Raw genomic sequence first — 47,107 nt, 5'->3', positions numbered from 1 at the left:
TGCAGTTTTCGGAAGAAGTGGCCGCCACCAACGTCGAGCTGGTGCGTGGTTACCAGGCATTGCGCAATGAATTTTAGTGAGGCTCTCATGAAACAACTTCCCGTGACCGTGCTTTCCGGGAAAGAATGGCTATTTTAATACCAGAAAACAATCAGCAGATTATTTTAAGGAATAAAGAATTGAAGCTATGGCATTTTCTTATTGAACAAAGCCCTAATGTATCATCAAGAAAAGATCTCGGTATACATATATGGGAAGGGCGTTATGTGACAGATTTCGCCATCAACCAAACGATAAATTCATTGAGAAGAAAGATTGGTGATGCATCACGTGAAATTATCATTACCGTTCCTAAAAAAGGGTATACGATTAATGCAGAGAAGGTCATCATTAAAGTTGATGATGAAACCGAGTTAATACCCAATACGAGCACTGGCACAGCGGAACTGGGGAGCAATTCGGATAATGATTCAAAACATAAAGAAGAGATATCTCCTCACCGATTTAAGAAGACTCGTGAGGTTCACGAAACTGCATCAGAAAAAGCGACATCCAAACGTGATAAAGTGAAAAGAAGCATGCTGATGATAGCCGTATTGATATGCAGCTATATTATAGGCGTTTGGTTTTCCGTAAAAATAAATGAAGATAAAAATGAAGAAACCTTATACCTTGATGGATACAGGATTCACTCTACTGGCGATCGCATAGAATACGTTCACGGTGAAAAAAAAACCGTTTGTTATCGAATGAAGAGCAATATAAATGACAATAAAAAAAGAGACTACCTTACAGAAATCACGACTTGTAAAAATGAAGGTTAAGGGATTATTTTTAATTGCTTGCATATTACTTTTCATCTGTGGAACTCTAAGTTATAAACAATATATTTTAGAATCAATGAGCAATAGTTACCATGGGTTATTATTTCTGGACGGCGAAGAAAAAATAAAGCTAAACCTATACTTAAACAAAGATAGAGAAACCGCCTACATCAGATTGATTCAAAGTGATGGCAATCACTTACGTTATATCACTGCCGAAATGGAACTCAATGCATTGTTAACGCATTCAATAGCCACAGCAAAAGTGGATTGGCATGAGCGAAATATGACAGAGAGCGCATTCAGCTCCGACAGTCGCAATCGTCTGGTATCGGTTTTGTTGCACAAGAACAGCAAACAATATTTTTTGGTTATAAACAAGGATGACTTCTATATTCCAACAGGTAACAATGATATTAATGAACTGATTTTCCTCATTTTTCCTGATAAATGATGCAATTTTATATTTCATTATTAAATATGATATGACGTTTTTTTTATCACTGAGTAGGATACCCCCGGCCTAAACAACACGCTTCAATTAAAAGCGAGTTTTTAGCGTCATAACCATCCTACTAATATATTTAAAGGAATAAAAAATGTTGAAAAATGTAGCTCTGAAAGCGTATGTCTCTATGGCTTGCCGCAACGTCAAAAACGCAGAACAAAACGAGCGTGGCATCACCGCTATCGAATACGCCATCATCGGTGTAGCGATGGCCTCTGCCCTGTTCTTCATCTTTGACAAAGGCGGGTTCATTGAATCCCTGAGCGCGGCATGGAACACCATGGCCACGAAGATCACTGCTTCAGGCAACATCCTGAAGTAATAGTAAACTTTCGTCATATAGCCTTCGACTCTTCGAGGGCTATATTTAAAACCTATATGTTCATAGCGATAATAATCATATCTTTATACATATCACTTAAAGATATCACAGAAAGAAGAATACCTAACGTAGCGCATTTTATGATACTTACGGTGGCATACTGCTATATTTTTTCCCACCCAGGCATTATTGGTGCGGGCCAGGTGCTGATATGGCCGTTTGCCATGCTCTTGGTTGGTATCATTCTTTCGTCTTGCAACATACTGGGGTTTGGCGATACCAAACTGCTGTTCATCACCATGCTGGTGGTGCCGCCGGAACAATACGTTAACGTTATTTACCTGACTGTTTTTATGGGTGGCGTATGGGCAATCTTATGGACATATGCCCTGTCAAAAATTTCGCTGATCAAGCGCTATGATAAAGTAAGGAGCGGCGTACCCTACGCCATCCCTATTTTAATCAGTTTATGTACCTATACGTTTATCGGTGCAGTTTGATAAGGAGCATCTGTGCGCTTTAAATTTATTGCAATAGTCGCACTGCTAACCATGTTAGCCGGCGTAGTAGGTATATACAGCGATAAAGGCAACGAGGACGAGGGAAAGACTAAGAACCTCATAGTGAATAAAAGCCTTATCTATTATACCGCAAAGCATAATATTGATGTGGGTGCTATCGTCACCACGGATGACTTCACCGAGAAAGAGATAAAATATCCACCAGGCTCGCCCCCCGCCTGGCTAGACACGATTTTTGGCGAAAAGGACTTTCGCGGACTAATGGCGTCCGGCGGCGTGGCATATCAAAATATTGCCTCCGGCGAACGGGCCTCGAAAGATAACCTTGGCAACCTGTTGCAGAAAATCGATTCGAGCTATTCGATATTGCCTATTTCTGTCACCACCGCCAGCCTGAAGAACCCTAACATCGCGGACTTTGGTTTTATCGATCTGTTCCTGGTCTCCAATGATAACAAAGCCTACCGGGACGATCTTTATCAAAAATCGCGCAGCGATAACGGTACCACGGGGAAAGACTACAAGGACACGCGGGTCAAACAGTTCGCCAGCAAGGTGTGGTTCTTTATGGGCAACGGCAACCTCAATAAGCTGCAAAAGTTCGATCAGTCGGGGCTGGTTTCCAGCCTGATGAAAACAACCAGCGGGGAGAATTCGCTGGCGAATGAGGTGCACAGCAACCGGGCCGTCAGCGATGACAAGTCCTCAACGACCATCGTCTATGCCTACTTCAAGCCCGAGGACGTGGATAAAGTCATTCAGGCGCAAATTATGGGGATGTTCTTCATCACGCCCACCAAGGTTCACAATATCAATGAGGGCATCGCCAAAATAAATAACAGCACAAGAGAGATTACCCCGTCAGACATTGTCTCTGGGGCGCCAATTTCGGAAAGGCAAAGCCGCGTGGTTGAAATCAGGGGAGCGCAAAGTGAAATTCGTAAATATTAACAGGCTGGCGGTTTTTCTTATTGTGATGTTAACCGCCAGCTTTAACGCTGCGGCGCTCGACGTGGACATCAATAAAACGACCGATCTTGAGATTGACTTCAGCGTGAAGTCAATCGTCGTTGGCTCACCGGAAATTGCCGACTTCCGGGTGGTCGATGAGAACCACATCTATGTCTTCGGTAAAAAAAGCGGGCAAACCAATCTCTCCGTTAATGGTACCAACGGTGAGAGTCAAACGCTGCTGATCACCGTGAACGATCTGCAAAAGAAATCCGTCATGTTGAATACCTTGCTGATCAGCGAGGGGTTTAAAGACGTGAAGGTCATCGACATGAGCGACTCGCTGCTGGTCAGCGGCCCGGTATTTTCCACTGAAGATGGCGCACGGATCAAGTCGCTGATCGAAGAGTACGTGGATAGCGATCAGGTCAGGTACTCCTTAGTAACCCAAAAAAATCAGCAAATTAAGATCAGGGTTACGGTCGCGGAAGTCTCGAAGGACGTGACGGAAACCCTGGGCATTGACTGGGGGCGGGGCAAGATCAGCACCGGCGTGAGTAACGATCTGACTATCAACAACGGCATCTACAGCAGCCTGGTTAAGGGGTTTAACTTCGACTCTCTGGGCGTAGCCATCAACGCCCTGGCGAAAAACAGCCTGGCTAACGTGCTGACCACGCCAAGTATCACGGTCACCAACGGGAAGACCGCATCATTTCACGGCGGCGGGCAGATACCTATTTTTCAGCGCAGTGAAAATGGCTCAACGGTTGAATGGAAAAACTATGGCGTCATGCTGAACTTTGCACCGGTGATCAATTCGGACTCCTCGATTAGCATGGACGTGAGCGTCGAATCATCTCAGATCGGCGGGTACTATAAATATGAGAACACCGAGCTGCCGACGATTAACGTGCGTAACGTGAAGACCTCAGTACGAATGCGGGATGGAGAGAGCTTCGTCCTCGGCGGACTGATCGACAACAGCCAAACGCAATATGTTAATAAAGTTCCAGGATTTGCCGACATTCCAGTGCTGGGCGCCTTGTTCAAGTCAACCGGGTTCACATCTGGGCGCAGTGAATTAGTCATCTTCGCCACCGTTGAGTATGTCAAACCCGTAGAGAGAAACTACATCAAGCTCCCCTACGCCAAATTCTCCAGCCCGTGGGAGGTCTTTTTCGATCTCGGGCACAGTGATAACAGCATTACCGATGTCTTTGTCAAAGGAGCCGACTATGTCATTAACTAATTCGCTGCTCCTTATTTTTATCTGCCTGGGCTTAAACGGCTGCGCGTTCGAAAGGCAGCCCGACGAAAGAAAGGCGTATTACGTTAAGTTTGTCGGCAACCCCGACCGCACCAAGATGGCAAAGCTTGAAAACTTTTTTTTAAGCAAGAAAATCGGCTCCATCAGCAGCTTGGCGATTATTTATAGCGATAACCACTATGACCGTGCGATCAGGCTGCAAGAAGAAATACAGAAACAGTATGGCATTAATGCTGTATTGCAAGAGAGCGTGAACCAGCTTGACGCAAACTATATTGCCATCGGTAACCGGCATAAAACCGAGCGAGGTTGCTATCGGTTCCGGCTCTCTGATTTTAACTGGTACAGCTCCGACGAGCAGGCTCTGGATAACTATTCGGAGCGAGAAGTTTGCTCGACCAATGGTAATGATTTCGCTGAGAGAGCACGTTAATGTTCATAGAAAAACTAAAGAGAAAAAACGAGGCCAAAAAGAAAAAGGCCAGCGTGATTGTTTTAACCAAAACTGAGACTGATTTTTTATCACTCTCAGAACCACTCTCATTGTACGACGTCGATACGATGATCAAGCACATCCCCGCTGGCGACCTGCTGGAGTTTATTAATAACGCCCTGACGGGGAAAAATTATTTTGTGCTGGATGCCCAGAGCTACAGCGAGACTGAAATCGCGGACATCGCCATGATGCTGCGTGGTCGCTATCCCTCCATGCTGATCGGCAACGAGGATTCGATCCAGGCAACGTGGCAGGCTCGCGAGCTGGGGTTCAGCAGCTATTTTACCCGCACCAGTGAGATCCGCCTGCTGCTGCTGGGGATAGTGGAACACTTCGGCTATGTGCGCTCCAGAACTTCTCTGGTGATCGGGTTGTGCAATACCTCGCCTGATATCGATATTAATTATCGCGTTTTTCACGATCTCTGTAACAGCGAAATGATGAAAGGCTATTCAATGCTGTTTGTTAACTGCGACATCGCAAACATTTTCTTTGATGCCGCATTGGGGGTAAAGGCCAATAAAAACACCGTTGAGCACGTGCTGGGCTATGAGAATGAACTGGATACCACCTCGTCCCTGAAACTGGTGATGAAAATAAAAGATCACTTCGACTACGTTTCCTTCAACATTGCCAACGACGAGGCGCACGTTGACAACGTTGACGCCTTCCTCAACGGCGTTGAGAAATTCATCGAATCGCTGGCAAACTCCTATGGATTTATTTTTATTAATATCCCCTACTATTTTCTCACGCTGCACGGCGGAATTAATTTGCTCAATGAGAGCGACATCCGTGTGCTGATGACCAATGGGCAGATCGAGTCTATCTATAACCTTAACTATCTCAAGAACCGAATTGGCTTTAAGCAGGATAAAGGGGAGAAAAGAAGGGACAAGCTGATCTCCATCCGAAAACAGGCCGGTAAGCTGGCAACTGAAATCACGGATAAAGAAATCCACACCAAGCTGGGCATCAAGGTGGACTTCAACAATAACGCCAACCTGCTGGGGGGGGTGTTAACCGCTTTCAACCGTAAGAAAGAAAGCAAAAACATTATAGACAGCATATTTAGGTGATGACATGGATATAAAAACCTATGAAAAAATCAGAAACGCGCTGTTAGAGCAAATAAAAATAGAAAACTATGACAGCTCTGCCACTCATGAAGCGCTGATGAAAATTGAAGAACTGCTCATACCGGCGCTCGATCTGGAAAATATTATATTAACCAGAAGAAAGTTTGATGAGCTGATCAAAAGCTATTATGACGACATCTTCGGGCTGGGGCCCATCGAAGATCTGCTGGCCGATCCCAGCGTTAACGACATCATGGTTAACGGGTGTAAATCCATCTACATCGAACGGGCGGGCAAACTCATCAAGCAAGATTCTCAGTTTAAATCTAATGAGCAGATCCTGCGTATCGCGCAGCGTATTGTTGCGCCGATTGGGCGTCGGGTAGATGAAAGCTCGCCGATGGTCGATGCCCGCCTGGCCGACGGTAGCCGCGTCAACATCATCATTCCGCCCGTGGCCCTAGATGGCTGCACCATCTCCATCCGAAAGTTTAAAGAGGATAAATTAGACCTGATCGACCTGATCAACTTTGGCTCGATGAGTGAGGCGATGGGGCACTACCTGAGCCTGATGGTCAGGGCCAAGGCGAACATCATCATCTCGGGGGGGACGGGTTCAGGGAAAACCACCCTGCTCAATGCAATTTCGAACGAAATCGATGATGGCGACCGCATCGTCACCATCGAAGATGCCGCCGAGCTGCAGCTGCAAAAAGATCACGTCGTGCGCCTGGAGTCGCGCCCTAAGGGTGTTGACGGCGGCGGTGAAGTCTCGATTCGTGACCTGGTGATCAACGCGTTGCGTATGCGCCCAGACCGGATCATCGTGGGCGAGTGTCGTGGCGATGAAACCTTTGAAATGCTTCAGGCCATGAACACCGGCCACGAAGGTTCGCTCTCAACCATTCACGCCAATACGCCAAAAGACGCGCTGGTGCGCCTGGAAAGCATGCTCTCCATGGCGAACTCCAATATCTCGGCCAAAACCATTCGCGGCCAAATATCGCAGGCCGTTGATATTATTATTCAATGCGCAAGGTTGCCCTGCGGCTCGAGGAAGATTACCAACATTACGGAAATCGGCACGCTGGAGGGTGAGGTCATTCAAAGCCAGGACGTGTTCCTGCTCGAAAGGCGAAAAGAGTCGGATACGGTCACGAAGTATGCGCATAAGCAGAATATCGCCTACTCCATTCTGGAATCAAAGGCCGCGTTCGCCGGGCTGCTCCCAGAGCTCAAAGGCATCCTGCATGACTAACCTGACGGGCTTCCTCATCACCCTGCTGCTTCTGCTGCTGATGTTCTCATACGTCAGGCAAAAGGCCGCGAAGAAGAAAAAGTGGGAGAACTTTTTCGGTAAAGCGAAGCCGGCTGAGAAAGAGAAAACCAAGGAAATAAAAAAGCTCATCGGCAAGTCTTACCTACCCGACTTCGTGTTTATTTTTGGCACCAAAAGCCTGGTGATGTCTCTGGTGGTCAGCGGCGGCTACATCCTGTTTTGGTGGTTCTGCTGCCTGACCTTCAGCGCCTCGTCGTTTGCCTATGTATTTGGCACCGTGATCCTGGTAGCTATTTCGTTTGCCGCGTTGTACGGCATCTACCAGAGCCGTTTCAGCGACTATTTCGAAGCACAGTTCCCCTATGCGCTGCGGCTTATCAGCCGCAACCTGGCCGTGGGCCAGACGATATACGCGGCCATTGATGCAGCGGCGGAGAACCTGAGCGATATCATGAAGCGAGAATTTACCCGCATCTCATTCCAACTGAAAAACGGCGTGTCCTTTGATGACATACTCAGCCGGGGTGAGAAAATCTACCCCTATAAAGGCTACTTTGTTTTTAGTTCGTATATTCGTATCTCCATACAAAAAGGCAGCAGTCTGAAAGATACCCTGCTGTCCCTGGCCAATGACCTGGTCGCCGCTCAAGTCATTAAGAAAAAAACCAAGGCGTTAACCTCAGAGGCACGCGGGGCGGCAAAGATCCTGGCGCTTTTACCGCTGCTGATGCTGGTCGTACTCTATAAGTTCGCCTTTTGGAACTTCGTTTACCTCTTCGATGAGCTTTATGGCCGCTACGTGGTGATTTACGTGGTCATTAGCGTCAGCATCGGGTTTTTCATTATTTCACGCATGATTAAGGGAGTTGAACTGTGATTTTCTTTATCTCAACCTCGCTCTTTATCGTCGGCGTTATTGTGTTTATCTGGGGATTAAAGAGCCACAAGAAAGAAGAAGAGTATTATGATAAATTTTACTTTATCGTTTCCTCACACGAGAACCTCGATGACTACCTCAGCCTGAAAAACAGGATTAAAGACCTGTTCTCTTTATTAATGAGAAAGCTATCATTCTACGTTGAAAACAACCTGTCCCATACGGAATACCATGCTCTCATTAATAAGGCAGGATATTACTCGCTACAAGAAAGCACCCTATTTTATATTTATATCTCTAGCATATTTCTCTTTTCAACTCTGTCCCTAACGCTGTTAGCCTGCCTGGGTAATCTGTCATTCTATGTCATTCCTGTTTTCATGATCGTGTACTACATTGGCTCAAAGATTTATCTCGAGAGAAAACATAAGAACGAGATCAAAAAGTTCAGGATCAACTTCGTCTACTTTCTCGATCTGTGCGCCACCTGTATCAAAACTGGCATGACGCTGACGGCCGCTTTAGAAACCGTTTCCCCGGTGCTCTATCGTTTCTCCGGTCTGTTAGGCAACAGCATGCAGAACTTTTCACGCACGCTGAAATACAGCGATATAAACATCGCCTGCGAAAAGCTCTATGAAGAGGTTCCCCTAAGCGAGGTCAAGGAGTTTATCGCAACCGTGCGTAACTCCGCCCAGTTCGGCGCTGGCATGCAGTCCGGTCTGCAAGAGTTATCTAAAGAGATCCGCCAGTTTCACTTTATAGAAACCGAAGAAAAAATTGGCTCCGTCAACGCCAAGATGGGGATACCGCTCATTCTCTTTATCATGTTCCCGGTTATTGTTGAAATCATTGCTCCTGGCCTGCTACGCGCCATGGGCAGCCTGTCATTGGAGATGATCTCGTAATGAAAAAGTTAGTCCTCACTTCGATAGTCTTTCTTGCTGCCTGCGTCAACGGCACGCCCGATATGTTGAGAAACGATCGGGAAACGGCTCAGCTGGCGGTCCGCGTCGGCGCCTTTGAAAAGGCCAGGGAGATCGCGGTAGATAGTCTGCAAGCGCAACCGGACAATATCGAGACACGCTTCTACCTGGCCGATATCTATTCCAAGATGAATAAATATGATATGGAGGGCCAGGAACTGGAGATTATTCAGGGAAAAATTAGCCGCGCAGATGAGAATTACCCAAGGGTGATTATCGAACTAATGAAGAACAGTCTGATGCGGCATCAATATCAGGAAACTATCTCTCTGTATAAACAGAATTTTGCCGAAGGGAAAATGGCGCTTGCCCAAAGCGCTACTATGCGCGGCAAATCGCTGATGTATGCCGCCATTGCCTACTGTAAGCAGAATAAGTATGAAACCTGCATCGCCGAACTGAAGCGCGCCAGAACCTACCTGCCGGGAGACCCGGCGCTGGCCGACAACCTGAAGATTGCACAATACATGGCCAAGGCCAGCACAGGGGATATAGACCCTTCTCTGCTGTATGCCGGCTATAGCAATACGGAATCTAAAGAGATGTATGCCAACCTGATCATGGCGCTGATTCGCGGTGACCAAGAGACCCGCGCCTTTGAGCTGCTCAGCATGCGCTATTCCCGCGAGGATTCCATGACGATCATCAACGATCTTAACGGTATGAAAATCGCAAAATGATAAGTCTATTCACTAGAGTAGGGAGTGAGGAGCGAGGTATCTCAACCATCGAGGCCAGCGTGCTGCTGCCGATCCTCTTTATCATATTGATGATGATTTATGAGGTGCTGAGGTTTCAGAACGATATCTCAATCATTTATTTCAACGAAGAGTTTGCGTCACAGCGCGTCGATCTCTCGTTTTTAGACAACGATGTCGAAAAGATAAATGAAAACTTCCTGGCCGATTTAAACAAGAGCGGCAGTGAGTTTTATTTCAGCGCGCTGCTCTATTCGGAGCCAAAGATAACCTGCTATGAGGATATCAATATCAAAGTCAGCAAAAAGTGCGGAAAGAAAACCAAGCTGATTAACATCGCCTATCAGATCCAACGTGAATACAGCAGCGATTGGATAAGCGACCTACTGTCTTTCCCACAACAATTTGATCGCGAGGTATTTATCGTCAATGATTACTTCCATTAACAGGCTTGTTGATAATGAGGATGGTAGCGTCGCCGTTGAAGGCACCTTTGTTACCCTATTCTTGTCCGTGCTGCTGATTTATACCATGCAGCAGGCTTTGGTCATGTCAGTACAGTTTAGTATTAATAAACTGGCCGATCAAATGGTGAATATTATTTCCCATCGTGACAGCCTGTTTGGCAATGCCAATTTAAGCCAAGGCGACGTCGTTAACGTCGCTAAAATGTTTAGCCAGTTCAAGAACGGCGGAGAAGCGCCGTTTTTCGACGTTTTCGTTGAGGAAATCGCCTACGCAACGGAGCAATACAGCATGTATAAGCTACCCGGGAGCAAAGAAGGCTGCCAGCTCACCAAGCGGCTGACTGACTATGGCATCGATATCAAAACCTCATTCGGCAAATCTAACTCGGTGTATCGGGTTTCCATCTGTAAAAAAACAGAACCGGGATTATTCTCTAAAAATAAAACGCTGCTGGCAGAAAGTGCCATCCAAATTGGCCATCATCATTAGAAGATAATAATCATGAAGAATAAATTCGAGCGTTTTTTAGGTGATGAACAGGGTGGATTAATGCCGCTGTGGGCGATTGGCGGCATGATGGTGGTGATCTCTATTTTTTGGGTCGAAAACTACTCCTCCACCATCATGGAAAAAACGCGAGAAATGCGGCTGACCTCCGTCGTGACCCGTACCTCGATGGTAGAAAGAGGAACGGTGACCGCCAATGCCGGGCGGCTAGCCGAAGCGACAGGCGCCAATATGAATCAGGCAACCCATGCCTTCTCGGCGGAGCTGCAAGAAACTACGCTGGAAAAGCTTCAGGAGCTAAAAGAAAATAAGCGGATCAGCGAACTGCTCGCGACCACTTCCAACGTCAGTCAAAACACTAACGTTCCCTTCGATGAAATAAACAAAACCATTGGCCTCGACCCAGAGGTCAGGATCTCCACGGCGGATAACGCCGTCAAAGTTTTCAGACCGTTACACGTGATTATCGCCGTCGAGGCCAGCAGTCTTAACCGTGCAAACGTGATGCAGGCGCGGGCGGCGCTAATGAGCTCACTATCCCGCCTGTATGCCGAAGCGCCGACTACCCGAACGACGGTGATCCCATACTCTTTTCGCGTCAACTCCGGGGGCAAATGCTATACCGGGATCGCCCGGAGCGATGCCTTTTCATTTGTCTGGTGGGAAAACTTCTTTGCGCAAGAAGATTACCTGGCTGAACTTGAAAATACATTAAGAATGGCCGAGGAATATCTCGGAAGATTAAACGCAGAGATTGATTACAGTAATCAGATGATAATATATTGGAATAATGAGCTTAGTCAACATGATCCCGGCACTCAGGAATATAAAGAGCTGACAGAACAAATAAGTTATTATCAACAAGAGATAAGACTTGCTGAGGCGATGCTGCCAATGGCTAATGAAAACATAAAGATTGCCAAAGAAAATGTCGATGCACAGAAAGAAGTTATAGACAACCTTAAGCAACAACAACAGTATATTGATTACTTTCCTCTGGCCAAGCATTACGCAAAAAGGTACGATAACTATTATCTTCTGGATGATTATACCGATAATTTTGCTAACTCTGGAATATTTTCAATTACGCAGAGTGATTTTGAACGCGCCGCAAAGACGACTTACCAAAGTGCGGAATATCTATCCTCCCTCGCGGTCAAACGCGGCGTTTATTTTGGCGATGCCGGCACCTGCCCCGCCAGCACCGTAAAATATGGCCTGACCTCATCCCAAAATGTGAATAGTGCGCTTTCCGGCATCGACTTTAGCACCAATAAGATTAAAACGCTGGAAGGGCTACTGTGGGCGGGGCGCACCGCGTTTTCTGCCTCTCGCGGCATGGCACGCAACGTCATTATTCTGTTTGCGTCGGACACAAAAGAAGTTATCGATCCCGACGAGGTCACCGGCATCCGACAGAGCTGCGCAGCCATTAAGACCGGCTTTATCAATAATAAGTCGGCCAAGCTGATCGTCGTTACCCAGAATCAGGATGGCCGAGATAAGTTCGAAGAGCTGAGCTGCGCTACCCAGTGGTTCACCGATCCGGGCTATATCAACCTTGAAGATATAAACAACGAATCCACGCCAACGCTGGAAGAGCAATTCAACTTTATCTTCTCGCAAGAATCCACCACCAGGAACATTAACGCACATGAATAAAGTTATAACGATCGCGCTGATGCTGCTCTGCGCCCCTTTTTCCTATGCTAAAAGCAGCGACGAGCTCAATCAGTCCAGCTGCCAAACCGGCCCGATATATGAACGCTTCGGCGACGCAAAACGCCAGGCCGGCCTGCTCCGGTTCGACGGCCGCACCAACGCACGGCTGAGCCGTAGCCAGCTGGTGCAGTATCGATTCGTCACCGTGTTGCACGAGTACCTGGGCACACTGTGCCACCAGGAAAACGCTTACGACGCCAACAGCCTCGGCGCCTTGCTACTGACCAAGGAAAACATCGTCATGAGCCATGTCGGCACGGTGCATTTCGCAAGCGGTAGCGCCCTGGTTGATGAGGCGACGCTGGCGCGTTGCTGCTCGCACATCAGCCAGGCGTCTGACTACGACGGCATATTTATTGTCAGCCGCACAGACTCAATAGGCAACGCGAGCCACAACCGAGCACTGTCATATCAACGCGGCTACCGTATCGCCGAGCGCTTACCTCAGGCCAGCCCCATTCACCTGATTGCGCTCGGCGCCAGGCCAGCGCGCAGCGGCCAGAGGCCGATCGCCAACCCCAACGATCGGCGCGCCGACATTTATCTCTATCAGCGCCAGTGAGATCCCCCTCCGGCTTAGCGCGGGATCACCAATACCGGTTGGCCAATCTCATCCAGCAGGCCGCGCGTGACGGAGGCGTTCAGCCAGCGCCCCAACGAAGACAGGTGGCGGTGCGAGATGATCAGCAAATCGCAGTTGAACAGCGCCATCTGTTCCGGGATCACCTCGATGGGCGTCCCCGCTGCCAGCAAGCCCTGGGCATTGAAACCCTGCTGCTTCAGCGCCCGCGTCACCTGACCGACCTGCTTTTCCGCCAGCGCTTCTTCCCGTTGAGCGGCGGGGTACTCCTCGCGCTCATCGCTGTCAAAACGCAGGCCGCTGCGGCTGAGCGTAAAGGCATTGTCTACCACCGTCAGCACGATCACGTCGCCGATGCAGCCTTGCAGGCGCGCCATAAAATCCAGGGCATTGCCGCTGTGTTCAAAGCAGTCCACCGCCAATAACACTCTCTCAATCATAACCATCCTCACTCGCCTGAGTTAAATCGCGCCCTTGAAGTTGGCTTCGCCCTTTTTCCAATACCCCTTGGCAAACAGCGCAGCGCGGGAGATACCCATTTCGTTGATAAAGCGCGCCTTCAGGTACGCGGCAATCTGGTGTTCGCAGGCCAGCCATACCTGCCCTTCGCCGGACGGCAGTTCGCAATGGCTGACGGCCTGCACCAGCGGGCTGTTCATCACGCTGTCAAAATGTCGGGTGCGAATTTGCCAGCTGTTCACCTGCAAAAAGGAATAATCGACATCCTGAATCTCCTGCGCATCGCCCACTTCGGCGAACCACAGCACCGGCAACGGGTCGGACAGCGAGGCGAGAATGGTGCGCATGGCGGGCAACGCGGTCTCATCGCCCAGCAACAGCAGCCAGCGAGTTTGCGGCAACAATCGGAAGCCGCCGGAGCAAGGGCCGGCGAACCCCAGCTTGTCGCCCGGCATCGCGTCGCGCGCCCAGTTCGACGCCGGGCCTTCGCCGTGCAGCACCATATCGATATCGAAAGTGCGGGCGAGTTTGTCGATGCCGCTCAGGGTGTAAGCCCGTCCGGCCAGCGTGTCGCGCCACGGGAAGAACACTTTGACCCAACTGGCCGGCTCCTGCGCGCGCGGATCGGCGATAAACTTATCCACATCGTCGCCGCTCAACGTGATGCGGCGGATCCGGGCGGTGACTTGCCGCACGGCGCTCACCCGGGCCTCCCGTTTGCGGCGGGTGTCTCTTTCCAGCATCTCGTCGACAATCTTATTCAGCGTGTTGTGCATCAGCCTTCTCCTGTGGCGCCACAGACGGGTAGGTGTGTTCCCAGCCGCCGCCCAGCGCTCGATAGATATTCACCACGGCGATCGCCGTCTCCTCCTCTGAAACAATTTGCGCGGACTGCAGATCCAGCAGCGCACGCTGCGTGCTCAGAACGTGGATAAAATCGCTCGCACCGTTCAGATAGCTGTCGCGCGCCAGCGCAAACGCGTGTCGGTTGGCGGCCAGCGCCTCGGTCAGGTGCGTCTGGCGGCGCTGCTGGGCGCGATAGCCGGAAAGCGCGTCGTCGATCTCGTGCCAGGCGCGCAACACCGTTTGCTGGTAGGCGATGGCCATTTCCTGCTGCCGGTATTCGCTCAGGCGCACCCGTTGGGTGATTTTCCCCCCGTCGAACAGCGGCAAATACAGGGCGGGGCCGATGGCGAAGGTATGCGTGGACCAACTGCCCATATCCGCCAGTGCCAGTGCCTGATAGCCCGCATTGCCGGTCAGCGTGATGCGCGGATAGTAGTCGGCGGTGGCGATGCCGATCTCGGCGGTTGCCTGATGCAAACGCTCCGCCGCTTCGCGAATATCCGGCCTGCGCAGCGCCAGATCCGACGGCACGCCCATCGGCACCGCGCGCGCCAGCGTCGGCAGGGGCTTCGTCGGCGCCAACATCGCTTTCAGCGCGCCCGGCCGCTCGCCCAACAGCAGGCTGATGGCGTTGATCAAGCGTTCCTGCCTATCGAACAGCGTCGGCAGCAGGGCATCCACCTGCGCCAACTGCACCTGCGCCTGATCGACATCCAGTTCGTTGCCCGCGCCGCTCTGATAACGACTTTGCGTCAGCTGCAGCGTGCGCAGCGCCGTGGCGCGGTTTTCCTGCGCCACCGCCAGCTGTTGCTGCGTGGCGCGCAGGCGTAGATAGTCGCTCGCCACCTCCGCCGTCACCGACGTCAGCAGTGCGCGCCGGTTCTCCTGCGAAGCGGCAAAGCCGGCGCGCGCACTTTCCGACGCGCGACGCAGCTTGCCCCACATGTCCAGCTCCCAGGTGGCGCTGGATCCGCCGCGCCAGAGGTTATAATCCGCCTCTCCGCCGTTGCCGGACGGATCCATGCTGCCCACCGAGGTGGCGCGCTGGCGCTGATAGGCGCCGTCCAGGCTCAGATTCGGCATCAGCGCCGCCTCTGTCACGCCCAGCAAGGCGCGGCTTTGCTGCATGCGCGCCGTGGCGAGCTGCAGATCCAGGTTGCCGGCCGCCGCGCGCTGCACCAGTTGCGACAGCGACGCATCGTTGAATATCGACCACCAGGCCACCGGCAGCGCCCCGCCGCCGGCCTGCTCACCCCAGCTCTCGGGCAGCGCGTTCTGCGGCCGAGCGTAGTCCGGCCCCACCGCCCGGCAGCCGCTCAGCGCAATCAACAGCAGCGGGATCACGGCTCTGTTCATTGCAGGCCCCCGTCCAGCGTATTGATGCTGACGTCCGCAGACATGCCGACGCGCAGGGCGCTCAACAAAGCGGCGTGCTCTTTGTTGATATCAAATACAATTTTCACCGGGATGCGCTGAACGATCTTGGTGAAGTTGCCGGTGGCGTTCTCCGGCGCCACGGCCGCGAAACTGACGCCGGAAGCCGGCGCGATGCTGTCCACCTGCCCTTTCAGCGTTTGGCCGGGAAAGGTATCGATATGGATGTCTACCGACTGCCCGTGCGCAATGTTTTCCAGCTGGGTTTCCTGGTAGTTGGCGATGATGTACAGCTTGTCCTGCGGCACGATGGCCAGCAGCGCATCGCCCGGTTTGACGAACTCCCCGACCCGCAGGCTGTTCTTGCCGATCACGCCGCCGATCGGCGCGGTGATGCGGGTGTAAGACAGGTTCAGCTCGGCCATCGCTTTCTTCGCCTGCGCCAGCATCAACTCGGCATCGCTGTCCGCCAGCTTGGCTTGCAGCACCTGCTCCATGTTTCGCGCCGCTTTAAGCGTCGCCTCCGCCTGCGCCACATTGGCGGAAAGCGTGTGCACGCGCGTCGTCGCCTGCTGCGCCGCCTGCTGTGAACCCGCGCCGCTGCTGGCCATTCTCTGGTAGCGGTTCTGCTCCTGGCGCGCAAACGCCAGCTCCGCCTGCGCCGCCTGCCGCTCCGCCTGCGCGGCGGCGATCAGCGCGCTCTGTCGGGTCAGGTTGGCCCTGGCGTCGTCCTGGCGGGCGCGGGCGGATTGCTCCTGCGCCGTCGCCTGCGCCAATGCGACGTTGAATTCACGCGGATCGATCACCGCCAGCAATTCCCCCTGTTTGACCCACTGGTTGTCCCTGACCAACACCTGCGCAATTTCACCGGCAATCTGCGGAGAAATACGCGAGATATCGGCGCGAATATAGGCGTCGTTGGTATTCTGCTGTGTCTCTTTAATAAAGAACTTATTGATTAATAACCCCAGCGTAATGACGGCAACCGCCAATACGGCGACGGCGACTTTCTTGTTAGCCATAAAAGTGACTCCAATTAATATTTATTTCTGATGATAAAATGTCAGGCAGCGACCGAACGCGGCGGATAAATACGGGTCGGCATAACTAAAATCAGCGCGGTCAGTAATAACGCCAGGCCGGCAACCAACAGATAAAGATCGGCGCTGGCCAGCACGTGGCCCTGCCGGGCGGCAAGCTGCGCCAGCTGCTCCGCCGACCCCGATGCGCGGCTGTAGGCCGAGCCGAAGCCGTCGGCGATCGTACCGGCGTGATAATCCCCGCGCTGCCGGCTGAGCAGCGCGATGGCGCCGCCGGCAGCGGTGGCGGCGAAACCTTTCACCGCGTTGAACCAGGCCGCCGCAAACGGCCCGTCGGTCGGCAACAGCCCGCCGGTCGCCTGCATCAGCAACGGGATGATCGCCATCGGTTGAGCGACCGCCTGCAACAGCGCGATGACGCGGAACGTGTCGCCGTTCCATTCCGGCGTCAGCTGAGCCGCCAGCACGCAGGCGGTGGCCATCAACAGCAGGCTGATCGCCAGCACCCAGCGGCAATCCACCCGCGGCGTATTGCAAATTATGGCGACGATCGGCAGCGTAATTAATTGCGGCAATGCGACCCACAGCATTAAGTCGGAGGTTTGTTCCTGACGATAACCCTGAATCGCGGCTAAATATCCCGACGTGATATTAACCAGCGACACCATAATTAACAGCACGCCACCCAGCGTAATTAAGGAGAAAGACAAATTCCTTTTGCTTAATAGCTGCAAATTAAAAAAAGGCAGCGGGTGATACCATTCGTTAATCAGAAATAACGCCAATAATCCGCCGCCGCCCAATAATAAAACGTAGATCAGCGGCGAGTTCAGCCAGTCGAGGCGCTCCCCCTGTGAAATGCCCACCGTCAACATGCCGAGCGCCATGCCGCCGAGCAACAGGCCGCGCCAATTGAACTGCCGCAGGCGCTCCAGCCGCAGCGGATCCTGCGGCAGGCCGTAACCGATGCACACGGCGGCGATCGCCATCAGCGGCAGGTTCCAGTAGAAATACCCGCTCCAGCCCCAGTGAAAGGCGAAGGCGGCGGCGGTAGCGCCCAGCGTGGCGCTCCAGGCCGAGACCCAGCCGTAGGCACCCAGCCCCAGCACCTTGATCAGCGGCGGCATAAAACGCAGCACCACCGTCATCAGCATCGGCGGCAACGCGCCGCCGGCGAAGCCCTGCAGGCTGCGCACCGCCAGCAGCACGCCATACTGATCTCCCAACCAGGGCGTCAACAGTCCACCGGCCAGGTAAATGCCGCACATCGTCAACGCCACCCGGCGCAGCGAAAAGGTCGGCCAAAAACAGGGCGTGAACCCGGAACCGATCACAAAGCCGGTGACGTAGCATGTGGTCAGCCAGCTGCCGGCATCGAAGCTCAGCAGCATGCCACCCTGTATATCCGCCAGCGCAAACTTGCTGGCGTTTTCCCCCACGCCGCTGGCCATCACCGCCAAAAACACGCCGAACAACCCCAGCCAGGTACGGCCGTTGATTTCACCGGCGCTGGCGAGCCATCGATTTTTGTGGTGCGGCGTAACAGACACCTCAACCATTCCCCACTCCTGCTGTTTCAGCCTCAATCTTTGTTGTCGTGGGCAGTATCCGGAGTTATTTCGATTGTTTAAAATGAAATGATGTAATTAACTAGTTGCACAAAACGCAACCCATTGAGCGCACCCCCCCGGAGAGGCCATGCCGCAAAAAATTGATTTCAACCTGATCTATGCGCTGAATCTGCTGCTGGAAGAAGGGAGCGTGAGCGGCGCCGCCGAGAAGATGAATCTGAGCGCGCCGGCAATGAGCCGCATTCTCGGGCGCATCCGCCGGCAGTTCGACGACCCGATCATGGTCAGAGCCGGTAAGCATCTGGTGCCGACGCCGCGTGCGCTGGAATTGAAACGCCAGCTCGGCGACATCATCGAGCAGGCCACTGCGCTGATCGCACCGAGTGATGCGTTCGAACCCGGCAAGCTGACCAGAACCTTCACCATTCGCGCCAACGATATCTTTATCGGCGCGCTGGCGGGCGGATTGCTGGAGACGCTGCGGGAATCGGCGCCGCTGAGCGGCCTGAAATTCATCGCCGAAAGCGACGGCGAGGATGACGCGCTGCGCAGCGGCAAAGTGGATCTGGTGATCGGTTCCTCACGCGACTGGCACCCGGAAATCAAGACGCAGAGCCTGTTCACCAGCACCTTTCAGGCGCTGGTGCGCCCTGGGCACCCGATCATCGGCCGGGTAACGCCCGAAACCCTGACCCATTACCCGCATATCAGCGTTTCTCGCCGCGGACGCACGCAGGGGCCGATCGACGACGCGCTGCGCGATCTCGGCCTGCAGCGCAACGTCGCCCTGACCCTGCCGGGCTTTCATTCGGCGATGATGCTGACCATGAAATCGGACTTTATCCTGCCGCTGCCGCGCCACGTGCTGCAGGGGGTGAGCAACATCCACCTGCCGTTGGCGGAGATCGAGCTGCCGCTTGAGCTGGAATCGGTGTTTATCGTCCAGGCCTGGCACCCGCGCCTGGATCGCGATCCGGCGCACCGCTGGCTGCGGCAGACCATCAAGCAGTTCTTTTTGCAGCGGGAGTGAGGGGGCTATGTGTTGGGGAGAGGGACGCTCGCTGCAGAACCCAAATACGCCTGCCAGATAAGCCGGTAATATGGCATTTTGCCGAAGCCCTGCGCATACTCAGACGCCTTGGGTAAACCGCGCGACGCGGGCAATGGCATCGGTATTCCATTTCGCCAAGCACGAAACAGAAAGGAACTCATGCCCAGGGAGGCGCAAATGACCAAAGCGTATTATTGGAAAAGTCAGGTGTGGGGCGTGACTTACTTTTTTATCGCGCTTTATTACATCTATTCTTTCCAGGACATGGTGAATATCGCACTTTCGTTGATCCTCTCCATCCTGAGCTTTTTACTGTATCCCTGTGCTAAAAAAGGCACTGAAATGGCCGCCCTGCAGTTCACGAGTGAAGAATTTTGGCACCGCGGACTGTTCGCCGATACCATAGGCAAAAATGGCGTGCTGATCCTGTATTATGCATTCTGTTATGTCATGGCCCTGCCGCTGGGCGCCCTGTATCTGCTTGCCCTGTTTCTCAGAAATAAAAAGGCCGCGTAAGCGGTTTTTACGTCAACGGCTTACTGCCTCATAGTCCTTCTTCATGAACGTTTCTTCTACCCACGCAAGCTGCGCTATCACAAAGCGAAAGAAGCAAACTTACTCTACCGGAGCCGACAATCACAGAGGAGATTGGGAGATATTGATTGGCGGAAGATCACAGGAGTGAAAAAACAATCACAACACATTGTTTATTAACAAATTACACATATGGACCATGTAATAATATACACTCACCTATACACAGAAATCACCAATCTACTCTAGGGTATAGATTTAAATAGACGCTCAACCCGCTGCAGAAATGATTTATAGGAAAACTGTACACCCTGTTCACTTTTTGTTTTTATTATTTAATTTCATATAGTTACGTCATTTGCAGTCATCTCATCAGTGTGCACTACTGCTCATTTACAGATGAACAGCCTGAACATACGCGCAAAAACAGGCTTGAACGATTGGGTAACACGCTAGTTTCGTGATAACAGCTACCCCACAACCGATATGGTTTCATGAGGTACTATATTTATTCTAATAATATTTCCAATGAGCTAGATGGAGCAATAATGGCGTCTTAATCGACATTATCGGGCAAGTAATTATCTCGCGGTGAAACACTTCGACTATGCGCCCTCTTCTGACTTCCCTTAGTACTGATTGCAGAAGTTACATACTCGTATCTGTGGTGATCCAAATATCATCAGGCTCATGAGGCTCTGATAGCTAGATAATGAAAATAATAATAAAAATCAATCAATTATCAGGTCGATGTTTTTATGGGTCTGACTGCCCTAGACAGATGTTTGTTCCCCTAAGCGTGCTATCAAGATATGTTTTTCCGTCGACTATTTAGCGCCAAATTAGACGTGGCTAATTTTGTCTGTAAATCGTTCTATTTGTTGAAAAAATATTCCAATAAAATCAGTAAATTAATGCTTTTCAATTATCACACCAATAAATCCCAATTGACATTTTTGCTTTAATATCAATAAAATAGAAGAAAAAAGACTTTCATTCCATAGCAAACGCAGCTGCATCTATAGATTAGTAACGCTTTATACTTTATGGTATCAATAGGCTAAGACTATTCTTATGGCGTTATTCTTGACGGTGGATTTTACATATAGTTGCTTTTTATTTTGCATTAATATCCAGCTATTGGATTTTGTGCTATGCGGTTTTGATTTTTGTCGTAGCAACTTCCCCCCTTTGCCTGTTTAAAAGAATGACACCTTTAATAAATTGAATATTAACAGTTTTCCAGCACAAGAGGCGCTATTATGAGCATCACGGCGCAGGTAAGTATCGCGCAAAAATTGGGCTTCACCTCCCACCAGAATGCTGTTCCGATGTTACGTGAGCTTGTCTTGCATAACGAATCCGATCAAACCTACCAAAATCTAACGTTGCACCTGCAAACAGCGCCGTCGGTGCTGGAAGCAAAGCAATGGAATATTGACTGCCTGCTGCCTGGTTCATCGATTGATATTCGTGAGCGAGATGTAAGGCTCAATGCGGAATGGCTGGCTGAACTTACTGAAAGTGTGATTTGCGAAGTCACGTTAACTTTGCGGCAAAGTGACAAAGAGCTCTTCACGCTTCATTATCCTCTCGAGGCTTTAGCGAAGAATGAATGGGGTGGCAATGCAATGTCCGAACTGCTGCCCTCTTTCATTATGCCGAATGATCCTGCTGTAGATCGCCTTATCAAAGCTACATCTGATGTCTTGCGCAGTGCTGGGAAAAAAGATGCGTTGGATGGCTATGAAAGTAAATCCCGAACGCGCGTGTGGGAAATGGCTTCTGCACTATGGACAGCTGTTTGTAACCTGAATATCAGCTATGCACTCCCCCCCGCCAGTTTTGAGCGGAACGGTCAGAAAATTCGCACACCTGGTGCAATTCTAGAAGGTAAAGTCGCTACCTGCCTAGATACAACGCTATTATTTGCCTCTACCCTGGAGCAAATGGGGCTCAATGCTCTGGTAATCCTTAGCGAAGGGCATGCTTTCGCTGGTTTCTGGCTTCAACCGCAAGAGTTTGCACAACTAGTTACTGACGACGTATCTTCTGTCCGTAAACGTGTTGATTTAAAAGAAATGGTAGTGTTTGAAACTACGTTGGTTACTAAAGCACAGCCTCCTTCCTTTACTCAAGCTTTCGAGGAAGCTTTAAAGCATCTTACTGAAGAGGAGTTTCACGCAGCCATTGATACCCGTCGCGCACGTATGCAAAAGATTCGCCCTCTGGCTCTGGGGAGCACTCGCTTAGAAAGTCGGTTAGATTCAGAACCGAATGTTCGACATGGCTTTGAAGATGCACCAGTACTTCCTTCTTTTGAACTTGACATAGAGATGGAAGGTACGAAAGATGCCGCTGGCCGTCTCGTACAGTGGCAACGTAAACTACTCGATTTGACGACCCGTAACCGCTTATTGCATTTACCAGACAGTGCTAAAAGTATTCGACTGATATGCGCTAATCCCGGTTACCTAGAAGACAAACTGGCAGAGGGAAAACGAATCCGTATTGTCTCATTACCTGACCTCGAGTTGGGGGGGCGTGATGCGGAATTATATCGCCAGCAAACAAATGCAGACCTCCGGGAGGAGTATGCCCAACAGGCTTTGGAGCGTGGTGAAGTTGTATCACCTCTCGAAAAAGAACGCCTGGAATCATCACTTATTGATCTGTATCGAAAGTCAAAAAGCGACTTGGAAGAAGGGGGAGCCAATACCCTGTTTCTTGCAATTGGTTTCTTGAAATGGAAAAAATCAGCTGAAGATACAAGAAATTACTTAGCTCCCCTTATTCTATTACCGATTCAGCTAGACCGAAAAAGTGTAGTTTCTGGTGTGACTATGCGTTTGCTGGAAGAAGAGCCGCGCTTTAACCTTACCTTACTCGAGTTATTGCACAATGACTTTGCACTGACTATCAACGGCCTTGATGGCGAGTTACCTACAGATGAAAGTGGCATCGATGTAGATGGTATCTGGAATGTGGTACGTCGCGCTGTACGTGATATGCCAGGTTTTGAGGTTACTCGTGACGTCGTGATTGGTACTTTCTCCTTTGCAAAATATTTGATGTGGAAAGACCTCATCGATAGAGCACCGCAACTGATGCAAAGTTCTCTAGTAAAATACCTTATCGAGCGGGGTCAAGAAAATGTTGCCCTTGAGACGAACGGGGAGATAATTGAGGTCAATAGACTTGATGATGCTATAAGCACTCAAGAGCTTTTCCTGCCATTACCCGCAGACTCCTCGCAAATTGCCGCTGTGGTAGCTTCTGCAAAAGGTCGCGATTTTGTTTTGGATGGACCTCCGGGCACCGGTAAGTCTCAGACAATTGCCAACATGATTGCACATAATCTGGCCCTAGGAAGACGTGTATTGTTCGTTGCCGAGAAAAAAGCGGCCCTTGATGTGGTCTATCGCAGACTTGAAGCTCAAGGATTGGGCGAATTTTGTCTGGAATTACATTCCAGTAAAACGTCAAAGATGGATTTTCTCAAACAGCTGGAACGAGCATGGGATGCCCGCGATATGCTCACGACCAGTGAATGGGAAGAAGAAGCTAGCAAAGTTCAACGACTACGTGACAAGTTAAATGAGGTTGTCCGTCTATTGCATCAGCGATGGCCAAATGGACTGACACTTCATCAAGCAATGGGACGAGTCATCAGAGATGCCAGTATAGTCACACCTCAATTCACATGGGTTACAGGCACATTGCATACCTCTGAACAAATGACAGAATTCAGAGAAATCGCCAAACGTCTTGATCTCAATCGAAATGCCTTTAAGCAACATCACCTGCATTTTGGGAGCATAAACCAGACTGACTGGACTAATGGATGGCAATCGTTGCTTATTGCTGAAGCTCTGACCATTCCGGATAACATTAAGCACCTAGAAAATGCTGCAGGAGACCTAATTAAAGCAACAGGAATCATTTTAGAATCAAATGAACCTGATAAACTTGTTCAACTGGCATCTCTTTGCGATTCATTGTCAAAAGCAGCAGGTACTGATCTGAGCTTTATGTTCGCTCCAGATGTTGTTAGTAGAATTGAAGCTACGAAAATGGCAATCAGCCTTCTCAAAGAGATCGAATTAGCCAAATCAAAATTGTCTGTTACTTATCCAGGAAATAACTGGCAAAGTTTAAATGTTCTCCAGGTCAGAAACTCTCTTGCAGAGGCTGATAAGAAATTTTGGTTTTTTGCAACTCATGCCCGTAAGAAAGTTATTTTCGAGGTGGTCCGGCAACATTTACTTAATGCTACTCCCGATTTATCCGTTGACCTTCCTATTATTGAAAAGCTTCAAATTCTATCTCAGAGATTGTCAGAGAGCATACCTTTGACTTCGACTATGCCGGGATGGCGTGGTCTTGACACTGACTATTCCGTCTTACAGAACACCCTCGACTTGGCCGACACCATTCGCAGTGCATTAAGTAGATTTGCTTCATCACCTCAGCAACTTGCAGAGCTTCGCTCCACAGTTAAAACGTTATTGATTGATGCTAATGACTTACTGGGTTCTCAGGGCATTATTGCAACGCTTACCCAGAATCTGCTCGCCTCCGTGTCAGCTTTCAATGAAGCCAAAGCAAGATTCTGTAATCTGATTAAAACGTTAGAACATGACTTGGAGATCGCAACCCTTCGCGATTGCGCATTGGGCATCGTGAACCATCAATCATCTCTGAAAGCCTGGAGTGACTGGAGCCGAGTTCGCGAAGAAGCCGTTGGGGAAGGCTTATTGCCACTGGTCAATGCGATTATCCAACTTGACCCAAGTGATATCAGTGCGGTGGAGTTATTTGAGACAGCTTATTGCCGCTGGTTTGCTTCGTGGGTGATTGACTCAGAACCTCTGCTGCATAATTTTGTACCCGCAGAACATATGAGTGATATTGATGCGTACCGCATTCACACTGACCGCCTTGCCAGGCTCTCGGTTCGCTATATTCGTGCACGATTGTGCGGTGTGATACCTGCAAAAAATGAAGTCAGTAAGCAAGGGGGCTTTGCTCTGCTCAAACATGAATTGCAGAAATCACGGCGTCATAAGCCAGTTCGCCAAATGGCTGCTGAAATGGGCGATGCTATGTCGAAGCTAGCTCCTTGCATGCTAATGAGCCCACTCTCTGTTGCTCAGTTCTTGCCCTCAGAGCAGGCGTTGTTTGATCTAGTGATTTTTGATGAGGCATCACAGATAGCTCCTTGGGATGCGATTGGTACAATGGCCCGCGGTAAACAAGTTGTTATTGCAGGTGATCCTCGACAAATGCCACCAACCAGTTTCTTCAACCGTGCGGCTAATGATACCGATGAAACTGAAGAAGATATGGAAAGCATTCTTGATGAATGTCTGGCTGCAGGCCTGTATAACCACAGTCTGAGTTGGCATTATCGTAGCCGCCATGAAAGTTTGATTGCATTCTCCAATCATCAGTATTACGACGGTAATCTGATCACCTTCCCCTCATCTAAAACCAAACAAAGTTCCGTTCAGTGGCGCAAAGTAATAGGGACCTATTCTAAAGGTAAGGGACGCCATAACCAGGCCGAAGCAGAGGCAATTGTCTCTGAAACAGTGAAACGTCTGAAGGATAAAAAATTTATCGCATCTGGTAAATCTATTGGCATTATTACTCTCAATACGGAACAGCAGAAACTGATTAATGATCTATTAGACCGCGCCAGACAAATACATCCTGAAATTGAGCCATTCTTCCAACCTGAACTGGAAGAGCCTGTCGTAGTTAAAAATCTTGAAACAGTCCAAGGGGATGAACGAGATCTGATTATGCTTGGTATTGGATATGGCCCTACAGAGCCGGGCGCTAATACCATGTCGATGAATTTCGGACCACTGAACCGAAATGGGGGCTGGCGCCGTCTTAATGTTGCTGTTACACGCGCACGTCAGGAAATGATGGTGTTTAGCTCTTTTGAGCCTTCCTTTATAGATCTCAATCGTACAAGCGCTCGAGCCGTTGCTGACCTGAAGCATTTTATTGAATTTGCTCAGCGCGGCCCGATAGCTCTGGCACAAGCAGTTCGCGGCTCGGTAGGAAGTTATGACTCTCCGTTTGAGGAGGCCGTAGCAAATGGCCTAAGAAGAAAAGGATGGCAAGTTGTTCCACAGATTGGCGTATCACGGTTTCGTATTGATTTGGGTATCGTGCATCCGGATAAACCGGGAGACTATTTAGTGGGGATTGAATGTGATGGTGCTACCTATCATAGTGCAGCCACTGCTCGTGACCGTGATAAAGTTCGTAGTACGATTCTGCAGGGGCTAGGCTGGAAACTGCTTCGACTATGGTCAACAGAATGGTGGGTTGATAAAGAAGGCGCACTAGAAAGGCTAGATATGGCGATTAATGGTCTGTTGGAGGAATCCAGAACTGCGGAAGAAAAAATCGCAGATAAAGATGAGCTGGATCAACCAATCACTATAGAAAATAGTAGTGCAGACGTAACTGATGAGCAGGGATATATTCAGGTTGTTAATGATGAAGAAAGATCTGTTTCTGGTAAGCATATTAAACCCATTATCCATCCAGTATCAGCGGAAGATGATGCAGAGGATCCATTGCCAGAACTGAAATATGCTTATTCTGCGACATTAGAAACCGCTCAAGTTGGAAAAACATGTAAGTATGTTATAAATGAATTGAAGGAGTGGCAGGGAAAAATTGATCCAGAGAGATTCTATATCGCAGAGTACGATGAAACGCTAAAAATACTCATCGCAGAGGTGATTAATCTTGAGTCCCCTCTTCTAGATAAAACGCTAGTACAGCGCATAGCGCGTGTACATGGCTTTAGCCGTGCAGGTAGATTGATTCGAGAGCGTGTTATGGAGGTTGTTGACCAAAACTATCATGTAGCGACGGATCATTTTGGTGAAGATTTTATCTGGTTATCAGAAGCTCAAAGAGCGGACTGGAATGCCTTCCGTTTACCTTCAACCGATGCCGATGTTCGCCAGGTTGATGCAATACCAAGTGAAGAATTGCGCGCATTGGCTTTGAGTATTGAAGGTGAAAACAAGGTCTCGGAAATGGCAAAGTCACTAGGTATTAAGCGTCTGACAAGTCAGGCAAGACAAAGATTAGAATCGATTATTTAAAAAATGAAATGGCCATCTTTGGTGCCCAAACCTTAGATGGCCAATTTATATCATTGAATTACATCCTTGCTCATAGAATAGCCTCACAGCCAGTCACCGGCATTATCCATCCACGTAAAGCCACGCCAGATAATCATATAACCTCAACGAAAACACTCTTTACGAAAAAGACTTTACCATGATAAGCATTAGAGTTATTGGGATATATAACTCAATCTCACTACAATCAGAAACGCCAAAAATTCCGCGAGCAAAGGATAAGCATTGGATATATCTCAAGACGCCCAAGTAACATCGCGGCACACATTAGCCACTTGGCCGCATCGCTCATCGTTCCAAATCCGGCAGCAGTTTCACCGTATCCCAACCCCATGTTGTTAATGCAGGCAGCAACAGTGGCGAATGAAGTGATCATGTCATACCCCATCAGGTTAAGCAGCCAGATAAAGAAACAACTGAATAAGATATAGAGGAAGAAAAAACTCCATACTGAACGCAAAACCCTATCTTGGATCGGTACATTGCCTACCTTAATGGTGAAAATTGCATTAGGGTGTACTAGTTGATTGATTTCATGCCTACTTTGCTTATACATGATCAAAAAGCGCAGTGCTTTTATCCCTCCACATGTTGAACCGACGCAGCCGCCAAAAAAGCTGGCTGCCAGCAATAACATGATGGTATGTGAAGGCATCTTAGCGTAGTCGGCAGTGGCTAGGCCATTGTCTGTCATCATTGAACTAGTAAGAAAAAAACCGTGCACAAAGGAATCTTTCACACCGTACATACCGGAACGATAAAGCTCAATACACACGATCACTGCAATAATAGATAGTACCAGTAAGAAGAAACGCAGTTCCGTATTACGATATAGGGGCTTCAAGCTTCGGCGACCAACGACAACGAAATATAGGGTAAAGTTTATAGCAGCCAAGATAGAAAAAATGCCTCCGACCATTTCTACCGCAGAGCTATCGAAATAGCCCAAGCTCTCGTTACGAGTGGAAAAGCCTCCCAACGAAACAGTTGAAAGGCCATGACAGAGTGCGTCAAACCATGGCATACCAGCCATTCGGTATGCAAAGGTACAAGCTAACCCCAACCCGAGATAGATCAACCATAGATTTTTCGACGTATCAGCCAAGCGAGGCGTCAATCGCTCTTCTTTGAATGGGCCAGGCATTTCTGATTGGTAAAGTTTGGCGCCACCGATCCCCAGCAACGGCAATACAGCCACAGCAAGAACAATAACGCCAAGACCTCCAATAAAATTGAGTTGAGAACGGTAATAGAGAAAGGACTTTGGTACGCCCGATACATCGTTAAGCACTGAAGCCCCCGTAGTCGTGATACCGGATACCCCTTCAAAAATCGCATCGGCCAAACTAATGTTCAGAGTGTTATCGAACCACAATGGCAAAGCACTTATAAGAGAGAACAGTAACCAGAACATTACGATAATCAGAAAACCATCTTGGGTGCGTAGCTGCACTTTCGCTTGCCGAGTAGTGAACCACCCCAAGGCACCAGAAATGCCAGCGATCGCCAACGTATAGAAAAAGGAAAATACGCTCTTTTCTTTATACAATAGCGCTACTGCCAGTGGTGGGATCATTGACAGACTATAAAGAAGAACCAAAAAGCTACAAAGATGAATGACGACTAAAATCTGTTTGGTTTTAACCATACTATGTCCAAATTACCTGCCGCAGTGAACCCGCCTATGTTAAGTGCATAAGGATACGACAGATACAAAAATCTATCCCTCAGTACTGGCATGATTGTTACCAATTATTGGTATAGCTGTCTGATGCAGCAGACCTACGTAAAATTATTTTCTATCTTCCCTCCTACCAACGAGTTCAAGTCCATCAATTCGAGCCACGCGCATTTACCCCTAATAAAGTAGCTGATGATGCTAACGTGTATTAGCTCAGACTCGAGCTGGCATTGTCACAGCATAGAGCTTAGCCTAAGCCAACAAGTCAGCTCGGTGCAAAAGCAGACGTTTTGAGCTCAATAAGAAAGAGGTTATATTTTGTCCTGATTGACGCGGGATGAAAGCTCCTGATGGCTCTCCTTTCGTTCACTGTAGCGATCGGCCAGGTAACCTGTTTTCCCCTTGAGCAGCAGCGTGAGTTTAAACAACTCCTCGGCGACATCGACGATACGATCATACCAGGACGAAGGTTTCATCCGCCCGTTCTCATCGAATTCCTGCCAAGCTTTGGCTACTGAAGATTGGTTGGGGATAGTGAACATCCTCATCCAGCGTCCAAGAATACGCATTTGGTTCAAGGCATTAAAAGACTGCGAGCCGCCACAAACCTGCATCACCGCAAGAGTTTTGCCCTGTGAAGGACGAACCGCACCTTCACTTAAGGGGATCCAGTCGATCTGTGCTTTCATCACCGCACTCATTGCCCCATGCCGCTCAGGAGAACTCCACACCATTCCATCACACCATCTGACCAGTCCGCGCAGTTCGGTGACTTTAGGGTGCGTTTCCGGAGCATCATCCGGCAGGGGTAAACCTGAGGGGTTAAACAGTCTGACCTCCGCCCCCATCGCCGTCAGTAGGCGACCCGCTTCTTCTGCTGCAAAACGACTGTAAGAACGTTCTCTTACCGAGCCATACAGAATCAGAATGCGTGGCGGTTCCTGGAGCTGCAGGCGTTCAGCAATCAGCTGATCGAAGCAATCAGCGTTCAGTGCAGGAAAGTGTTCCATTATTACTCCTCCGGGAGATTCTGGTGATTTCAAAATGAATACATATGATTTATCATATGTGTATTCTAAAGGGAACGGAGTAAAAAATGCTACGGCCTGTTCAGCTTTTTAAAATCCTATCGGATGAAACCCGCCTCGCCATTGTCATGCTTCTCCGGGAGTCCGGCGAACTGTGCGTATGCGATATATGCGCGGCCACCACTGAGTCACAACCCAAAATTTCTCGCCACATGGCTATTCTGCGCGAAGCTGAGCTGGTGCTTGACCGTCGGGAAGGCAAATGGATTCACTACCGCCTATCACCCCACATGCCGGCGTGGGCGGCTGATACGATCACGACGTCCTGGCAGTGTATGAGAGAAGATGTGGATGAATGGTTGTCAAAATCAGCATGCACATCATGTTGAAAATGTTTATCACATACATATAACCATATACAAAGGAACCTGAAATGATTTTGGCAGGGAGTATCTTTATACTGACGCTGGTTCTGGTCATCTGGCAACCGAGAGGCCTCAGCATTGGCTGGAGCGCAAGTATCGGAGCCGTACTAGCTCTGGGTACAGGGGTTATCCACATTCATGATATCCCCGTAGTCTGGAATATCGTCTGGAACGCAACAGCGGCATTCATTGCGGTGATCATCATCAGCCTGCTGCTCGATGAGTCCGGTTTCTTTGAATGGGCCGCGTTGCATGTTTCCCGATGGGGTAATGGGCGCGGCCGCCTGCTGTTTACCTGGATAGTAATGCTTGGCGCTGCTGTTGCTGCGCTGTTTGCTAACGACGGTGCAGCACTGATACTGACGCCGATTGTGATTGCGATGCTGCTCGCACTGGGGTTCAGTCAGGCGACGACTCTGGCCTTTGTCATGGCTGCAGGATTCATCGCTGATACCGCCAGCCTGCCGCTGATAGTTTCCAACCTGGTAAATATTGTCTCGGCAGATTTCTTCAACCTGGGCTTTACACAGTACGCCTCCGTGATGGTCCCTGTGAACCTGGCGGCCATAGCTGCCACGCTGGTTATGCTCCATCTCTTCTTCCGCCGCGATATCCCAGCCAGATATGACGTTTCACTGCTCAAGATGCCTGCCAGTGCGATTAAAGATCCTGAGACGTTCAGGGCGGGCTGGATTGTTCTGCTGTTCCTGCTGGTCGGTTTCTTTGTTCTGGAGCCGCTGGGGATCCCTGTAAGCGCGATAGCAGCAGTTGGGGCTGCGGTGCTTTTCGTGGTAGCAAAGCGTGGCCGTGCCATTAATACCGGGAAGGTGCTGCGCGGGGCGCCCTGGCAGATCGTGATTTTCTCGCTGGGTATGTATCTGGTCGTCTACGGCCTGCGTAACGCAGGACTCACTGAGTATCTTTCTGCCGTACTCAATATGTTGGCAGACAAAGGCTTATGGGTTGCCACGTTCGGTACCGGCTTCCTGACTGCGTTCATGTCGTCTGTGATGAACAATATGCCAACGGTGCTTATTGGTGCATTGTCAATTGACGGGAGTGCTGCGACCGGCATCGTCAGAGAGGCGATGATTTATGCCAATGTGATTGGCTGCGATTTAGGTCCTAAAATCACCCCGATAGGTAGTCTGGCAACCTTACTATGGCTTCATGTGTTGGCACAAAAAAACATGACCATCACCTGGGGATATTACTTCCGCACCGGCATAATCATGACCCTGCCTGTGCTTTTCGTCACTCTGGCCGCGCTGGTATGGCGGCTCTCTGTCACTTTGTAATGAGATATTGATATGAGCAACATTACCATCTATCACAACCCGGCCTGTGGAACCTCACGTAACACGCTGGAGATGATCCGCAACAGCGGTAACGAACCAACCATTATTTATTATCTCGATACGCCCCCGACGCGTAAAGAACTGATCAAACTGATTTCAGATATGGGGATTTCAGTACGCGCATTGCTGCGTAAGAACGTTGAACCTTATGAGCTGTTGGGTCTTGATGAAGACAAATTTTCTGATGAGCAGTTGATTGATTTTATGCTTCAGCATCCGATCCTAATTAATCGGCCGATTGTAGTGACGCCACTTGGCACACGTCTTTGTCGTCCCTCAGAAATTGTACTGGATATTCTACCTGAAGATCAGAAAGGTTCTTTTACCAAAGAGGACGGTGAAAAGGTCATTGACGAAACGGGGAAACGAGTTAAGTAATCTTTCCGCGTAATATTATCGGGCACCTGTTTACTTCACACCGGCGTCCGCTCCTTGCTCAGAGCGAACTGTTGGACTTGATTGTGTGCTGCCAGAGAATGCTGTCAGCTCACGTCTGGGCTAATACATCTAATACCAAGACGAACTATCCGAACTTGCACAGAAACCAACCATTCACTGTACGGTTTTCATCCCAGCAGTATGAGCAGAGCAGCCTATGGACATGCTTAACTTATTCATCATGATGTACCTGGCCGGAACACGGCACAAAACTATTTACTATAGTCAGCTCGAAATTAATTCATTTAATTTAAGTTAAAATCCGCCTTCATAGAAGGCGGCATTGATTTTGCCCTGGAAGGGCGTACCAAAAACCCTTAAAAAGAAGCCTATGCCAGTTCTGTGAGATTTAAATCCAAAGACAATAAGGCAGAGCCAAAACCCGTTGATGACCACGCCCACAGGACGTGGTTTTCAGTTGGCAATAAAAACCGGCCTAAGCCGGTTGACTGAAAGCATAATCAGATGATGTAAGTCCCTCATGATGCACTATCTTCCGGGAAAACCTGCATTTTCATCAATGTTGCCTGTTGCTTCACGAATCCGATTTACCTCAGCGCGGTTATTAACCCAATAGTCAGCCCGTTCAATGCCGAGCGTCTCAGGGTGGAATACAGGGTCAACACCTTCGGCAAGTTGCTTTTCATAGTCCTTTAGGCAGGTAAACGCCGTCTTACGCAGTAGCAAAATGGCGATGATGTTCAGCCACGCCATCAGCCCCACACCAATATCCCCCAACCCCCATGCCAAATCCGCTGTCTTGACCGTGCCGTAAACGGCCGAGGCCATCAGCCCGATTTTCAGCACAAAGGTAAGCCAGGGGCGATGTATCTTACGATTGAGGTAGGCAACATTGGTTTCTGCAATATAGTAGTAAGCCACGATGGTCGTAAACGCGAAGAAGAAAAGCGCAATAGCAACGAAATAGCTACCAAAACCAGGCATCATACTTTCCATCGCAGTCTGAACATATCCTGGTCCGGCGGCAACACCGGCAATTCCCGTATAGAGTGCTGCCCCCTCTGGCCCCTGAACGTTGTACAGGCCAGTAATCAGCAACATGAAGCCAGTAGCGGAGCAGACAAACAAGGTATCGATATAGACAGAGAACGCCTGCACCAACCCCTGCTTGGCCGGGTGACTGACGGCAGCAGCGGAAGACGCATGCGGGCCGGTCCCCTGCGCGGCTTCGTTGGAATAAACACCCCGCTTCACACCCCACATGATCGCAAGCCCCAGTATCGCGCCAAATCCAGCGTCAAGACCGAACGCACTTTTCCAGACCAGCAGAATCACACCCGGTAGTTGGTCAATATTGAGCGCTACTATCACGCAGGCCACAATGATGTAACCCAGTGCCATAAATGGCACCACGGTACCGGCAAAACTCGCAATGCGCTTCACCCCACCGAAAATGATGAACCCCAACAACAGAGCGATAAGTGCTGCAGTAACATTTGGGCTGATACCGAATGCAATATCCAGACTGGCGCCGATGGAGTTGGCCTGTACGCCCGGTAGCAACACGCCGCAAGAGAAAATGGTGGCGAGGGCAAAAATCCAGGCGTACCACTTCATGCCCAGCCCTTTCTCAATATAGAAGGCAGGGCCGCCACGATACTCACCATCCAACTTCTCTTTATAAACCTGACCCAATGTCGACTCTACAAAAGCCGAACTGGCCCCCAAAAACGCAACCATCCACATCCAGAACAATGCCCCCGGACCACCGAATGTAATAGCGGTCGCAACCCCTGCAATGTTACCGGTTCCCACTCGCCCAGCCAGAGTCATGGATAACGCCTGGAATGAAGATACCCCGGCGGCATTCGCTTTGCCCTGGAATATCAAACGTACCATTCCTTTCAGATGACGCAGTTGCAAAAAACGGGTACGCAAAGAAAAATAAAGGCCGGTTCCCAAACACAGATAAATGAGCGCCTGGCTCCAGATCACGCCGTTGACGGCATTGACAAATTCATTCATGCAATCCAACCCCTTCGTTGATGCCCGGTAAAGTTAGTTGTTCAACTGCTTAACACCGGGGTGCGCCGTCTAGCGTGAGATTTTTTATGTTAAGTTTTATAGTTACAACACGTAACTAATTAACACATATGTAACCTGTCGTAAAAAATCGACATTTGCAAGCATAACTATGGGGAATGGTTCGCATATTTGAACTTTTTTGCTGAATGCCAAATACTGCAGCCACTATCAAAACGCTCATCATCAAGGAATCTGTTGATTATTAAATACATACTTTAGAAATCTTTTAGTCCCTCTTAATCAAGAGTATGTTTCCGATTTCTTGTAAAAGGCCAACCAACACAAACCATTCATATGATTGATTTTAAACATAAAATAAATATTTTTATCTCACTTAGTGTAACCCCCGTGCTACGCTTTGATGGTAACCTAGAGATGCAGACACAAAAAAACCGGCCTGAGCCGGTTTGGGGAGCGCTTGTCATTATTAGGTCGGCCGTAGGACGGCCGAGGTAATGCCCTGGTGTTGCTGCATATCTTTCAATGTCACTATAGGCGGTGCAACGATTGAGCGTCCAATGGGTTCGGCAGATCAATAAAGGTCTATTGATCGGCCCGGCCGATCATCACACCGCCCCGCACTTCGGCAGCCAGTCCGCTTCGCACTCTTCACTCAATACCACATTAGTCTGCATCCCCAGCCGGGTTTTACGCTTGAGCAGGGTTTTCTCATACTCTCTCAGCGTTTGCGGCACTGCCAGACCGAACGCCGTCAGGTTCATCACGTGCTGATAGCCCCGAGCCGCCATAAACGACAGATAGGCGTGGTACAGGTAGCGGCGCGGGTTCGGCGGAGTGATGTTGGCATTGCCGATCATCATCCCTTCCGGGGTGCCCAGCACCGTCAGGTAGCCACAAAAATCGACCAGCGGGTCGGCCTGGCGTTTGATGTTCAGCGCCTCGTCTGAGCTTTGCTGCGCCTGAAGTAGTGTGCGGGCGTCATTCGGGTTGGCAAATCGCTGCATCAGGTGGCGCACAATGACCGCCAGCTCCTGGGTGATTTTCTCCAGCAACTGCGGGTCGCGCTCGGCCAGCGGTATCGCGTCCGGGAAGGTGATAATCACCCGCCGACGGGATACCCCACCGCTGCGGTCGCTGAACTGCATCGGGTTGTTGTTCACCGCCAGTATCACCGCCGGGATGTAGGCGGCGTAGGCGTCGCGGTACTTCGGGTCGATGGCAACCGCATCGCCGCCGGTGATGGCCTTGATACCCGCCCCGTCACCGCTCCACTTTTCCTGGTCAGGCAGGAGTATCAGCGAGTAGCCGACCACGCTGGCCCGCTCGCGCGCCGACTCCAGATTATCAATGGTGGCCGAGGTGGTGTTATCGGCACCGGCCAGCAGCCGGGCAATGGCCGCCATTACGCTCTTGCCGCTGCCGCCGGGGCCGGTCACCTCGAGGAACAGCTGCCAGTCGTAGCGGTTGGCCAGCACCATAAAGAGCGCCGCGAGGATGCGCTCTTGCTTGTCGTGGTTGCCCCCGGCGGCCCGCGTCAGCCACTGCCAGAAGTGCGGCGCATGGTCGGCCAGGTTCTCACCGGCACGCGGCGGCGTGTAGTCTACGCTGTTGACGGTGCGCAGCCAGTGTTCTTGCCGGTGAGCGCTGAACTGGCCGCTGACGGTATCAAACACCCCGTTACGAAAACCAATCAACCGGCGGGCAGGCTCGCCCATCTGCGGCACCATCAGCTTGAGGGTGTCCAGGATGCTGTTGATACCGGCGGCGGAGAACGGCGCGCGCACCTTCTGGAACAATGCGGCAATCTCCCGGCTCAGTTGCCGGTGTGGCAGCACCTGCCAGGCGCCGCGTGTATAGCGGCACAGCTCTTCCCCTACCGGCGGCACCGCCAGGGTGTTGCCGTAGTGCTCGGCCAGCAGCTCGGCCTTCTCGCTGGCGCTCATGGCTTTGAGGTCTGCATCGCTCAGCGTGTCGAACGGGCTCGGCTGCGACGGCTGGCTGAACGCCTGGAGCTGGGCGCGCGTGGACTCAGCGCCCTGCTGACAGTAGACGTCGTTCCAGTCGCCCTCCGTGGGCGGCAGTGCCGGAGTGCCGCCGGTGAGTGTGGCCGCCTCGGCGGCGCGGGTCTGCCCGGTGCCGCTGCGGTCATTATCGGCCGCCAGCAGCAGCCTCGCATCCGGGTAGTGGCTGCGCACCTGCTGCGCCACGGCCGTCAGGTTATTGGCGCTGAGCGCCACGCACACCGTTTCGCCGGTCAGGCGATGCACGGTGAGGCCGGTGGCGTAGCCCTCGGTGAGCCAGATAACCGCGTTGTCCAGGCCGCTCAAAGTGTGGCAGGCGGCTTTCACCTGCCCGCCTGCCAGCATGCGCTTGTCACCGGCGGCGTTAATCAGCTGCACGTTAACCACTTCTCCCCCGGCATTGTACAGCGGCAACAGCAGGTCGCCGGGGTGGTAGGTGATACCGCCGACGCGCAGCGACTGGCCGTGCAGGGTCAGGGTTTCTGCCTCCGGCCAGCCTTTGGCGCTCAGATAGGCATTGCCGGTCTGGGACTGCGCGGCAGCCACCAGAGCCTGTGCCTGTCGCGCGGCCTTGCTCTGAGACTCGACCTTATCTTTCGTTGAATGACCAGTCTCAGCGGCCGGTGGCAGAGCGTTGGTGTTTTCTCCCATCACGGCAGCCACCTGTTCGGCGGCAGCCCGGGCAGACAGTGACAGGGCCTTCTCCACCAGGTTGAGGCCGTCACCGGCCCCGCACTGATTGCAGAACCAGGTGCCGCGCCCGTCCTGGTTGTCGAAACGGAAGCGGTCTTTACCGCCGCAGGTCGGGCACGGCTGCGGTTTGCCGTTCGGCTGCAAGGCGATGCCGAGGGCCGGGAGTATCACCGGCCAGTGGCCGGTGGCGGTGCGTACGGTCTGGGAAACGAACTGGGCGCTCATGCTCTTCTCCTCAGTGTACGGTGGCGTTCTGCGCTGCCGACAGGCGCACGCAGCACAGCTCGTCCATCATCTTTTGCCCCAGCGCGGTCAGGCGCGGCGCGGCCACCAGAACGTCCGGCTGCACCATGTCACTCAACATCGTGCACGCCATGTCCATGCCATCCTCTGCGCCGTACTGACGCACAAAGTGCCCCTCCAGGCGCAGAGCAATCGTCATCTGCAGCTCGTCCAGCGTGTACCCGAGGCTCACCCGGTAAAAGGCGCAGGTATCCAGATAGGCTTGCGCCACGGCGCGGCGGAAAACGGCGGTACGGACTTCAATCGGTAAACAGGATTGGGTGTTCATGCGGAGGTGGCCTCCATGCGGGCAAGAATCTGGGTTTCACAGGTGTTGACGACGTGGCCGAGCTGGTCGGTCAACATAGCAATGACCGAGGCAAACGATGCCTGTTGCACGGCATCGGGGCGCTGCCCGCCGAGGTCGAGGGTGTCCAGCAGGTCAAGGAACAGCACGCCGGTGGCGTGCGCGTGCTGGAGACGCAGAAAATCGGCGTGCGGAATAGGGTAATGGGTGTCACGGTAGTAACGGTCGGCCAGGGTGTTCATGCTGCCGCCTTAACCGGCAGACGACCGGCAAAGGACAACACGTAATCACGGGCCAGCAGGCGGCGGGCGTTGCGTTCGCTATCCGCCACGGTGCGCACCATACGGGGCGAAGCCGTCAGCGCAGAACGGCGCACGGCCGCAAACAAAAAGCAGAATGTCGGGTGAGTCGGGGTGAGGGTCGTAGCCATGGTGGCAGCCTCCTTGAAGTAAAGGTTATTGCTACCACCGAAGTTCCTACACTTATGGGTGGTAGCCCAGACGGGGGTAGGAATACCGGCCTTCAAGGGAACCGGCCAGCCCGAAGGCTGCCCCGCCTGAGCCACCATTGATTGACTGCTGCGATAGCATAACATCCACCGCGCAAAAAATGAGCGCACAAAGGCTACGACATAAAAAAACACGCCTGGCGCGTGTTGTGTCGCCTTGAAGTAACTCGGGTTCCTACGCCCGGCTGCCGATTTTGCGGCAGCGGGAGGACTATAGCGCAGGGCCGGACGTGGGGGCAAGCCGTAAGACGCACCCGGACGTTCAATCGATCGCATTGTGATCAACCACTTCGTCGGCACAGATACGACGCAGCTCAGCCTGCCGGTTCGCCAGGCAAATCACACCGTGTTTTTCGCTGCGGTGCTCAGGCAAAACGATATCCGGGTGTTTGCGCTGCAACAAGATGGCTTCCGCTACAAACCGGGCGTCATTGTCGCTCAGGGTAAAACTGTGCCGCCCGAGGGTTAACTGCATCACTTGGCGCTCCCCTGATGACGGTTGGCAATACGTTCGTCCATCCACTGTTCGACCTCGGAGGCCAGCCAGGCAACATTTTTACCGCCGAGGGAGACCTGAGCCGGGAACTGTCGGCGACTCATCATCTCGTACACGGTGGAGCGGGACAGACCGGTGGTGTAGAGCACTTCCGGCAGGCGAATAAAACGTTCGCGCGGAGTGTAACCGCCAGGAAGCACCGGCGACGGGGTAAATGGGGTGGAAGTGGAAACGGTCAACATAAAACGCTACCTCTTTGTGTCCGGCCAACGCTGGCCGGGACTGTGTGAACTTCGGTAGCGCCCTATTATGTGAATATTTACCAGGGTGGCAACAAGGCGTTGTTGTGTGGTGGGAGAGCTTTTTAGTTTGTTTTTCAATCAAATGGACATACTGACCTATATTGACCGTTATTGGCCACCGCGACAGGTATAACGACGATGAATGGCTCGTTAATTAATAGGGAGAAACGTTCGAGACCTAAAGGAAGCTCACAAACCACCTATAGTAATATCGACCAAGAATGAATACCTCGGTGAGGTCTCTCTATTTTTTAAAATGACGTCTTCACTCAGCGCTTCAATGGAATAACTAAAACATCAGTATCAAGTACATTAATAGCATTTCTCGCGGAAGAGAACAGATTACTCCATATGTCTTGGTGATGACCAAAAACAAACAAATCGATACCTTTCTCTTCCGCAGCAGATTTTAACTCAAAAGTTAGCTCACCACGCCTTATAATAATCTCTGATATAGGGTAATTTGCAGACTTAATAATAGGCATCATCTCACGTCTTATCTTCTCCTCGAAGCGAGACTCAGAGAAGTTCTGCACAGGGCGACCTAGCTCAGAATAGTAATATGAATGATTCTCGTCGACATAAATCAAAGAGAGTTTTGCACTTAGGGTCGATGCGAGCTCAACACCTTTGCCGATAAGAATATGCTCCTCATCAAGCAGTGATGTTGCTACGGCGACGTGTTGATAGTTCATAAAGCCTCCTATTCGCTTTGCAATGGAATGACTAAAATATCAACATCCAGATTATTAATCGCTTTACGCGTCGTAGAAAAAATATTACTCCAAACATCATGATGGTGGCCAAAAATGAGTAAGTCTATTCCTCGCTCACGAATTTCTCTCTTCAACTCAGGAAGCAACTCGCCGCTAACTACAATGACGTCCGGTATAGGATAAGATGAGCAGAGTGCAAGATTCGCTAACTGCTTTTTAATTTGAACCTCAGCAGGCATTTCACCGCTGTAGTGGTTCGTCTGGAGACCCAACGCCGAATAATAAGGCGCATGATGAATATCGACATGAATTAATGACAGTTTCGCATTGTACGCATTGGCTAATACTGCGCCTTTTTCCAATATGCTCTGGTTCTCTCCATTGAGATCAACCGCAATCACAATATGTTGGTAACTCATGGTGCCCTCCCGATTGCCTTACTCAGTTCAGAGTGATGCCCCACGAAACCGTCCGTTGTAAACCGGATTTACTGATTAGTTTAGTACAGAAATCATTTTGCATCTGCTATTCGAAAGCTAGGCCAAAAGACAAATCAGTCTATATTGATGCATCCTTCTTCATTTCTTGCTGGTCGCAGCCATTACTTTCGTTGCGAGCCAATGAGTCAAAACAGCCGAAAAAACATTGAAAAACTAGCAAAGTCATCACATTAGCGGCCAACACCGCTAGTATATGGCTCTCACTTTGCCAACTTCATAGCTTATATTTTCTTAAGCATCTCTCTTTATCCTTGTTCACCTTCTCTATGTAGGGTACTGTCGCCAATCGACGACAAACAGCCTCTTATCGTCAAAATCAGGAAATTCATGTAGCTAGCATCATCACCTTTCCCGCCTCAGTGCGGGATTTTTTTATGAGGTTTATCCCAAACTTCCTAGTCAAGCCTCATTCTAACTTGCCCAACAATAGGAATACTCCTAACCTAAAAGGGTCATTCGGGGTTGTCCCCCCTTGTAATACTTGATTTGTGGGAATGGCTTCTCTTAGCCCGCCCTAGCGGGCTTTCCATTAAACAACAACTGGTTGGAGATCCTTTAACCTATGACAAGTGCTTGCCCACACTCAAGTACTTGCCCAGGCTAATGAAGCGAGGTCGCTCGCTTTGGAGGTATTATGAGTATCCATTATCTTACCGACAACGATGCACAGCAGTTGGATGAAATGGAGAAAGTGCTCGGTCGATGCGTGATTGATCTCATCGTTCGAAAACGGACTATCAACACAGCAAACATCCTGTCACAGCTAGTTAAAGAGATGGAAAAAACGCCAGATAACCATCAGTTTCTGCTATATCGAACCGCTTTAGAGTTCGTTGGCACGTTGACCAAATAACATCGGGGATATCCATTATGAAAAGTGATTTAGCGACTGCAATAACCATTGGAAGCTTACTGCTATTTATACTATTAATCGGTTCACCACTCACCCTTACATCACTGATGCCATAGAAAAATATAACGTAAAGACAATAAGAAAACCCAATATTCAGTGGGTTTTCTTATTATTTGCCACCTCGGCCATATAATCCACCAATCTACTTATAACTGTTTTTGTATTACAAAACACTCGACTGTGGCACACACGCCATAGATACGTCACCTGCAAAGACAAGAGAAATCTTGCTACAATAGTGTCGATTACACCTCTCATCTGGGGCCGTGTTTACACAAAATGGAATGAACAAAACATATGAGTGAGACCGATACTATCCCAAAGACGTCAAAGAGCCAGATTAACAAAGCGGTATTTATCACGTCTGCTTTGTTAATTTTTCTTCTAGTCGCGTTTGCAGCAATCTTCCCTGATATTGCTGACAGGAATTTTAAAATCCTGCAACAGCAAATCTTCACAAATGCCAGTTGGTTTTACATTTTGGCTGTCGCACTAATACTTCTCAGCGTAACATTTCTTGGGCTATCACGTTATGGTGACATAAAACTCGGGCCAGATCATGCTCAGCCTGATTTTAGTTATCATTCCTGGTTCGCGATGCTTTTTTCTGCCGGGATGGGTATAGGGCTAATGTTCTTTGGAGTGGCGGAGCCTGTCATGCACTATCTTTCCCCTCCGGTCGGATCGCCCGAAACCATTGAAGCAGCCAAGCAAGCGATGCGCCTGACGTTTTTCCATTGGGGGCTTCATGCCTGGGCTATCTATGCAATTGTAGCGTTGATTCTGGCCTTTTTCAGCTATCGTCATGGCCTACCGCTCACGCTTCGTTCCGCTCTCTATCCTATAATTGGTGACCGCATATATGGCCCCATCGGCCATGCTGTCGATATTTTTGCCGTTATCGGCACCGTCTTCGGGGTGGCCACCTCTTTAGGATATGGTGTATTGCAGGTAAATGCTGGACTTAACCATCTCTTTGGCGTTCCGATTAATGAAACCGTTCAGGTTATATTGATCATTATCATTACCGGGCTTGCCACAATATCTGTGGTTTCCGGACTGGATAAAGGTATACGCATACTCTCTGAACTTAATCTTGGTTTGGCCTTATTGCTGCTGACACTGGTCTTGCTATTAGGGCCAACAGTTTTGTTGTTAAAGTCTTTCGTCGAAAATACAGGCGGCTACCTTTCTGAGCTGGTCAGTAAAACATTCAATCTGTATGCCTATGAGCCTAAATCCAGCAACTGGCTGGGCGGTTGGACATTATTGTATTGGGGATGGTGGTTATCTTGGTCTCCTTTTGTGGGGATGTTTATCGCTCGAGTTTCTCGTGGCAGAACGATACGAGAATTTGTTACTGGTGTCCTGTTCGTTCCTGCGGGGTTCACACTTATGTGGATGACCGTATTTGGCAACAGCGCCATATATCTCATCATGACTCAGGGTGCAACTGACCTCGCAACGACCGTGCAACAGGATGTGGCTCTGGCCCTGTTTAACTTTCTTGAGCACTTTCCATTCTCTACCGTACTTTCGTTTATTGCCATGGCAATGGTGATTGTTTTCTTTGTGACCTCGGCCGATTCCGGCGCCATGGTGGTCGATACTCTGGCTTCTGGTGGCTCAAGCAATACTCCGGTCTGGCAGCGAATTTTTTGGGCATCGTTGATGGGTATTGTCGCTATCGCACTTCTGGTCGCAGGTGGGCTGAGTGCGCTGCAAACGGTCACGATTGCCAGCGCACTGCCGTTTTCGGTGATCCTGCTGATTTCAATATACGGATTGCTCAAGGCATTACGCCGCGATCTTACTAAAAAAGAGAGCCAAAGCATGGCTACCATTGCGCCGACTGCAGCTCGTAATCCGATACCATGGCAGCGTAGATTGCGTAATATTGCCTACCTGCCTAAACGCTCACTAGTCAAACGTTTCATGGATGACGTTATTCAACCAGCAATGGGACTGGTCCAGGAAGAGTTGAATAAGCAAGGTACACTCAGTCACATCAACGACGCTCATGATGATCGCATTCATCTTGAAGTTGATTTGGGAAATGAGCTCAACTTCATCTATGAGGTCAGACTGCGTGGCTATAATTCACCCACGTTTGCGCTTGCCGCACTGGATAATGATGAACAACAGGCCGAACAACACAAGTATTATCGTGCCGAAGTCTATCTGAAGGAAGGTGGGCAGAACTATGATGTTATGGGCTGGAATCAGGAACAATTAATCAACGATATTCTTGACCAGTATGAAAAACATCTTCATTTTCTGCATCTAGTTCGCTAATTCGATAAAGATTGCCCCTTGGGGCAATCTTTTCTGACAAAGGACGAAAAGGAGCGTGCAATGATTTCTCGCTGGCAATGGGTAGTGGGACAAACCTTTAAAAAGCTCTGGTTTAGAGCAACGTTGTTCGCCATAGCCGCCGTTGTCACTGCACTGATCTCGATCCTTTTTAAGTCGATGATACCACCATCATTTTCAGTAAAAGTTGGGGCCGAAGCCGTCGACAATATCTTGAACATTCTTGCGTCCAGTATGCTGGCAGTTACTACGTTCTCTTTGAGCATTATGGTGACAGCATATGGCTCTGCCACAACAAATGTGACTCCTCGAGCAACCAGGCTGGTTGTCGAAGATGTGACGACCCAAAACGTGCTGGCGACGTTCATTGGTTCTTTTCTTTTCAGCCTTGTCGGCATTATTGCACTCAACATGGGAGCTTACGGTGAAAGAGGCAGAGTGATTTTATTTGCAGTAACTCTGGTGGTTATCGCCCTTATCTTAATAACTCTTCTACGCTGGATACAGCATTTAACGTCTCTTGGCCGAGTAGGAGAAACAACGGCCAGAGTAGAGCGGACCGCTATAGAAGCTTTCATTTCTCGGGCTCAGGATCCTTGTTTAGGCGGGTATCCCTGGCTTGAAAGTGACACTCAACCTGCGGGAACGATTGCAGTTTATCCGAAAGATATCGGTTACATTGAACATATCGATATCGGTAAGCTAGCCTCCGCACTCTCCGACAGTCCCGTTCATGTCTATCTGGTTGGCCAACCTGGCAGTTTTGTGCATCCTTCGCACCCCGTGATGTATGTCACCAACAACGCTAACAGCAAACTTATTCCTGATGTATTGTCAACGCTCAGCATTTCAGATGTGCGTTCATTTAATCAGGATCCCAGATTCTGCCTATGCGTACTGGCAGAGATTGCCTGCCGAGCACTCTCTCCGGCTGTAAATGATCCGGGCACAGCTATTGATGTCATTGGACGAGGAGTAAGAGTACTGTCGGAATATGGGCGACATATAGACCAGAAAAATACCGTTCGCTATCCGGCTATTCATATCTCTCCTCTTTCCACCTTCAACCTGCTTGACGACTTTTTCTCACCGATTGCCCGCGATGGCGCCGCTATGCGAGAAGTTCAGCTAAGGTTGCTGAAGGGGATGGCGATGCTCAGCCAGGCATGGCCGGACCTTTATGCCTCAGCAGCCGGTGTTCATGCCAGGGAAGTGCTGCAGTATATTGAAAAAGCGAGCTATATCAGTTCGGATAAAGCGCGAATTATGGAAACCTATCAAAAGCTGTTTAACTCTATGGGATGAAACCGTTTAACTGCGTGCAGTTCACAGTACATTTCCCCCTGTCATCCTTATAGACCGGGGGGAAATCCGTCGCTCCCCCTCCCCGCATACCGAGAAGTATCGTACAAAGCTACCAGCTCAAACTCCCTGATAGAACGCCATTCGTAGTCGCGTCTTTTACGGCGAACCTCAGAACAGCATTACCCACAATCCGTGATTCTGATACGAGCTTGTATAGAAAAACGTTGAGGGAAAAACATGCAATACTGGGCTAGCCAGAGAAGAGAACTTTTCTTCATAGGTGAATAGTAGTGAACACTCGTGAATAGCTAAAAAACAACTAATCACCACTTTATCTATTGATTTATATTATCTTTATAAGAAAGTGAACAGTAGTGAATAGTTTTACAGGAACTAAAATCTTTCATTGTGAATTGCTCATAGAGAGGTATTTGAAAAATAGCCTTATCTACTTCCATGCCTGGATGAAACGTCATCACTGCTGCAGTGATACCTTTTACTCAGCACATCCATTTTCGAGATACCTGATGAAAATGCTGCCGCAGATACTATGAAAATAAGCTCTTTTCCTGGCTAGCCTTCGCCAAAGAGCACATGCATGTATAGGGTGCATGAATCTGCATGCAAAAAATTGCATTTTTACCCCCCTGTGGCCCCAGCAATGGCACGGCCTGCGGCCCCTCATGCAGGTGCATGAAAAGCGACATAGAAAGCGCGCAGGCGAGGCGGGGGTAGCATTGCGCGCCAGGGGGTTTAACGATTTATTGGCGGCGGGGCCGTTGGGCCAAGCCCGCGATAAAATCGGCGTACCACTGCAACATGTCACGACGCTTCTCAAGGTACTGAGCATGGTTGTAAGTGGCACGAATGCCGTTCTTGTCCACGTGGGCGAGCTGCATCTCTATCCAGGCAGAGTCAAACCCTTGCTCATGCAAAATAGTAGACATCGTATGCCTGAAACCGTGACCGGTAGCTCGCCCCTTATACCCCAGCAGCTCTATTACCTGATTCACACTTTCCTTACTGATTGGTTTCCTACGATTGTTTCGTCCAATGAAAATGTAAGGGTAATGACCGGTTATCGGTTGTAGCTGTTTAAGCAATTCAACCACCTGAGTCGAGAGCGGCACAATGTGCGGGCGGCGCATTTTCATACGTTCGGCGGGGATTTCCCAAATACCACGCTCAAAATCGATCTCTTCCCACGTTGCAAAGCGCATTTCTTGCGTGCGCACGCCGGTCAGCATAACGATCTTCGCTGCATTTTTAGTAATGATGCTGCCGGTATAACCTTCCAAGTCCGTAACAAAGTAAGGTAGTTCCTCGGCCGAAAGGAACGGGTGATGCTTTTGTTTGGGGACGGCCAGAGCACTGGCGAGATCCGGTGCAGGATTGTACTCCGCCCTACCGGTAATAATGGCGTAGCGGAAGACCTCTCCGCAGCGCTGGCGTACCTTGCGAGTCTTCTCCAATGCCCCACGCTTCTCAATGCGCCGCAGCACTTCCAGCAGCTCCAGGGGCTTAATTTCGGCAATGGGGCGTTGACCAATATACGGAAATACATCCTGCTCAAAGGTGCGCATGATTTCTTCTCTATAAGCCAGAGTCCATCGGTCAGCCTTGTGCGTGTGCCACTCACGGCTAATAGCTTCAAAGGAATTCTCAACAGAAAGCTTCTGAGCGAGCTTTTGCGCCTTTTTCTCTGCTATAGGGTCAATGCCATTAGCAACTTGCTTACGGGCCTCTCCGCGCTTTTCTCGAGCGTCGGCCAGCGTTACCAAAGGGTAGGTACCAAAGGACATCAGCTTGGCTTTTCCGGCATAGCGATAGCGAAAACGCCAGCCTTTACTTCCGTCAGTGTTTATAAGGAGAGACAGGCCTTGACCATCGTTGAGGGTGTAGGGCTTTTCCTGCGGCTTGGAACGTCGAATTTGTATGTCAGTTAGGAGCATGTGTATAAGTGGATTCTGTGTATAAAAATATTATACGCAACATTATACACATTTTTCTCAGATTCAGGCGGTTATACTCGGACACCAGCGGACAACAACACAATTTAATCAATTGATTTTGTGCATTTTAATGGACTTTACAGGAACCACCCGGACAAACTTTGGCGGAAGATCACAGGAGTCGAACCTGCCCAGGACCGCTGGCGGCCCCAACCGGATTTGAAGTCCGGCCGCCCCACCGGGGACGAGGATCTTCCTTGGAGAAGGGAGAAGCAAGGCGCTGATTATAGCGCAGTTTGTTCACTGCGCTAAGCGGGAAATGGCGGCCGCCGGCGATTCGGCGGCCGGGGAGCGCTACTTCAGGAAATCCTTCACGTCCAGCAGGATGAACTCGTTGTCATCCGCCATATTGGGTTGGCGGCTGGAGGAGAACGGGAAGTTGTTGTCGTTGCCGACGATGATGTGGTTGGCGTCCACCACGTCCACGTTCTCGATGGTGAAGAACGGGAAGGTCAGCACGCCATCGTTCAGCGGCTTGCGCGCCAGCTTGTTCGGATCCTGAATGTTCATCAGGTCGATATAGCCCAGTTTTTCGACCGGTTTGCCGACGTTGGCGTCCGAGAAGGCGATTTTATACACTCGTTTGAACTTGGCCACCTGGCTGAAGCAGTTGTCGGTCGGCGCACCGGCGGCGCAGGCCTTATCCGGCGTGCCTTCGCCG

General features: G+C 50.3%; 43 protein-coding genes, 1 tRNA gene and 1 pseudogene (1 of these 45 running past the window's edge). 26 read left to right on the top strand and 19 right to left on the bottom strand.

The genetic code is table 11. The features are described 5' to 3' along the window. The 17 genes and pseudogenes from ACJ8IL_RS16575 to ACJ8IL_RS16495 all read left to right on the top strand — a co-directional run. Nucleotides 1-77, top strand: a pseudogene (locus ACJ8IL_RS16575) (carbonate dehydratase); the annotation flags it as partial. Nucleotides 78-125: 48 nt separating this feature from the next. After that, the gene (locus tag ACJ8IL_RS16570) at nt 126-824 is read left to right on the top strand and encodes a winged helix-turn-helix domain-containing protein (protein ID WP_442516677.1); all 699 of its coding nucleotides are present in this window, start codon (nt 126-128) and stop codon (nt 822-824) included. After that, nucleotides 814-1,278: a hypothetical protein gene (locus ACJ8IL_RS16565; RefSeq protein ID WP_154618046.1), complete on the top strand. Its 465-nt coding sequence runs from the start codon at nt 814-816 to the stop codon at nt 1,276-1,278. The genes ACJ8IL_RS16570 and ACJ8IL_RS16565 overlap by 11 nt, the downstream gene beginning before the upstream one ends. Before the next feature lie 145 nt (nt 1,279-1,423). After that, nucleotides 1,424-1,654: a Flp family type IVb pilin gene (locus ACJ8IL_RS16560; protein ID WP_049205753.1), complete on the top strand. Its 231-nt coding sequence runs from the start codon at nt 1,424-1,426 to the stop codon at nt 1,652-1,654. Further along, nucleotides 1,603-2,154, top strand: coding sequence for an A24 family peptidase (locus ACJ8IL_RS16555; RefSeq protein ID WP_080352627.1), 552 nt, complete (start codon nt 1,603-1,605; stop codon nt 2,152-2,154). Before ACJ8IL_RS16560 ends, ACJ8IL_RS16555 begins: the two co-directional genes overlap by 52 nt. 12 nt (nt 2,155-2,166) lie before the next feature. Then, nucleotides 2,167-3,126 carry a hypothetical protein gene (locus tag ACJ8IL_RS16550; RefSeq protein ID WP_197811647.1) on the top strand — a complete coding sequence of 320 codons (960 nt, stop codon included), beginning with the start codon at nt 2,167-2,169 and terminating at the stop codon, nt 3,124-3,126. Beyond that, the gene (locus ACJ8IL_RS16545) at nt 3,107-4,378 is read left to right on the top strand and encodes a type II and III secretion system protein family protein (protein WP_142105465.1); all 1,272 of its coding nucleotides are present in this window, start codon (nt 3,107-3,109) and stop codon (nt 4,376-4,378) included. Before ACJ8IL_RS16550 ends, ACJ8IL_RS16545 begins: the two co-directional genes overlap by 20 nt. Continuing rightward, on the top strand, nt 4,365-4,829 hold the full coding sequence (locus ACJ8IL_RS16540; RefSeq protein ID WP_197769451.1) for a hypothetical protein: 465 nt from the start codon (nt 4,365-4,367) through the stop codon (nt 4,827-4,829). Before ACJ8IL_RS16545 ends, ACJ8IL_RS16540 begins: the two co-directional genes overlap by 14 nt. Continuing rightward, on the top strand, nt 4,829-5,971 hold the full coding sequence (locus ACJ8IL_RS16535) for a hypothetical protein (RefSeq protein WP_164068281.1): 1,143 nt from the start codon (nt 4,829-4,831) through the stop codon (nt 5,969-5,971). Before ACJ8IL_RS16540 ends, ACJ8IL_RS16535 begins: the two co-directional genes overlap by 1 nt. A 4-nt stretch (nt 5,972-5,975) precedes the next feature. Beyond that, nucleotides 5,976-7,229, top strand: a complete 1,254-nt coding sequence (locus ACJ8IL_RS16530; RefSeq protein ID WP_043140903.1) for a CpaF family protein — start codon at nt 5,976-5,978, stop codon at nt 7,227-7,229. Then, nucleotides 7,222-8,127 carry a type II secretion system F family protein gene (locus ACJ8IL_RS16525; RefSeq protein ID WP_049205748.1) on the top strand — a complete coding sequence of 302 codons (906 nt, stop codon included), beginning with the start codon at nt 7,222-7,224 and terminating at the stop codon, nt 8,125-8,127. Before ACJ8IL_RS16530 ends, ACJ8IL_RS16525 begins: the two co-directional genes overlap by 8 nt. Further along, on the top strand, nt 8,124-9,035 hold the full coding sequence (locus ACJ8IL_RS16520) for a type II secretion system F family protein (protein WP_043140897.1): 912 nt from the start codon (nt 8,124-8,126) through the stop codon (nt 9,033-9,035). The genes ACJ8IL_RS16525 and ACJ8IL_RS16520 overlap by 4 nt, the downstream gene beginning before the upstream one ends. Beyond that, entirely contained in the window at nt 9,035-9,793 is a 759-nt protein-coding gene (locus ACJ8IL_RS16515; RefSeq protein ID WP_043140893.1) for a tetratricopeptide repeat protein, read from the top strand. The genes ACJ8IL_RS16520 and ACJ8IL_RS16515 overlap by 1 nt, the downstream gene beginning before the upstream one ends. Before the next feature lie 59 nt (nt 9,794-9,852). After that, nucleotides 9,853-10,257, top strand: coding sequence for a hypothetical protein (locus tag ACJ8IL_RS16510; protein WP_043140890.1), 405 nt, complete (start codon nt 9,853-9,855; stop codon nt 10,255-10,257). Beyond that, entirely contained in the window at nt 10,241-10,768 is a 528-nt protein-coding gene (gene tadF, locus ACJ8IL_RS16505; RefSeq protein ID WP_442516676.1) for a tight adherence pilus pseudopilin TadF, read from the top strand. The genes ACJ8IL_RS16510 and tadF overlap by 17 nt, the downstream gene beginning before the upstream one ends. Before the next feature lie 12 nt (nt 10,769-10,780). Beyond that, on the top strand, nt 10,781-12,448 hold the full coding sequence (locus tag ACJ8IL_RS16500; protein WP_442516675.1) for a hypothetical protein: 1,668 nt from the start codon (nt 10,781-10,783) through the stop codon (nt 12,446-12,448). Then, nucleotides 12,441-13,070 (top strand): hypothetical protein, encoded by a 630-nt coding sequence (locus ACJ8IL_RS16495; protein WP_442516674.1) that lies wholly within the window; start codon nt 12,441-12,443, stop codon nt 13,068-13,070. The genes ACJ8IL_RS16500 and ACJ8IL_RS16495 overlap by 8 nt, the downstream gene beginning before the upstream one ends. A 14-nt stretch (nt 13,071-13,084) precedes the next feature. On the opposite strand, the gene ACJ8IL_RS16490 is transcribed toward ACJ8IL_RS16495, so the two are convergent. From ACJ8IL_RS16490 to ACJ8IL_RS16470, 5 genes are read right to left on the bottom strand one after another with little or no spacing between them, the layout of a single operon-like run. Beyond that, complete coding sequence (locus tag ACJ8IL_RS16490) at nt 13,085-13,528, bottom strand: universal stress protein (protein ID WP_025304818.1); 444 nt, start codon at nt 13,526-13,528, stop codon at nt 13,085-13,087. A 21-nt stretch (nt 13,529-13,549) separates the two neighbouring features. Continuing rightward, on the bottom strand, nt 13,550-14,323 hold the full coding sequence (locus ACJ8IL_RS16485; protein WP_025304817.1) for a siderophore-interacting protein: 774 nt from the start codon (nt 14,321-14,323) through the stop codon (nt 13,550-13,552). Next, nucleotides 14,304-15,749 (bottom strand): efflux transporter outer membrane subunit, encoded by a 1,446-nt coding sequence (locus ACJ8IL_RS16480; protein WP_442516673.1) that lies wholly within the window; start codon nt 15,747-15,749, stop codon nt 14,304-14,306. Before ACJ8IL_RS16480 ends, ACJ8IL_RS16485 begins: the two co-directional genes overlap by 20 nt. Beyond that, entirely contained in the window at nt 15,746-16,789 is a 1,044-nt protein-coding gene (locus ACJ8IL_RS16475) for an HlyD family secretion protein (RefSeq protein ID WP_060434858.1), read from the bottom strand. The genes ACJ8IL_RS16480 and ACJ8IL_RS16475 overlap by 4 nt, the downstream gene beginning before the upstream one ends. Nucleotides 16,790-16,830: 41 nt before the next feature. Beyond that, nucleotides 16,831-18,366, bottom strand: a complete 1,536-nt coding sequence (locus ACJ8IL_RS16470) for an MFS transporter (RefSeq protein ID WP_016929546.1) — start codon at nt 18,364-18,366, stop codon at nt 16,831-16,833. Between the two features lie 139 nt (nt 18,367-18,505). Here ACJ8IL_RS16470 and ACJ8IL_RS16465 point away from each other — a divergent pair, with 139 nt between their 5' ends. The 3 genes from ACJ8IL_RS16465 (at nt 18,506) to ACJ8IL_RS16455 (ending at nt 27,102) form a co-directional block, all read left to right on the top strand. Further along, entirely contained in the window at nt 18,506-19,408 is a 903-nt protein-coding gene (locus ACJ8IL_RS16465) for a LysR family transcriptional regulator (protein ID WP_016929547.1), read from the top strand. Between the two features lie 198 nt (nt 19,409-19,606). After that, the gene (locus ACJ8IL_RS16460) at nt 19,607-19,945 is read left to right on the top strand and encodes a colicin E1 family microcin immunity protein (protein ID WP_033645080.1); all 339 of its coding nucleotides are present in this window, start codon (nt 19,607-19,609) and stop codon (nt 19,943-19,945) included. A 1,280-nt stretch (nt 19,946-21,225) separates the two neighbouring features. Further along, the gene (locus tag ACJ8IL_RS16455) at nt 21,226-27,102 is read left to right on the top strand and encodes a DUF3320 domain-containing protein (protein ID WP_240275331.1); all 5,877 of its coding nucleotides are present in this window, start codon (nt 21,226-21,228) and stop codon (nt 27,100-27,102) included. 226 nt (nt 27,103-27,328) lie between these two features. Here ACJ8IL_RS16455 and ACJ8IL_RS16450 read toward each other — a convergent pair whose 3' ends face one another. Next, on the bottom strand, nt 27,329-28,789 hold the full coding sequence (locus ACJ8IL_RS16450; protein WP_442516672.1) for a TrkH family potassium uptake protein: 1,461 nt from the start codon (nt 28,787-28,789) through the stop codon (nt 27,329-27,331). A 344-nt stretch (nt 28,790-29,133) separates the two neighbouring features. Further along, nucleotides 29,134-29,832 carry an arsenical resistance protein ArsH gene (gene arsH / locus ACJ8IL_RS16445; protein WP_076741155.1) on the bottom strand — a complete coding sequence of 233 codons (699 nt, stop codon included), beginning with the start codon at nt 29,830-29,832 and terminating at the stop codon, nt 29,134-29,136. Between the two features lie 86 nt (nt 29,833-29,918). Between arsH and ACJ8IL_RS16440 the strand changes: the two genes are divergently transcribed. The 3 genes from ACJ8IL_RS16440 to arsC are packed head-to-tail and all read left to right on the top strand — an operon-like array spanning nt 29,919 to nt 32,011. Then, nucleotides 29,919-30,239 (top strand): transcriptional regulator, encoded by a 321-nt coding sequence (locus tag ACJ8IL_RS16440; protein ID WP_076741156.1) that lies wholly within the window; start codon nt 29,919-29,921, stop codon nt 30,237-30,239. Nucleotides 30,240-30,283: 44 nt separating this feature from the next. Beyond that, nucleotides 30,284-31,573, top strand: a complete 1,290-nt coding sequence (locus tag ACJ8IL_RS16435) for an arsenic transporter (RefSeq protein ID WP_076741157.1) — start codon at nt 30,284-30,286, stop codon at nt 31,571-31,573. A gap of 12 nt (nt 31,574-31,585) precedes the next feature. Continuing rightward, nucleotides 31,586-32,011, top strand: a complete 426-nt coding sequence (arsC, locus tag ACJ8IL_RS16430; RefSeq protein WP_076741158.1) for a glutaredoxin-dependent arsenate reductase — start codon at nt 31,586-31,588, stop codon at nt 32,009-32,011. A gap of 549 nt (nt 32,012-32,560) precedes the next feature. Here arsC and ACJ8IL_RS16425 read toward each other — a convergent pair. The 9 genes from ACJ8IL_RS16425 to ACJ8IL_RS16385 all read right to left on the bottom strand — a co-directional run bounded on the left by ACJ8IL_RS16425 (nt 32,561) and on the right by ACJ8IL_RS16385 (nt 39,822). Beyond that, complete coding sequence (locus ACJ8IL_RS16425) at nt 32,561-34,057, bottom strand: alanine/glycine:cation symporter family protein (protein WP_021504124.1); 1,497 nt, start codon at nt 34,055-34,057, stop codon at nt 32,561-32,563. A gap of 626 nt (nt 34,058-34,683) precedes the next feature. Beyond that, nucleotides 34,684-37,017: a primase-helicase zinc-binding domain-containing protein gene (locus ACJ8IL_RS16420; protein WP_442516671.1), complete on the bottom strand. Its 2,334-nt coding sequence runs from the start codon at nt 37,015-37,017 to the stop codon at nt 34,684-34,686. A gap of 10 nt (nt 37,018-37,027) precedes the next feature. Beyond that, nucleotides 37,028-37,363 carry a DUF5375 family protein gene (locus ACJ8IL_RS16415; RefSeq protein WP_442516670.1) on the bottom strand — a complete coding sequence of 112 codons (336 nt, stop codon included), beginning with the start codon at nt 37,361-37,363 and terminating at the stop codon, nt 37,028-37,030. Continuing rightward, a complete protein-coding gene (locus ACJ8IL_RS16410) occupies nt 37,360-37,623 on the bottom strand; it encodes a hypothetical protein (protein WP_442516669.1) in 264 nt (87 codons plus the stop codon). Before ACJ8IL_RS16410 ends, ACJ8IL_RS16415 begins: the two co-directional genes overlap by 4 nt. Beyond that, entirely contained in the window at nt 37,620-38,165 is a 546-nt protein-coding gene (locus ACJ8IL_RS16405; RefSeq protein ID WP_052210568.1) for a host cell division inhibitor Icd-like protein, read from the bottom strand. Before ACJ8IL_RS16405 ends, ACJ8IL_RS16410 begins: the two co-directional genes overlap by 4 nt. Further along, nucleotides 38,152-38,364, bottom strand: coding sequence for a hypothetical protein (locus ACJ8IL_RS16400; protein WP_225528312.1), 213 nt, complete (start codon nt 38,362-38,364; stop codon nt 38,152-38,154). Before ACJ8IL_RS16400 ends, ACJ8IL_RS16405 begins: the two co-directional genes overlap by 14 nt. Continuing rightward, nucleotides 38,364-38,627 (bottom strand): helix-turn-helix transcriptional regulator, encoded by a 264-nt coding sequence (locus tag ACJ8IL_RS16395; RefSeq protein ID WP_125460798.1) that lies wholly within the window; start codon nt 38,625-38,627, stop codon nt 38,364-38,366. The genes ACJ8IL_RS16400 and ACJ8IL_RS16395 overlap by 1 nt, the downstream gene beginning before the upstream one ends. Nucleotides 38,628-38,956: 329 nt before the next feature. Continuing rightward, on the bottom strand, nt 38,957-39,382 hold the full coding sequence (locus tag ACJ8IL_RS16390; protein ID WP_240275326.1) for a universal stress protein: 426 nt from the start codon (nt 39,380-39,382) through the stop codon (nt 38,957-38,959). Between the two features lie 8 nt (nt 39,383-39,390). Continuing rightward, nucleotides 39,391-39,822 carry a universal stress protein gene (locus ACJ8IL_RS16385; protein ID WP_261438536.1) on the bottom strand — a complete coding sequence of 144 codons (432 nt, stop codon included), beginning with the start codon at nt 39,820-39,822 and terminating at the stop codon, nt 39,391-39,393. A 715-nt stretch (nt 39,823-40,537) separates the two neighbouring features. Here ACJ8IL_RS16385 and ACJ8IL_RS16380 point away from each other — a divergent pair. The 3 genes from ACJ8IL_RS16380 (at nt 40,538) to ACJ8IL_RS16370 (ending at nt 44,434) form a co-directional block, all read left to right on the top strand. Continuing rightward, nucleotides 40,538-40,756, top strand: a complete 219-nt coding sequence (locus ACJ8IL_RS16380) for a biofilm development regulator YmgB/AriR family protein (protein WP_021504133.1) — start codon at nt 40,538-40,540, stop codon at nt 40,754-40,756. 357 nt (nt 40,757-41,113) lie between these two features. Next, complete coding sequence (locus tag ACJ8IL_RS16375; RefSeq protein ID WP_442516668.1) at nt 41,114-43,111, top strand: BCCT family transporter; 1,998 nt, start codon at nt 41,114-41,116, stop codon at nt 43,109-43,111. 60 nt (nt 43,112-43,171) lie between these two features. Next, nucleotides 43,172-44,434 (top strand): DUF2254 domain-containing protein, encoded by a 1,263-nt coding sequence (locus tag ACJ8IL_RS16370; protein WP_060431162.1) that lies wholly within the window; start codon nt 43,172-43,174, stop codon nt 44,432-44,434. Between the two features lie 761 nt (nt 44,435-45,195). On the opposite strand, the gene ACJ8IL_RS16365 is transcribed toward ACJ8IL_RS16370, so the two are convergent. The 3 genes from ACJ8IL_RS16365 to ACJ8IL_RS16355 form a co-directional block, all read right to left on the bottom strand. After that, a complete protein-coding gene (locus tag ACJ8IL_RS16365) occupies nt 45,196-46,386 on the bottom strand; it encodes a tyrosine-type recombinase/integrase (protein WP_125460799.1) in 1,191 nt (396 codons plus the stop codon). A gap of 162 nt (nt 46,387-46,548) precedes the next feature. Then, a tRNA-Sec gene (locus ACJ8IL_RS16360) sits at nt 46,549-46,643 on the bottom strand. Between the two features lie 97 nt (nt 46,644-46,740). Then, on the bottom strand, nt 46,741-47,107 hold the 3' portion of the coding sequence (locus ACJ8IL_RS16355; protein ID WP_261426320.1) for an esterase-like activity of phytase family protein. Its footprint extends 977 nt past the window's final position; only the last 367 of its 1,344 coding nucleotides appear in the window; the start codon falls outside the window, past its right edge; it ends in the stop codon at nt 46,741-46,743.

Origin of the sequence: Serratia sp. CY47444, from assembly GCF_052168635.1 — a bacterium.
In the GTDB taxonomy this organism is placed as follows: Bacteria; Pseudomonadota; Gammaproteobacteria; order Enterobacterales; family Enterobacteriaceae; genus Serratia; species Serratia bockelmannii.
The sequence above is the reverse complement of the archived record's forward strand: the minus strand, read 5'-3'. Positions and strand labels throughout refer to the sequence as shown.

What these genes read in the sequence shown, in the direction of transcription:
- ACJ8IL_RS16570 (WP_442516677.1), top strand. Translation starts at nt 126, where the DNA reads ATGGCTATTTTAATACCAGAAAACAATCAGCAGATTATTTTAAGGAAT.
- ACJ8IL_RS16565 (WP_154618046.1), top strand. Translation starts at nt 814, where the DNA reads ATGAAGGTTAAGGGATTATTTTTAATTGCTTGCATATTACTTTTCATC.
- ACJ8IL_RS16560 (WP_049205753.1), top strand. Translation starts at nt 1,424, where the DNA reads ATGTTGAAAAATGTAGCTCTGAAAGCGTATGTCTCTATGGCTTGCCGC.
- ACJ8IL_RS16555 (WP_080352627.1), top strand. Translation starts at nt 1,603, where the DNA reads ATGGAACACCATGGCCACGAAGATCACTGCTTCAGGCAACATCCTGAA.
- ACJ8IL_RS16540 (WP_197769451.1), top strand. Translation starts at nt 4,365, where the DNA reads ATGTCATTAACTAATTCGCTGCTCCTTATTTTTATCTGCCTGGGCTTA.
- ACJ8IL_RS16535 (WP_164068281.1), top strand. Translation starts at nt 4,829, where the DNA reads ATGTTCATAGAAAAACTAAAGAGAAAAAACGAGGCCAAAAAGAAAAAG.
- ACJ8IL_RS16530 (WP_043140903.1), top strand. Translation starts at nt 5,976, where the DNA reads ATGGATATAAAAACCTATGAAAAAATCAGAAACGCGCTGTTAGAGCAA.
- ACJ8IL_RS16525 (WP_049205748.1), top strand. Translation starts at nt 7,222, where the DNA reads ATGACTAACCTGACGGGCTTCCTCATCACCCTGCTGCTTCTGCTGCTG.
- ACJ8IL_RS16515 (WP_043140893.1), top strand. Translation starts at nt 9,035, where the DNA reads ATGAAAAAGTTAGTCCTCACTTCGATAGTCTTTCTTGCTGCCTGCGTC.
- tadF (WP_442516676.1), top strand. Translation starts at nt 10,241, where the DNA reads ATGATTACTTCCATTAACAGGCTTGTTGATAATGAGGATGGTAGCGTC.
- ACJ8IL_RS16500 (WP_442516675.1), top strand. Translation starts at nt 10,781, where the DNA reads ATGAAGAATAAATTCGAGCGTTTTTTAGGTGATGAACAGGGTGGATTA.
- ACJ8IL_RS16495 (WP_442516674.1), top strand. Translation starts at nt 12,441, where the DNA reads ATGAATAAAGTTATAACGATCGCGCTGATGCTGCTCTGCGCCCCTTTT.
- ACJ8IL_RS16490 (WP_025304818.1), bottom strand. Translation starts at nt 13,528, where the DNA reads ATGATTGAGAGAGTGTTATTGGCGGTGGACTGCTTTGAACACAGCGGC.
- ACJ8IL_RS16485 (WP_025304817.1), bottom strand. Translation starts at nt 14,323, where the DNA reads ATGCACAACACGCTGAATAAGATTGTCGACGAGATGCTGGAAAGAGAC.
- ACJ8IL_RS16480 (WP_442516673.1), bottom strand. Translation starts at nt 15,749, where the DNA reads ATGAACAGAGCCGTGATCCCGCTGCTGTTGATTGCGCTGAGCGGCTGC.
- ACJ8IL_RS16475 (WP_060434858.1), bottom strand. Translation starts at nt 16,789, where the DNA reads ATGGCTAACAAGAAAGTCGCCGTCGCCGTATTGGCGGTTGCCGTCATT.
- ACJ8IL_RS16470 (WP_016929546.1), bottom strand. Translation starts at nt 18,366, where the DNA reads ATGGTTGAGGTGTCTGTTACGCCGCACCACAAAAATCGATGGCTCGCC.
- ACJ8IL_RS16465 (WP_016929547.1), top strand. Translation starts at nt 18,506, where the DNA reads ATGCCGCAAAAAATTGATTTCAACCTGATCTATGCGCTGAATCTGCTG.
- ACJ8IL_RS16460 (WP_033645080.1), top strand. Translation starts at nt 19,607, where the DNA reads ATGACCAAAGCGTATTATTGGAAAAGTCAGGTGTGGGGCGTGACTTAC.
- ACJ8IL_RS16455 (WP_240275331.1), top strand. Translation starts at nt 21,226, where the DNA reads ATGAGCATCACGGCGCAGGTAAGTATCGCGCAAAAATTGGGCTTCACC.
- ACJ8IL_RS16450 (WP_442516672.1), bottom strand. Translation starts at nt 28,789, where the DNA reads ATGGTTAAAACCAAACAGATTTTAGTCGTCATTCATCTTTGTAGCTTT.
- arsH (WP_076741155.1), bottom strand. Translation starts at nt 29,832, where the DNA reads ATGGAACACTTTCCTGCACTGAACGCTGATTGCTTCGATCAGCTGATT.
- ACJ8IL_RS16440 (WP_076741156.1), top strand. Translation starts at nt 29,919, where the DNA reads ATGCTACGGCCTGTTCAGCTTTTTAAAATCCTATCGGATGAAACCCGC.
- ACJ8IL_RS16435 (WP_076741157.1), top strand. Translation starts at nt 30,284, where the DNA reads ATGATTTTGGCAGGGAGTATCTTTATACTGACGCTGGTTCTGGTCATC.
- arsC (WP_076741158.1), top strand. Translation starts at nt 31,586, where the DNA reads ATGAGCAACATTACCATCTATCACAACCCGGCCTGTGGAACCTCACGT.
- ACJ8IL_RS16425 (WP_021504124.1), bottom strand. Translation starts at nt 34,057, where the DNA reads ATGAATGAATTTGTCAATGCCGTCAACGGCGTGATCTGGAGCCAGGCG.
- ACJ8IL_RS16420 (WP_442516671.1), bottom strand. Translation starts at nt 37,017, where the DNA reads ATGAGCGCCCAGTTCGTTTCCCAGACCGTACGCACCGCCACCGGCCAC.
- ACJ8IL_RS16415 (WP_442516670.1), bottom strand. Translation starts at nt 37,363, where the DNA reads ATGAACACCCAATCCTGTTTACCGATTGAAGTCCGTACCGCCGTTTTC.
- ACJ8IL_RS16410 (WP_442516669.1), bottom strand. Translation starts at nt 37,623, where the DNA reads ATGAACACCCTGGCCGACCGTTACTACCGTGACACCCATTACCCTATT.
- ACJ8IL_RS16405 (WP_052210568.1), bottom strand. Translation starts at nt 38,165, where the DNA reads ATGCGATCGATTGAACGTCCGGGTGCGTCTTACGGCTTGCCCCCACGT.
- ACJ8IL_RS16400 (WP_225528312.1), bottom strand. Translation starts at nt 38,364, where the DNA reads ATGCAGTTAACCCTCGGGCGGCACAGTTTTACCCTGAGCGACAATGAC.
- ACJ8IL_RS16395 (WP_125460798.1), bottom strand. Translation starts at nt 38,627, where the DNA reads ATGTTGACCGTTTCCACTTCCACCCCATTTACCCCGTCGCCGGTGCTT.
- ACJ8IL_RS16390 (WP_240275326.1), bottom strand. Translation starts at nt 39,382, where the DNA reads ATGAACTATCAACACGTCGCCGTAGCAACATCACTGCTTGATGAGGAG.
- ACJ8IL_RS16385 (WP_261438536.1), bottom strand. Translation starts at nt 39,822, where the DNA reads ATGAGTTACCAACATATTGTGATTGCGGTTGATCTCAATGGAGAGAAC.
- ACJ8IL_RS16380 (WP_021504133.1), top strand. Translation starts at nt 40,538, where the DNA reads ATGAGTATCCATTATCTTACCGACAACGATGCACAGCAGTTGGATGAA.
- ACJ8IL_RS16375 (WP_442516668.1), top strand. Translation starts at nt 41,114, where the DNA reads ATGAGTGAGACCGATACTATCCCAAAGACGTCAAAGAGCCAGATTAAC.
- ACJ8IL_RS16370 (WP_060431162.1), top strand. Translation starts at nt 43,172, where the DNA reads ATGATTTCTCGCTGGCAATGGGTAGTGGGACAAACCTTTAAAAAGCTC.
- ACJ8IL_RS16365 (WP_125460799.1), bottom strand. Translation starts at nt 46,386, where the DNA reads ATGCTCCTAACTGACATACAAATTCGACGTTCCAAGCCGCAGGAAAAG.